A 57,093-nucleotide genomic window follows, 5' to 3' on the forward strand; every position below is an offset into this window, starting at 1 on the left:
TCGCGCAGGAACGTGGCCAGAAGCTCGCCCAGCTGGCCCTCCAGTGGTCGGTCCGCGACCCGCGGGTCACGTCCGCGCTGATCGGCGCGTCCAGTGTCGAGCAGCTCGACACCAACCTCGACGCCCTGGCGTTCCCTGCCCTGACCGACGACGAGCTCAGCGCCATCGACGACCACGCGGTCGAGGCGGGCATCAACCTCTGGGCGAAGTCGACGGAGAGCTGATCGGGTCGCGGCTGTTCTCCCAGAGCTGGCAGCCCACCAGCACGACCGCGGCCAGCAGGCCACCCGCGAGCACGTCGATGAGGTAGTGCTCGCCGTTGTAGATCAGCGCCGTGCACATCGAGAGCGGGTAGAGCACGAGCAGCCACCGCCACGGCGTACGCAGCCGTTGGATGCCGTAGATCGCGATCAGGAAGGTGATGCCGGCGTGCAGCGACGGCATCGCGGCGACCGGGTTGCCGACCCCGTGCAGGATCAGGTCGATGCGGCCGAGCCCGATGTCGGACCAGCCCCGAGCGGTGATCCGGGGGATCGTGGCGTGGAGGTAGCCCTCCTCGGAGGCCATCCACGGCGGAGCCATCGGGTAGACGATGTAGATCGCCAGCGCGCCGAAGTTGATCACCAGGTAGCGCCGCATCCACTTCACCCACTCCGGGCGGCTGCGCACCCACAGCACCGCGGCGATCGTCAGACCGGCGAGGAAGTGGGTGGCGTAGACGGTGGTGAAGTAGAGGTCGTACCAGCGCGGGTCGGACGTCTTGTCGCACGGGTTGCCGCACAGCGCGTGCTGGAGCCGCTCGGTCGGGACCTCGCCGCGCCCGACCCAGGTGTCGAAGTCGATCGGCATCGTGAAGTGCACCGGCATGCCGAGGTTGTCGGTCAGGCCGCGGCTGTAGAAGTAGATGACCAGGCCCACCAGGGGGAGCGACCAGTCCTTGAGGAAGTTCAGGTGGTACGCCGGGCGCGCCTCGACGTTCCACGCGATCGTCCCGACCCAGAGCCACAGGAAGACCTGGATCGTGTCGTTCGGGATCCCGAGCACGTGCGACCAGGTCAGCAGCGCGAGGGCGAAGACGACCATCGAGACCACGCGCACCTTGCGCCGGGTCCGGGGGTAGGGGATCGGGCGGTGGGTGCTGGCGACCTGGGTCTCGGTCTCCTCAGCACCCCGCGTCATGCGGGAGAGTTTAGGAGGCCTCTCATCAGCTCGACGGGCGGACCACCGAGAGGCCGCTGAGACTGCCCTGCAGCAGGGTCCCGTCGGGCAGGATCGTGCCCACCATCTGGAGGGTGTCCGCGGTCGGTCCGATGCCGAGCGGCGTCTCGCTGAGGACCTTTCCCGACCGCGGCGAGATCCGCGCCAGCTGGTAGGCCAGGCCGGCGGAGCGGGTGACGGTGTAGATGACGCCCTCACCGGTCGACAGCCGGGGTACGGCGGCCGAGCTGATCGGCTTCGACCACACGAGCCGGCAGTGGCCGTCGCTGACCTGGAACCGCTCCATCCCGCCGACGAAGTCGGCCGTCGCGGGATCGGCGTCGCCGGCACCGTCGGGCGTCGCGGGGTAGGGGTAGCCGTAGGTGCTCGCGACGTACACCTGGTTGCGCCAGCCGATCGGCGAGTTCTCGGTGCCGCTGTTGTCGGCGCCGAAGATCGGCGTCGAGCACACGGTGCGTCCGCTGTGCGTGCGGTAGACGATCAGGTGCTCCCGGGGGCGGGCGTTGTCGGTGATCGCGACGTACTCGTGGCCGGTCTCCGGTCCGAAGAACGTCGGCGTCGCGCCGCTGCCGCGGCTGAGCTGGCCGGGCTTGCGCGCCGGGCCGCGGTCGTAGCCGCGCCGCCACTCGACCTGCACACCCCCGCCGTGCCCGGCGCGGAGGAGGTACGTCGCGCGGTCGGTCACCACCGAGGTGCCGTCGGGTGAGGTCGAGATGCTGTTGGCCACGATCTCGGGCCGGGTGCCGAGCGCGATGCTGTGCACCGCCTTGGTGCGAGGGTCGGCGTAGCCGGCGCGGCCGTGAGCGGTGCCGAACCAGATCCGGCCGTCGTAGCCCGGGGCGAGCGTGGTGATCGTGGCCGTGACCGGGATCCGGCGCTGCACGAACAGCCGCCACGTCCCGCCCGGGCCCTCCTGGTCGTGGGCGATCAGCAGGATCGCCCCGGATCCGTCCACGGTGACCAGGCGGTCGCGGTGATCGACGTAGGCGTAGACGCCCCCGAGGAGGCTGCCCTTCTCGAGGGTCAGGCTGGCGACCGGGAGCGAGGTGTCCGGGTCGAGCAGGTGCACGGTCGGGGCGCGGTCGAGGTAGCCGGTGCAGAGGGCCTGCGGCATCACGTCGGCGCCGGCGAGGATGGTCGGGCAGACGCCACCGAGCGGGACGGTCATCGCCGGGTCGACGTCCGCGCCGGGGCCGGCATACGGCGTCGTGTCGGACGATCCCGCGTCGCCGTGCATGGTCGCGGTGCCGACCGGTCCGGCGTACCGGTTGATGGGCAGCTCCCCGCGCGGCTGGGTCGCGTCGCCCCGGACCGCAGTGCCGGCCAGGACAGCCAGGAGCGTCGCGACCGTGGAGAGCACGAGAAGGGCGGCGCGCCTTGGGAGAAAGTGATTCACGAGCAAGACGATGGACATAAGTGAGTATGTCCAAACCTCGGTGTGCGCAGGCTCACCTGAGGAACGCGATCGGGACCGGCCGCGTCCTACTCTGCGTGAGGTCGATGTGGAGGCAGTCGGGGGTCCTGGTGGCCGTGGTCGCGCTCGGCGCAGGGTGCTCGGGCTCCGGATCGGACTCCGACCCGGGATCCGCGTTGCCCTCGTTGGTGGACGGGTGCCCGCCCGGTGTCTACGCCAACACCGACTTCGCGCTCGACGGTGACGACGGCGGGCGGCTGCGGGTGTGCCGGTTCGTGGCGGCGGGCGACCCGCAGGACAGGGCGGCCGACGTGCTGGCGGACGGTCGCGAGCTGAGTGCTCGTGAGTCCCGCGAGGTCCGCAAGGCGGTGAAGACCGCGCCGGTCGTCGAGAAGAGCCAGTTCCGCAGGTGCGCGGACGACCAGGACGGCGACGACCGCGAGTTCTACCTCGTGTCGACGCCCGACCAGGTCGCGTTCTGGGTCTACAACAGCGTCTGCGGTGACCACGGCGTGCTCACCGTCGATGACCGCGGACGGTCGGTCGACCGGGCCGTGACGGCCGAGCTGCTCGACGCGCTCGGCTCGCCACGGGGTCCGCTCAGGGACTAGGGCGTCTTTCCTAGCCGACGCTCTCGCTGTCCGACACGACGCCCGGGAACGCCTCGACGAGTCCGTCGAGCCCGGCCGTGGTGGTGTCGAAGCCGAAGACGTGCCGCAGCTGCGCCACGACGGCCTGCCGGATCGCGGGCCAGGCCTCGGTCGGCGGCAGCGCCGGCGGGGCGCACCCGTCCGCGGCCAGCGCCTTGAGCTTGTCGGAGACGGGGATGCCGATGAGCTCGGCCACGGCGACGAGGCCACCCTGTCCGGCGCCGATCTCGCAGATGTCGCTGAACGCGTGGTGACCGCCGCCGACCGCGACGAACCGCTTCGGCTTCTTGAGCTTCCCGTAGGCCGTGACGAGGCTGGAGCTGTCCACGACGCCGTCGTCGGTCGCGGCCATGATCATCCCGGGGACCTTCGGCAGCTTGGAGAACGCGCCGCCCTTGCCCTCACCGAACGCGCCGACCGAGGCGCCGGCCATGCTGACGAAGGTGTCGACGCGTGAGTCGACCGCGGCCAGCGCCTCGACGGCGGCAGCGCCGGCCGAGTGTCCGACCGCGGCGACCTTCGTCATGTCGACGTGCCCCTTGAAGCGGGTCCCGTTCGTGACGTTCTGCGTGCGCATCAGGGTGATCGTCGCGCGCATGTCGCCGACGTCGGTCGTCTTCTTGCCGGGCGGCGGGGTGTTGAGGTTGAGGACCGTGGTGATGTCGCGGCTGTGCTGGTCGGGCGCGGCCACGACGAAGCCCCACGACGCGAGCCACGCGGTCAGGAACGACGACTGGTCGCGGAAGCCGGCGTACCCGTGGCTGAAGACCACGAGCGGGAACGTGCCGTCGGCGACCGGGACGCCCCGGACCCCGCCGCTCGGGTAGGTGAGGGAGAAGCCGGCCGGCAGCTTCTTCTGCACCCACTCCGGCATCCAGCTGACCATGTCGTACGACGCCTCGGGCTTGCCCTCGACCGACTCCGGCGTCGCGGGGAACCACACCTCGACCGGCGCCTTGTTCGTCTTGAGCTTGAGGGTGCTCTCGCCGACGGCGTACGGCCCGGGCTCGCTGAAGCTGGTCGGCCCGAGGTCGGTCACCTCGGGCACCGTGTCGCCGTGGGTCGACACGACGGTGGCGTCGGCAGCGGGGCAGAAGCTGATGGTCAGGGCGGTGGCCAGCGCGAGTCCCAGGACGGTGGCGCGGCGGCGAGTGGGGTCGGTCACAGCCGCAAGGTATGCCCAGTCGCACCTGTCGCGCGGTAAAACCGGGTGCTTGCTCGCCCCCTGAGGGTGGAGAATGCTCCGACGTGGGACACGTAGACGTGGCCGGGGTCCGCTATGAGCTCCCCGACGGAAGAGTGCTGCTGGACGACGTGTCGTTCCGGGTGGGAGAGGGCGCCAAGGTCGCGCTCGTCGGCGCCAACGGCGCGGGCAAGACGACCCTGCTGCGGATCATCACCGGTGACCTGGTGCCGCACGGCGGGGCGGTGACCCGCTCCGGCGGGCTCGGCGTGATGCGGCAGAACGTCGGCGCCGCGCTCGGTGACGACCCCACGGTCTCCGACCTGCTGCTCAGCGTCTCGCCGCCGCGGATCCGGGAGGCGGCCGCCGAGGTAGACCGGCTCGAGCTGGCGCTGATGGAGACCGAGGACGAGAAGACGCAGATGGCCTACGCCCACGCGCTCTCGGAGTTCGCCGACGCGGGCGGCTACGACGTCGAGGTCACCTGGGACGTCTGCACGATGGCCGCCCTCTCCCTCCCTTACGACCGGGCGAAGTACCGCACCCTCGGCACCCTGTCGGGTGGGGAGCAGAAGCGGCTGGTGCTCGAGTTCCTGCTCCGCGGCCCGGACGAGGTGCTGCTCCTCGACGAGCCCGACAACTACCTCGACGTCCCCGGCAAGATCTGGCTCGAGGGCCGGGTGCGCGAGTCCGACAAGACGATCCTGATGATCAGCCACGACCGCGAGCTGCTCAACAACACCGCAACCCGGGTCGTCACCGTCGAGCTCGGCCACGCCGGCAACACGGTCTGGACGCATCCGGGTGGCTTCGCGTCGTACCACGAGGCGCGCCGCGACCGGTTCCTGCGCTTCGAGGAGCTGCGCAAGCGCTGGGACGAGGAGCACGCCAAGCTCAAGCAGCTGGTGCTGCACTACAAGATCAAGTCCGAGTACAACGACGGCATGGCGTCGCAGTACCGCGCCGCCCAGACCCGGCTGCGCAAGTTCGAGGAGGCCGGTCCGCCGACCGAGCAGCCGCGCGAGCAGCAGGTGACGATGCGCCTCCAGGGCGGCCGCACCGGCAAGCGCGCCGTCGTCTGCGAGGACCTCGAGCTGACCGGGCTGATGAAGCCCTTCGACCTCGAGGTCTGGTACGGCGAGCGGGTGGCCGTTCTGGGCTCCAACGGCTCCGGGAAGTCCCACTTCCTCCGCCTGCTCGCGATCGGCGGCAGCGACCCCGACGTCGAGCACCGGCCGGTCGGTGACGTCGTGATCAAGCCGGTCGCCCACCGCGGCAATGCCAAGCTCGGTGCGCGGGTGCGCCCCGGCTGGTTCGTGCAGACCCACGAGCACCCCGAGCTGATCGGCAGGACGCTGCTCGAGATCCTGCACCGCGGCGACGGCTCGCCCAACGGGCGCTCCGGCATGGGCCGCGAGCAGGCCGCGCGCGTTCTCGACCGCTACGAGCTCGCGCACGCCGGCGAGCAGAAGTTCGAGTCGCTGAGCGGTGGCCAGCAGGCGCGCTTCCAGATCCTCCTGCTCGAGCTCTCCGGCGCGACGCTGCTGCTGCTCGACGAGCCCACCGACAACCTCGACGTCCAGTCGGCCGAGGCGCTCGAGGAGGGTCTCGCCGCGTTCGACGGCACCGTCCTCGCAGTCACCCACGACCGCTGGTTCGCCCGCGGCTTCGACCGCTTCCTCGTCTACGGCGCGGACGGCGAGGTCTACGAGTCCGACGGTCCGGTGTGGGACGAGGGCCGGGTCGAGCGCGCGCGATGAGCGGCCTGCGGATCGAGCCGCTCGACGCCCGCGACGACGCCGCGTTCGACGCCTACTACGACGTCTACGCAGGCTCGCTCGCCCCGCTGGGTGAGATCGCGTCGCCGTGGATGCGCGAGGAGTACCGCGAGATCGTCCGCGAGGAGGCGACCCGTCGGTGGAACGGCGCCTTCGTCGGCACGGTCGACGGGGAGACGGTCGCGGCCGGCTTCGTGTGGACACCGCTGCTCGACAACCTCGACAGTGCCCACGTCGACGTCCACGTGCTGCCCGCCCACCAGCGACGTGGGCACGGCTCCGCGATGCTCGCCCGGCTCGAGCAGGAGGCGGCTGCGCGGGGGCGCACCCTGTTCGACGCCGAGGCGTCCTGGGCGTACGACGTCGGGGCGGACGGCCACGGTGCGGCGGGTGCCGCGTTCCTCCGCGCGCGCGGCTACGCACTCGGGCTCTCCGACGTGAAGCGATCGCTGCCGATGCCGGTTGCCGGGGCGCTGCTCGACGAGCTCGCGGCCGAGGCCGCCCCGCACCACGGGGCGTTCGAGCTGCGGTCGTTCGTCGGGCGGGTTCCCGACGAGCTCGCGCAGGGCTGGGCACTGCTCGACGCGAGCCTCGTGACCGAGGCGCCGACCGGCGAGCTGGACCGGGATCCCGCGGCGCCGGACGTGGCGGCGATGCGGGAGAGCGAGGCCAACTCGGTGCTCCAGGGCCGGACCAAGTTCAACACCGTCGCGCTCGACGCGGCGGGCGCGGTGGTCGCCTACACCGACATCGCGGTGTCGACGCACGATCCGGGGACGGCGTACCAGTGGGGCACGCTCGTGCAGCGCGACGCCCGCGGCCACCGGCTCGGGATGGCGGTCAAGGTCGCCAACCTGAAGCTGCTCCTGGCCGAGGGTCCCGGCCCGGACCGGGTCGTGACCTACAACGCCGAGATCAACAGCCACATGGTCGGCGTCAACGACCGGCTCGGCTTCGTCCCTGTCGCCCGCCTGGGTGAGTTCCAGAAGCGGACGTGAGAATGGGCCCCACCGGCTGACGGGAGACGGACCTGTTCGCCGGTGGGGCCCCTACGGCCGCCGAAGCAGCCGTCCCTCCCCTCGATCTCGGGTTGAAGGGAGTCAGGAGTTGGACGCGTTCGCGTCCGAGTCGAGCGTGAGCTCGGTGGTCTTGCTGTCGCCGTCGTGCGTGTAGGTCACGGTGACCTTGTCGCCCGGTCGGTAGGAGCGGATGGTCGCGACCAGCGAGTCGGCGTCGCTGATCAGCTGGTCGTCGACCTTGGTGATGATGTCGCCCTTGGCCAGGCCGGCCTGCTCGGCGGTCGAGCCCGCGTTGACCTCCTGGATCTCGGCGCCCTCGCTCACGAGCGCACCGGAGGACTGGTCGGCGACCGGGGAGACCGAGATGCCCAGGCGGGCGTGGGTCGGGGTCTCGCCCTTGACCATCTCGTCGACGATCGGCATGACCTCGTCCATCGGGATGGCGAAGCCCAGGCCGATCGAGCCGGCCTCGCCCTCGGTGGAGCTGGCCGTGCGGATCGAGGCGTTGATGCCCACGACGTTGCCGGCCAGGTCGACCAGCGCGCCACCGCTGTTGCCGGGGTTGATGGCGGCGTCGGTCTGGATGGCGGGGTACGTCGTGCTGTTGCCCTGGCCGTCGCTGCCGACGTCCACCGGGCGGTTGAGCGCGCTCACGATGCCGCTGGTGACGGTCGAGTCGAGGCCGAACGGCGAGCCGATCGCGACGACGCTCTGGCCGACCTTCAGGTCACCGGACTTGCCGATCGTCGCCGGGGTGAGACCGGAGACGCCCTCGGCCTTGATCACCGCGGTGTCGGTCAGCGGGTCGGTGCCGACGATGGTCGCCTTGGCGGACGTGCCGTCGTTGAACGAGACGCTCATCGAGCCGCCGTCGCCGGCGATCTCGGCGACGTGGTTGTTGGTGAGGATCTCGCCGTCGGAGCTGAGGATGATGCCCGAACCCGAACCGGCGCCCTGCGAGCCGGAGACGTCGATCTTCACGACGGAGGGAAGCACCTTGGCCGCCACGGCCTCGACCGAGCCGTCGGGGGCCGGGGAGTTGGGGGTGTCGACGACCTGTGAGGTCGACGGGGTGGCGGAGCTGCCGGCGCTCGATCCGTTGCCGTCGTCGAGCGCGCTCCAAGCGGCAGCGCCGCCGACACCCGCCGCGCCGCCCACCACCAGCGCGGTGGCGACGACAGCGACGGCGAGACCGGCCCGGCGGGGGCGACGCTGGACGGGCAGCGGCGCCGTCATCGTCGCGCCGAACGCCGGGGGACCCTCCGGGGGCGGTCCCAGGGGAGCCGCAGAGGAGAAGTAGGGGTTCTGCGGCTGCTGGGGCTGCTGCGGACCCGGGAGAGGCGCGGTCTCGTCGTTCATGTCCTCCACTGTGGCCGCCGTGCCTGTGACCATCCTGAGATCCGGCTGGGCTCCCTAGAAGAAACCTCGGAGCCTAGGAGCCCTGCTCGACGACGAGCGTCATCTTCCGCAGCAGCCCAGCGAGCGTGGCACGTTCGTCCGGGTCGAGGGCGTGCACGACCTCGTGCTCCGCCTTGCCGCGCAGCTGGATCGCACGGCGCCAGATCTCGGCGCCCGCTTTGGTCAGCTCGATGTCGACCCGGCGGCGGTCGTCGACCGAGGCCCGGCGCTGGATCCAGCCGGCCTTCTCGAGGGCGTCGAGCCGGCCGGTCATGCCTGCCCCGCTGATGCCGAGGTCGGCGGCGAGGGCGGACGGGCTCGCGTGTCCGGGCGTGTCGCGGACCATCAGGTGATGGAGCGTCTCGTACTCGAAGTCCTGGAGCCCGACCTCGGCGAGCGCAAGCTGGGTCGTCGCGCGGAAGTGGCGCATCAACCGGCCGATCCGGACCACGATCGCCTCGACGTCGTCCTCGAACGGCACGTCGACCCAGTGGTCGCGCCAGCGAGCGACGTGGCGGTCGGCCCAGTCGTCCTCGTCCACGGCGTCCTGCCTCACCTCGTCCGGCATGGCGTCATCGTAGGGTTTCGTACTTTGACGAATAGTTCGTCAGCGAATTAAATGGCGGGGTGACGACCGTGGACACCGCGCGCGGGAGCGACCGCCTCGGACCGCTCCGGTTCCGCGAGTTCCGCTACCTCGTGGCCGGCACGGCCACCAACAGCCTCGGCAACGCGATCACGCCGATCGCCCTCGCGTTCGCCGTCCTCGACCTGGGTGGCGACGCCTCCGAGCTCGGCCTGGTCGTCGCCGCGTTCTCGCTGGCCGAGGTGGTCACGCTGCTCTTCGGCGGCGTGCTCGGCGACCGGATCGCCCGTCAGCTGATGATGCAGGGCTCCGCCATGGCCTGCGTGGTGACCCAGGCGACCGTCGCGGTCCTGCTCATCAACGGCTGGGCTACGATCCCGGTCCTCGCCGGCCTCGGTGCGCTCACCGGCTGCCTCGGCGCGCTGAGCAGCCCGTCCGCGTCCGCGATGACCCGGCTGACCGTGCCGCCCGAGGCACTCGGCTCCGCCGTCGCGCTCCGCGCCCTCCTGCAGACGAGCACGGCCGTCATCGGGTTCACCCTCGGCGGCATCCTCGTCGCGACGATCGGCTCGGGCTGGGCGGTGTCGGTCGACGCGGCGACCTTCGCGATCGCGGCGTACTGCTACTCCCGGCTCCGGGTGCCGCACACCCGACCGGAGGGCGCCCGCCCCTCGATGCTCGCCGACATCGGCGAGGGCTTCCGCGAGGTGATGCGCCACACCTGGCTCTGGCTGCTGATCGGGCAGGCGCTGCTCTACCACTGCTTCTACGGCGGCACGCAGAGCGTGCTCGGGCCGATCGTCGTCGGCGACGAGTTCGGCCGAGCCGCCTGGGGCGTCGCCCTCGGCACGCTGATGGCCGGGTTCGTGGTCGGTGGGCTGATCTGCCTGAGGTGGAAGCCCCGTCGAGGGCTCTTCGTCGGCACCGCGCTCCTCGCGCTGACCGCCTGCTTCCCGCTCGCGATCGCGTTCAGCGACCACCTCGCGCCGATCCTGGTCGGGGGGTTCCTGCACGGGCTCGGGCTCCAGATCTTCAGCGTCCAGTGGGAGACCTCGATCCAGCAGAACATCCCCGACGACAAGCTGGCGCGGGTCTACTCCTTCGACCTGGTCGGCTCGTTCGTCGCCCGACCGCTCGGTCTCGCCCTGACCGGGCCGATCGCGGAGCTGGTCGGCTTCGACACCTGGCTGGTCGTCGTCGGCGTGATCATGGGCGGATCCGCACTGCTCTCGTTGCTCTCGCCCGACGTACGGCGCCTCGAGCGCACCAGCTGACCCGTCGTCGCCGCCGCGGCAACAGGTGCGCCTCGACCGGGGTCCAGTCCACCTGGGCAAAATTTCGAGGTTGATCCCACCCTCCCGGGTGAGCCGTGCCATCGTGTCCGGTAACGACTCAACCTGGGGGGTACCGTCGTGGGGGGAAATGCTGCGCGTTTGCGCACGTCCAACACATTCCGATTCTCTGTCCTGGCCGGCGTCCTGGCCGCTGCCGGACTCGTCGCCGTGGTCGCGCCGGTCGACGGTCGCGCCGACGCCACGCCCACCTGCACGAGCGGTGTCCTGGCCTCCAACGCCTTCGGTGCGGCCACGGGCTGGACCGAGTTCGTCCAGGGCAACGGCACCCGCGGTGCGGAGTCCGAGGGGACCATCGCCTACGGCGGCAACCACAGCGCCAGCAGCATGACGGTCAACCCGATGGGCACTACCGCCAGCGGTGATCCCGCGCTCGTGGTCGTCGGATCGCACGGCAGCTACAACCTGCAGCACGGCAGCGCCTACCTCAACCCGCAGAACAACGTGAACTTCAACGGGGGCGGCCACTACCTGGCGAGCAACCCGATCGACTTCGGGACCGCCTTCACCCAGCTCAGCGCGCTGTCGACTGCGTGGGGCGCCGCCCCGTCCACCGGGACGGTCACGACCGGTGTCACCGGCGGCAACGCGGCCCTGATCCTCACCGGGTCGAGCTCGTCGCTGAATGTCTTCAACCTGACCTCGGGCCAGGCCTCCGACCTCGCCTCCGGGAAGCACCTCGGCCTCGACGTCCCCGCCGGCTCGACGATCATCATCAACGTCCCGGGCGCCACCCCGACCATCGGCGGCCAGGCCTGGCTGGGCAGCGGTTCCAGCTGGAACCAGGCTGCCGACGGCAACATCAAGGGTGCGTACGCCGGTCTGGTCTGGAACTTCCCCAGCGCGACCTCGGTGACGGTGAGCTACGGGTCCGCGTTCCCCGGCACGATCCTGGCGCCGGGCGCATCGGTCAACATCGCGTCGGCGGGTCACACGATCGGCCAGATCATCGCGCAGAACTTCACGTCCAACTTCGAGACCCACCTCAACAACTTCCCGAGCCAGGCCTGCGTGCCGACGCCTCCGTCGACGCCCGGCACCTCGGACGTGACCATCACCAAGTCCGCGTCGACGGCCACGCCGCACGGTGGTGACACCTTCACCTACACGCTGACCGCGAAGAACGTCGGCAACGCCGACGCGACCGGGGTCGTCATCACGGACACGCTGCCCGCCGGCGTCACCTACGTGTCGTCGACCTCGCCGTGCACCTTCGCGGCCGGTGTCGTGAGCTGCTCGGTCGGCACCCTGGCGCCGAACGCGACCTCATCGGTCACGGTGACGGTGACCGCCAACCCGATCGCCGGCGCCGGCTCGGTCGTGGACCCGGGCGGCGACCACTGGATGACGCCGTACCACCCGGAGAGCTACGTCACCCTGCAGGCCCACCAGCAGTCGAGCGTCACCCTGGCGTGCAACCCGGGCGACATCCTGAGCGACGGCAACTTCGAGGTCATCCACGTCGACCAGGGCACGGGCTCGGCCGCCGACGTCAAGGTGCTGAGCTCGCAGAGCACCGACGTGCAGACCTGGAAGGGCGTGATCCGCAACGACACGACCGGCCAGGCCCAGGCCAAGGCGTTCATCGTCTGCCTGCCCGGCAGGACCGAGGGCGGCGCCAACGGTCACCGGCACAACCTGCTCGCCGACACCGCTGCTGTCAGCACGACCGTGTCGCTGCCGGCCGGTCGGTCCGACGTGACCCTGACCTGCCGTCCGGGCACGGTGCCGATCGTCCCCGGCTACGACCTCTCGTCGGCCTCGGCCGTCCTGGCCGGCTCCGAGGGGGACTACACCGCCCGCACCTGGACGCTCACCTTCGACGCCGCCTCGCCGGTGACCGTGACGGCCAGCGTCCGCTGCCTCTCGACCACCACCAGCGCGGTCGACGGTCACACGCACCAGCTCCGCTTCACGCACGTCGTCACCACGGTGAGCGTGCCCGGCAACACCTTCCTCGAGGGCAACATGTTCCGGGTCACCTGCCCGGACGACGCCAAGGGCGTCGTGGGCACCTTCGAGCTTCCGCCGGGTGTGCTGAGCTGGGGCAACGAGCCGCAGATCAAGGAGCGCGACTTCCGTCTCTCCAACCAGACCGGAACCGCCAAGAACGCCACGATCGACCTGTTCTGCCTCGGCGACCGGGTCGGGACCGGGATGGGCACGACCGACCCGGTGTCCGTGGTCAACACGGCCACCGTGAGCTCGACGTCGACCGACGCCAACTCCGGCAACAACTCGGCGACCGCGACCGTCGCGGTCCAGCCGGGTTCGGTGACGGCCTCGCCCGCCAGCGTCCACCTCTCCGCCTCGGCGCTGAGGATGCGCGTCGCGTCGTCGATGCCCGGCAAGGGTGCCGTCACGGTGAGGTCCGGCGGCACGGTGCTGGCCAAGGGCACCATGGCCCTGAAGGCGGGCAGGACGTCGTCCGCCTCGTTGCAGCTCACCGCAGCCGGCAAGCGCAAGGTCGGTGGGCTCCACGAGGTCTCGGTGACCGTCGACCCGAGCCGCGGCAGGGCGACGACGAAGACGGTCGCCCTGCAGCACTGAGCGGCAGAACTCAGACCGGGAGGCCGCGTCTGCGCAGCTCGCTGCGCAGCGCGGCCGCTCCCGTGAAGAGGAGCGCGTCCATGCCGAGCGCCGCCGCGGCGTCGACGTTGGTCTGCCGGTCGTCGACGAACGCGAGCCGGTCGAGCGGGATGCCCGAGCGCTCGGCGACGATCTCGTAGGCGCGGGCGTCGGGCTTGGCGGCCTTGACCGTGCCGGACACGACCACGTCGTCGAGCAGCGACAGGAAGTCGAACATCGCCGGCGCGTGCGGGTAGAGCTCGTCGGACCAGTTCGTCAGCCCGTAGAGCGGGATCCCCGCGGCGTGCAGGTCCCGGACGATGGCGACGGTCCCGGGCACCTCGCCGACCAGGGAGGCGGCGAAGTTCGCGCGGTAGGCCAGCGCGTGCTCGGCCCAGTGCGGGTGGGTACGGCGTACCTCGTCCTCGGCGTCGCGCCACGAGCCGCCCGAGTCGGGCCCGTGGTTGTAGGCCATGAAGTCGAAGTCGTCGGCGGCCAGGAAGCGGCGTGCCTCGTCCGCCCCCACGCCCGCCGCGATCGCGGCGGACGGGTCCCAGTCGATCAGGACGTTGCCCAAATCGAAGACGACCCCGGACGGAGCGTCCGGGGTCGTCTTCTGATGCTCGGGGTGAGCTTCGCTCACGCCCAGCGCTCCGAGGCCGGAACGAAGTCCAGCGTCCGGTCGCCGGTGTAGATCTGCTTCGGACGAGCGATCTTCTGCTCCTTGTCCTGGACCAGCTCGGACCACTGGGCCAGCCAGCCCGGGGTGCGGCCGATCGCGAACAGGACCGTGAACATCTCCGGCGGGAACTGGAAGGCCTCGTAGATCAGGCCGGAGTAGAAGTCGACGTTCGGGTAGAGCTTGCGCTTGATGAAGTACTCGTCCTCGAGGGCGATCTTCTCGAGCTCCTTGGCGATCTCGAGGAGCGGGTTGACCCCGGTGACCTCGAAGACGTCGTCGCAGGCCTTCTTGATGATCGTCGCGCGCGGGTCGAAGTTCTTGTAGACCCGGTGGCCGAAGCCCATGAGCTTCTCGTTGCCGTCCTTCACGCCCGCGATGAACGCCGGGATGTTCTCCTTCGAGCCGATGCGCCGCAGCATCCGCAGCACCGCCTCGTTGGCGCCGCCGTGCAGCGGGCCGTAGAGGGCGCCGACGCCCGCGGCGACCGCGGAGTAGGGGTCGACCTGCGAGGAGCCGACGGAGCGGACCGCGTTGGTCGAGCAGTTCTGCTCGTGGTCGGCGTGGAGGATGAAGAGCACGTCGAGGGCCTTGACCAGGCGCTCGTCCGCCTCGAACTTCGACTCGCTCATCTTGAAGAGCATGGAGAGGAAGTTGGCGGTGTAGCCGAGGTCGTTGTCCGGGTAGACGTACGGCTTGCCCTGCGCGTGGCGGAAGGCCCAGGCGCCGAGCGTCGGCATCTTCGCGATCATGCGCACGATCTGCATGTGCCGGTTGTCGGCGTCGCTGATGTTGCGGGCGTCGGGGTAGAACGTCGAGAGGGCTCCTACCGACGCCATCAGCATCCCCATGGGGTGCGCGTCGTAGCGGAAGCCCTGCATGAACGACTTGACGTTCTCGTGGACGAACGTGTGGTAGGTGATCTCGTGGACCCACGCGTCGTACTCCGCCTTGGTGGGCAGGGCGCCGTGGACCAGCAGGTAGGCGACCTCGAGGAAGCTCGACTTCTCGGCCAGCTGCTCGATGGGGTAGCCCCGGTACTCGAGGATGCCCTTGTCTCCGTCGATGTAGGTGACGGAGCTTCGACAGGACGCCGTGTTGACGAAGCCCGGGTCGTAGACCGCCAGGCCCGGCGTGTCCTCCCCGGCCTTGATCTTGCCCAGATCTGCGGCCTTGATGGCGCCGTCGAGGATCGGGACGTCGTACTCCTGTCCGGTGCGGTTGTCACGGACGGTGAGAGAATCAGTCACCCCCTCAACTTAGTCGGCGCACTCACGCCATGCGAACTCGGTGTCCGAGGACCGTTCACTCCGAGCCCGCGAGGAGGGAGCGTCGGCCGAGGAGGTTGAGGAGCGTCGGCGCCGGAACCCGCGTCAGCCGGGGACGGTGCGAGGCGTCTCGGAACCCGGTTGCGTGAGCGATGCAGCAGGGGCTTCTCCGCGGTTTTGACCCGTCGTGAGGCTGGCCCGTAGTCTTGTCAGTCGCGTCTCCTGCCGCTCTCAGACCCCGCCACGGGATCTGGGGGCAGACCCGGAGAAAGACCGGGCAGTGTTCGTCAGAAGGCGTCGCTCCACCACCCGTGGGACACAGGGTTCCACGGGCCCTACGAACGAAGGAAGTTCCTCCGTGCGCACGTACAGCCCCAAGCCGGGCGACATCCAGCGCGAGTGGCTCGTCATCGACGCCACCGACATCGTCCTCGGCCGTCTCGCCGTCCAGGCCGCGAACCTGATCCGCGGCAAGCACAAGCCGATCTTCGCTCCGCACATGGACACCGGTGACTTCGTCATCATCATCAACGCGGAGAAGGTCGCCCTCTCGGGCACCAAGAAGACGACGAAGATGGCCTACCGCCACTCGGGTTACCCGGGCGGCCTCTCGGCCACGCCCATCGGCGAGATCCTCGAGAAGGACGCCCGCAAGGCCATCGAGACCGCCGTCTGGGGCATGCTCCCCAAGAACCGACTCGGCCGTCAGATGCTGAAGAAGCTGAAGGTCTACTCCGGGCCCAACCACCCGCACCAGGCCCAGAAGGCCATTCCCTTCGAGATCACCCAGATCTCCCAGTAATCCACTTCTGACAGCACTGCACTTTCCAGTGCACCGAGACATTCTCAGTGAGGAACATCGTGGCTGACACCACCGAGGTCGAGGAGACCTACGAGACCGACGAGCAGGGCGTTGCCTACAGCTCGGAGAGCGCTCCGACCGCAGACACCCCGGCCCGCCCGGCGACCATCGCCCCGGCTGCCGCCACCGGCCGCCGCAAGGAGGCCGTCGCCCGCGTCCGCATCGTTCCGGGCACCGGCGTGTGGACCATCAACGGCCGGACGCTCGACTCCTACTTCCCGAACAAGCTGCACCAGCAGGTCGTGAACGAGCCGTTCGCGAACCTCCAGCTCGAGGGTCGTTTCGACGTCATCGCCCGCATCCACGGCGGCGGCATCACCGGTCAGGCCGGCGCCCTGCGCCTCGGCGTGGCCCGCTGCCTGAACGCGATCGACACCGAGACCAACCGCCCCTCGCTCAAGAAGGCCGGGCTGCTCACGCGTGACGCCCGCGTCATCGAGCGCAAGAAGGCCGGTCTCAAGAAGGCCCGCAAGGCTCCGCAGTTCTCGAAGCGCTGATCGCGTAACGCCAGCCATATGGCTCGCGTATTCGGCACGGACGGGGTCCGGGGCCTGGCCAACGGTGAACTCACCGCTGAGCTGGCCCTGGACCTTTCCGTTGCCGCCGCCCGTGTCCTGGCCGACCGGGGTGAGTTCCAGGACTCCGTGGAGACACGGGGCCGGCCGCTCGCCGTGGTGGGTCGGGACACGCGCATCTCCGGACAGTTCCTCGAGCACGCCGTCGTCGCCGGGCTCGCGTCCGCCGGCGTCGACGTGCTCCGCCTCCGGGTGCTGCCCACGCCCGGGGTCGCCTACATGACCCAGGCGCTGGGCGCCGATCTCGGCGTCGTCATCAGCGCCTCGCACAACCCGATGCCCGACAACGGCATCAAGTTCCTGGCCGGTGGCGGGCTCAAGCTCGACGACGCGGTGGAGCGGGAGATCGAGCAGCACCTCGACGAGCCCTGGGAGCGCCCGCTGGGCGGTGACGTCGGCACGGTCACGCCGTACGCCAACCCGGTCGAGGAGTACGTCGCCCACCTGGTCAGCACCGTCTCGCGACCGCTGACCGGCATCACCGTCGTGCTCGACTGCGCCCACGGTGCGGCGTACGACGCGGGGCCGCAGGCGCTGCGTGCCGCCGGTGCCACGGTCATCGCGATCAACGCCGAGCCCGACGGCCTCAACATCAACGACGGCTGCGGCTCGACCCACCTCGCTCCGCTGCAGGCGGCCGTCCTCGCGCACGGCGCCGACGCCGGGTTCGCGCTCGACGGCGACGCCGACCGCGTCCTGGCCGTCGACCACGAGGGCAACGAGGTCGACGGCGACCAGATCCTCGCGATCCTCGCGATCGCGATGTCCGAGACCGGTCGCCTGGTCAAGAACACCGTGGTCGCCACCGTGATGAGCAACCTCGGGTTCGTGCAGGCGATGCGCGCCGCGGGCGTGGGGGTGCGGCAGACCAAGGTCGGCGACCGCTACGTGCTCGAGGCCATGAAGGTCTCCGGCTACAGCCTCGGTGGCGAGCAGTCCGGCCACGTGATCATGAGCGAGCACGCCACGACCGGTGACGGGGTGCTGACCGCCCTGCACGTCCTGGAGCGGATGGCGACGACCGGGCAGAGCCTGCAGTCGCTGGCCTCGGTCGTGACCCGGCTCCCGCAGGTGCTGGTCAACGTCCCCGACGTCGACAAGGCGCGCGCCGACGACGACGCGGTCCTGGCCGCGGCCGTGGCCGAGGAGGAGGCGCTCCTCGGTGACACCGGGCGGATCCTGCTCCGCCCGTCGGGCACCGAGCAGCTGGTCCGGGTGATGGTCGAGGCGGCCACCCAGGAGGACGCGCGCGCGGTGGCCGAACGGCTCGCCGACGTGGTCAAGCGGCAGCTCAGCCTGTAGGCGCCGCCTTCAGTAGGGTCGGGCTCGTGACGGGTCTCGAGCTGTCGGTCGAGGGCATCGGCAAGAGCTTCGGCGCCGTGCGCGCCGTCGACGACCTGAGCTTCGTCGTGCGTCCAGGCGTCGTCACCGGCTTCCTGGGGCCCAACGGGTCCGGCAAGACCACGACGTTGCGGATGCTCCTCGGTCTCACCCGGCCGACGCAGGGTCGCGCCCTGGTGGGGGACCGGCTCTACGGCGACCACCCGGTGCCGGCCTCGGTCGTCGGCGCCGCCCTCGAGGCGTCCAGCTTCCATCCCGGCCGCACCGGGCTCGCTCACCTCGAGGTGTACGCCGCGCAAGCGGGCGCGAGCAGGTCGCGCTGTCGCGAGCTGATCGAGTTCGTCGGGCTGGGACATGCGGCGAGCCGCCGGGTCGGCGGCTACTCCATGGGCATGCGTCAGCGTCTCGGCCTCGCGACCGCGATGCTCGCGGACCCACCGGTGATCGTCCTCGACGAGCCGGCCAACGGACTCGATCCCGAGGGCATCGTCTGGATGCGGGGCCTGCTCCGCTCGTTCGCCGACCAGGGCCGGACCGTCCTGATCTCGAGCCACGTCCTCACCGAGGTCCAGCACACCGTCGACGACGTCGTGATCATCGCGCGGGGCAGGCTCGTCCACGCGTCGTCGCTCGCCGACCTCGGAGCCCTGGTCGCACCCGAGACGTACGTCGAGTCGCCGACGCCGGAGCGGCTCGAGGCGCTGTGCCGGGACCGCGGGTGGGCGGCGCGCGCCGAGAGCGCAGGGCTGCTCGTGACGGGTGCTTCGACGGCGGAGATCGGCGCGGCGGCGTACGCCGTGGGGATCGAGCTCCACCAGCTCGCCCCACGCGGCGGCGACCTCGAGGACGTCTTCCTCCGGCTGACGGAGGCGGCTCGGTGAAGGCGGCCCTGGTCGCGGAGTACCGCAAGCTCGTCAGCACCCGCTTGTGGTGGATCCTGCTCCTCTGTCTCGCCGCCTACCTGGCGTTCGTCGGCGGGGCGCTCGCCTTCTCGATCGCGTTCGCTCCCGAGGACCAGGAGGGCGGGTTGTCGCTCACCGGGGTCGACGCGGCGGCGAGCGTCTACGGCCTGATCAACGCGATCGGCTACGTCTTCCCGCTCGTCATCGGCAGCCTGCTCGTCACGTCGGAGTTCCGCTACCGGACGATCACCGCGTCGCTGCTGGTCGAACCCCGACGCAGTGTCCTCCTCGGCGCGAAGCTGGTGATCGCGGTCCCCCTGGGGCTTCTCTACGGCGTGGTCGGCACCGTGGCCATCGTCGCCGCGAGTGCGCCGATGCTGGCGTGGGGCGGGGACGGCGCGTTCCTCACCGACCGGGCCGTGATCGAGGTGCTCCTGCTGGGCGTCGTCGTCACCGCGCTGTGGACGGTCATCGGCGTCGCGTTCGGCTCGGTCGTGCCCAACCAGGTCGCCGCCATCGTCGTCCTGCTCGCGATCACCCAGTTCGTCGAGCCGATCGCCCGGGTCGCGCTGGGCGCCTTCGACGTCACCGACTCCGTCGCCCGGTTCCTGCCGGGTGCCGCGGCGGACGGGTTGATCGGCGCCAGCCTGATCGGCTCGGTCTCCGGCGGGTCCTCGGACCTGCTGTCGCGCTGGGCCGCGCTCCTCGTGCTGCTCGGCTACGCGGGTGTGCTCGCGGCGGTGGGGAGAGCCACGACTCTGCGGCGCGACATCGGGTAGGACCTGCCCATGACTCGCAGCCGCGTCGCGATCGCCCTCGGGGTGGTCGCGGTGCTCGCCGTCCTGGCGACCGCGGCGGTCGCGATCTCGACGTACGGCGGGGACGAGGACCCGCCCGCCCCGACCACCCCTGCTGCTCAGCCGCTGGTCGTTCACGACCCGGCGTCCGGTGCGTCCTTCGAGGTGCCCGGGGACGGCTGGACCGTCCGGGACGCGCAGACCCGGATCTACTACGACGACGCCCAGGGCGACCCGGTGGCCGTCGTCCGCGGCCCGGCCGTCTTCCGCGACGGCTACTGCGAGGCCCGGCCGCGCGGGTCCAGCCGGGCCTTCGCCGGCTTCACCGAGCAGCCGTTCGAGGACTGGGTCGACGCGATCGGCGTGCAGGTCGACGAATCGAGGTCCGGCTTGGTGCGACGCGCGACCGTGCGCACGACGGGGACCGGTCCCTGCGTCGCGCGCGAGGTCGAGGTGGCGATGAGGAGCGTCGACGACGTACGGGTGGTGCTCGTGTCCGACGCCGGTGCGCTGTCCACCTCCCAGGTCGACGCGGTGCTGACCAGCCTGGTGCTCCGCGACTGAGTGGTTTCCGGACCACGGTCCGGATCTTGGGCCGCGTGCCTACGTTGGGGTCATGAACCTGCGCAACGTGCCCACCCGGCTCGCCACGGGGGCCTTCGTCCTGAACGCCGGCCTCGGCAAGTGGAAGGCCGGGCCCGAGCAGACCGCCGGTGTCCACGGCATGGCTGCTGCGGCGATCCCGCCGCTCGCCGCCATCCAGCCGCCGGTGTTCATGAAGCTGCTGTCGGCGGGGGAGGTCGCCACCGGGGCCCTGCTGCTCGCGCCGTTCGTGTCCAACCGCAAGGCGGGGCTGGCGCTGACGGCGTTCTCCGGTGGCCTGATGGCGCTCTACGCGCGGACGCCGGCGCTCCACCAGCCGGGCAGCATCCGCCCGACCCAGCAGGGCAACCCGGTCGCCAAGGACGTCTGGATGCTCGGCATCGGCCTCGGCCTGCTGCTGGACCCGGCCAACCGGAAGAAGCCGGCTACAGCTTCCTGAGCCGCACGTAGCGGACCGAGTGGTCGCGGTCCTTGCGGAGCACCAGGGTGGCCCGGGAGCGGGTCGGCAGGATGTTCTCGACCAGGTTGGGGCCGTTGATGGTGTCCCAGATCCGCTTCGCCTCGACGACCGCCTCGTCGTGGGTCAGCGCGCCGTACTTCGCGAAGTAGGAGCCGGGGTCGCGGAAGGCGGTCTCGCGCAGCCGCAGGAAGCGGTTGACGTACCACTCGCGGATCTTGTCGCGCCCGGCGTCGACGTAGACGCTGAAGTCGAAGAAGTCGCTCAGGGTCAGACCGCTGCGGCCGTCCTCGCGGGTGCGCGCCGGCTGGAGGACGTTGAGGCCCTCGATGATGACGATGTCGGGCCGCTTGACGACGACCTTCTCGCCGGGGACCACGTCGTAGGTGAGGTGGGAGTAGATCGGCGCCTCGACCTCGTCCTTGCCCGACTTGATGTCGACGACGAAGCGCAGCAGCGCGCGGCGGTCGTAGGACTCCGGGAAGCCCTTGCGGTGCAGGATGCCGCGGCGCTCGAGCTCGGCGTTGGGGTAGAGGAAGCCGTCGGTCGTCACCAGCGCGACGTTCGGGTGCTCGGGCCAGTGGGCGAGCATCTGCTGGAGCACGCGCGCAGTGGTCGACTTGCCGACCGCGACGGAGCCGGCCAGGCCGATGACGAACGGCGTGCGCGGCGGCTGCACCTGGTGGAGGAACTCCTCCTGCTGGCGGTAGAGCCGGCCCGCGGACTCGACGTACAGGCTGAGGAGACGGGAGAGCGGGAGGTAGACCTCCTCGACCTCCTGGAGGTCCAGCTGGTCACCGAGGCCGCGGAGGGCGTGGATCTCGTCGGCGGAGAGCGGTGACTCCATCGCCGGGGCGAGCGCGGACCACGCGGAGCGGTCGAGCTCGAGGTAGGGGGAGGGCTCCCGGGCGGCATCGGCGTGGACCTCGCCGTGGGAAGACATGGTGGCGATTGTTGCAAAGGCCCGCCGATACAGTGACACCCATGTGCGGGATCGTCGGTTACGTGGGTCACAAGCAGGCCCAGGACGTCGTGATCGAGGGCCTCCGTAGGCTCGAGTACCGCGGCTACGACTCGGCCGGGGTCGCGCTGGTCGCGGACGGCTCGATCGCCTCCGACAAGCGGGCGGGCAAGCTCGCCAACCTCGAGAAGGCGATCGCCGACCGGCCCCTTCCCGCAGCCACGCTCGGCATCGGGCACACCCGGTGGGCGACCCACGGCGCGCCCAACGACGTCAACGCCCACCCGCACAGCGGCCGCTCGCGTCGGGTCGCGCTCGTGCACAACGGGATCATCGAGAACTTCGCCGAGCTGCGCGCCCGGATCGAGGCCGACGACCACGTGATGCTCTCGGAGACCGACACCGAGGTGGCCGCCCAGCTGCTGGAGCTGCAGGTCGAGTCGGGCGTCGACCTGACGACCGCGATGCTGCGCGTCGTCGCGCAGCTCGAGGGCGCTTTCACGCTCGTGGCGGTGGACGCGCACGACCCCGACCGCGTCGTGGCTGCGCGGCGCAGCTCGCCGCTGGTCGTCGGTATCGGCGACGGGGAGAACTTCCTGGGCTCGGACGTCTCGGCGTTCATCGAGCACACCCGCGAGGCGATGGAGCTCGGCCAGGACCAGGTCGTCACGATCACCCGGGACGGGGTGTCGGTCGTGCACTTCGACGGCAGCCCCGCCGAGGGCAGGCGCTACCACGTCGACTGGGACCTGTCGGCGGCCGAGAAGGACGGCCACGACTGGTTCATGCGCAAGGAGATCTTCGAGCAACCGCGTGCCGTCGCGGACTCGCTGCTCGGACGGCGTACGCCGGAGGGCCACCTGCACCTCGACGAGATGCGGCTGTCCGACCAGGAGCTGCGCGACGTCGACAAGGTCATCATCATCGCGTGCGGCACGTCGTTCTACGCCGGCATGGTCGCGAAGTACGCCATCGAGCACTGGACCCGCGTGCCGGTCGAGGTCGAGCTGGCGTCGGAGTTCCGCTACCGCGACCCGATCCTCGACTACTCCACGTTGGTCGTGGCGATCAGCCAGTCGGGCGAGACCGCCGACACGCTGCAGGCGATCCGGCACGCGCGCACCCAGCGCTCGAAGGTGCTGGCGATCTGCAACACCAACGGCTCGACCATCCCGCGCGAGTCCGACGCGGTGATCTACACGCACGCCGGTCCGGAGATCGGGGTGGCGTCGACCAAGGGGTTCCTGACCCAGCTGGTCGCCTGCTACCTGCTCGCGCTCTACCTCGCCCAGGTCAAGGGCACGCGCTACGGCGACGAGATCGACCAGGTGATGGAGCAGCTCGAGGCGATGCCCGACCACATCGCCTCCGTGCTCGCCGGCGCTCCGGCTGTCTACGAGATGGCCGCCGAGCACGTCGACACCCGGTCGGTGCTCTTCCTCGGCCGGCACGCCGGCTACCCGGTCGCCCTCGAGGGTGCGCTCAAGCTCAAGGAGCTGGCCTACATCCACGCGGAGGGCTTCGCCGCCGGCGAGCTCAAACACGGACCGATCGCGCTGGTGGAGCCCGGGCTGCCGGTGCTGTGCGTCGTACCTCCCGCCGGTCGCGACCAGCTGCGCGACAAGATGGTCAGCGGCATCCAGGAGGTCCGTGCGCGCGGCGCCCGGACGATCTGCCTGGTCGAGGAGGGCGACGACGCGATCACGCCGTACGCCGACGTGGTGATCCGCCTGCCCCGCGTGCCGGTCCTGCTGCAGCCGCTGGTGGCCGTCGTACCCCTCCAGCTCTTCGCCTGCGAGCTCGCCACGCGGATGGGCCACGACGTCGACCAGCCGCGCAACCTCGCCAAGTCCGTGACCGTCGAATGATCGTCGGGGTCGGCATCGACGTCTGCGAGATCGAGCGGTTCGGGCTCTCCCTCGAGCGCACGCCGGGGCTGCGCGAACGTCTCTTCACCCCGGCCGAGGCGAGGCGTCCGCTCGCATCGCTGGCCGCTCGCTTCGCCGCCAAGGAGGCGCTCGCCAAGGCGCTCGGCGCCCCGGTCGGGCTGTCGTGGCACGACGCCGAGGTGGTCTCCGAGTCGTCCGGGCGGCCGCTGCTCGAGATGCGCGGCTCGGTGCTCGCCCGCGCGACCGAGCTCGGCGTGGCCTCCGTGCACGTCTCGCTCTCCCACGACGCCGGCATCGCGTCGGCCGTGGTGGTGCTGGAGGGCTGACGCACCTGACGTACGTGTCGCGAATTCGTCCAGATCACGACACGTACGTCAGGTGCGTGGCAGATACGGTCGACCTATGAGGCGGGCACACACGGTCGAGCAGGTGCGGGCGGCCGAGGCGGAGCTGATGGCGCGGCTGCCGGAAGGTGCGCTGATGCAGCGGGCCGCGGCCGGGCTGGCGTACGCCGTGATCGACCTGCTCGGGTCGGCGTACGGCCGCCGGGTGCTGCTGCTGGTCGGGTCCGGGGACAACGGCGGAGACGCGTTGTACGCCGGGGCGATGCTGGCCCGGCGCGGGGTGCAGGTCGAGGCGTGGCTGCTGTCCGACCAGGCGCACGAGTCCGGGACGACAGCACTGCGCCAGGCGGGTGGCCGCACCATCACGGGTGAGCCGACGCGGCCGGACCTCGTGGTCGACGGGATCGTCGGCATCGGTGGTCGGCCGGGCCTCCGCGAAGGCGCCCAGGCAGCGCTCGAGGCCGTCGCGGGCATCCCGGTCGTCGCGGTCGACACCCCGAGCGGGGTCGACGTCGACACCGGCGAGCTGGACGGACCGCACGTCGAGGCGGCCCTGACCGTCACCTTCGGCACCCACAAGATCGCGCACCTGGTCGACCCGGCCGCCCGGGCCAGCGGGGCGGTCCAGCTGGTCGACATCGGGCTCGACCTCCCGGCCGCCGCGGTCGAGGCGCTTCAGCCCGAGGACGTCGCGGACCTGCTGCCGCGGCCGGAACCGGACGCCCAGAAGTACGTCCGCGGCGTCGTCGGCGTCCGAGCCGGGAGCACGCAGTACCCCGGCGCCGCCCTGCTCAGCGTGGCGGGCGCGGCCAGCGGGCTCTGCGGCATGGTGCGGTACGTCGGACCCGAGTCGGTGGCCGCCCGGGTGCGCGACGCCCACCCCGAGGTCGTCGGGGAGGGCCGCGTGCAGGCGTGGGTCGTCGGGTCCGGAGGTGGGGAGCACGCGGGCGACGAGCTCACCTCAGCGCTCGCCGACGGCGTACCTCTCGTGATCGACGCCGACGCGCTCGCCCACCTCGAGCGACCTCCGGCGGACGCCGTGCTCACCCCGCACGCCGGTGAGCTCGCGGCGATGCTCGGCGCCGACCGGGCCGACATCGAGGCGCGCCCCCTGCACTTCGTCCGGGCCGCGACCGAGCGCTACGGCTGCGTCGTGCTGCTCAAGGGGCGCCACACGCTGGTCGCCCACCCCGACGGCCGGGTCCGCGCGACCACCACCGGCACGCCCTGGCTGGCCACGGCAGGCGCGGGCGACGTGCTCGGCGGACTGGTCGGCGCGCTGCTCGCCTCCGGCCTCACGCCGTACGACGCCGCGTCGGTCGGCTCGTGGCTGCACGGTGCCGCTGCGACCCTCGCGTCGCGCGGCGGGCCGATCGTCGCGGGCCAGGTCGCCGCGTCCATCCCGGCAGCCGTCCGAGGCCTGCCCGGGCGGTGATGGGAGAATCGGGGTCATGACCCCGGCCCGAGCAGAGATCGTCGTCGATCTCGGCGCGATCCGGCACAACGTGCGCACCCTGCGCGAGCTCACCGGGGTCGACTCGATGACCGTCGTGAAGGCGGACGCCTACGGCCACGGGATGGTCGAGGTCGCGCGGGCCGCTCGCGAGGCGGGCTCGGCCTGGATCGGCGTCGCGACCCTCGACGAGGCGCTCGCGCTCCGCGCAGCCGGTGACACCGGCCGGCTGCTCGCCTGGCTGACCGTCCCGGGCGAGGACTACGCCGCCGCGATCGACGCCGACATCGACCTCACCGCCTACTCCACCGACGAGCTCGCGGAGATCGCCGCGACCGGTCGGCACGCCCGGCTCCAGCTCAAGGTCGACACCGGCCTCAACCGGGGCGGTGCGTCGTCGGCCGACTGGCCCGCGCTGGTCGCCGCCGCCCGTGCGGGCGAGCAGGCCGGCCACTGGACGGTCACCGGCATCTGGTCGCACCTCGCCGCGAGCGACGAACCCGACCATCGCGCCAACGACGCCCAGGAGGCGGCCTACCGCGAGGCCCTCGTCGTCGCCGAGGACGCCGGCCTCCGGCCCGAGGTCCGCCACCTGGCCAACTCGGCCGCCGGGATCCTGCGTCCGAGCAGCCGCTTCGACCTGGTCCGGTTCGGCCTCGCGTCGTACGGCCTCGACCCGGCGCCGGGCCACACCCCCGACCTCGGCCTGGTCCCGGCCATGACCGCCCGCGCCACCCTCGCGCTCGCCAAGCCGCTCCACGCCGGCGACAGCGTCTCCTACGGCCACACCTGGACCGCCGACACCGACACGACGGTCGGCCTGGTGCCGGTCGGGTACGGCGAGGGCGTGCCGCGCCACGCCAGCAACGTCGCGCAGGTCCAGGTCGGCGGCAAGCGTCGCGCGGTCCGGGGACGGGTTTGCATGGACCAGTTCGTCGTCGACCTCGGCGGTGACCTGCCGACCCCGGGCGAGGACGTCGTCCTCTTCGGTCCCGGCACCCACGGCGAGCCGACCGCCCAGGACTGGGCGGAGGCCGCCGGCACCATCTCCTATGAGATCGTCACCCGCATCGGAGGTCGGATGACCCGGAGGTACGTCGACGCATGAGCGTGCGCGGACGCGTGATCGGCGCGGTCACCATCGGAGCGGTCGGCCTGGCGGCCGCAGGCGCCGGCATCGGCGTCAACCGGCAGCGCCGGCGGATCGAGGCCCGCGACGTCGAGGACGCCCCGGCGTTCGGCTCGCTGCGGTCGGACCCGATCACGGTGGTCGCCGACGACGGCACGCCGCTCCACGTCGAGGTCGACGAGCCGGACGCGGTGCCGAAGAGCCGGTTGCGCAAGCCGAAGCCGCCGCTGACCGTGATCTTCGCCCACGGCTACGCGCTGCAGCTGGACTGCTGGCACTTCCAGCGCGAGCACCTGCGCGGGCGGGTCCGCACCGTGTTCTACGACCAGCGCTCGCACGGCCGGTCCGGTCGCTCGCCGATGGGCAACGCCACCATCGACCAGCTCGGCCGCGACCTCCTCGCCGTGATGGACGCCGTCGCCCCGGACGGCCCGGTCGTGCTGGTCGGTCACTCGATGGGCGGGATGACCATCGCCGCGCTGGCCGAGCTCCACCCCGAGCTCTTCGGCGACCGCGTGGTCGGCGTCGCGCTGATCTCGACCACCGCCGGCGGGCTGGAGCCCAGCCGGATCCTCTTCCCGATGGTGCCGGCGTGGGGGAGCGCGGGCGCGGTCGGGCGCGGTGTCTCGGTGCTGGCGCGCGGCCACCGTGTGGTCGACGGGGTCCGCCGCATCGGCAAGGACATCGCCCTGGTCGCGACCGCCGAGCTCGCCTTCGGCGACGACGTCCCCGGGAGCTACGTCGAGTTCGTCGACCGGATGCTCTCCGAGACGCCGTTCGAGGTGGTCGCGGAGTTCTTCCCGGGCTTCGCCTCGCTCGACAAGTTCGACGCCGTCGGGGTGCTCGCGAAGGTGCCCACGACGATCATCTGCGGCACCGCCGACAAGCTGACCTCGATCGGCCACAGCCGCAAGCTCGAGTCCCGGATCGCCGGCTCCCGGCTGATCGAGGCGCACGGCGCCGGCCACATGGTGCTCCTCGAACGACACGACGAGGTCAACGGCGAGCTCGACCGACTGCTCGCCGCGACCGGAGCCGAGGACGTGCCGTGAGCGTCGAGATCCACCGCGTCGGCCCCGAGGCCGCAGCAGACGTCCTCGCCGTCGTGCGCGCGGCCTTCGAGGCGCGCCCGCCCCTCGACCCGCCCGCCGCTGCGCTCACCGAGACCGAGGAGTCGATCGCGGACAAGCTCGCCGGGGCCGGCGGTCTGCTGGCCACGCTCGACGGCGAGCCCGTGGGAGCGTTGGTGCTCGACCCGATCGGGAGCACGACGTACCTCCGCCGGTTCGGGGTCGCCCCAGCCGCCCAGGGGCACGGCGTCGCCGCGGCTCTGATCGACGCGGCCGTCGAGGCAGCCGACGGCTCCGAGGACCTCACCGTCGTGGCGCGCGAGGAGCTGCCGCAGACCGTGGCGTTCTGGGACCGCCAGGGCTTCCGCGAGATCCGGCGCGAGTCGCCCAACGTCGAGCTGCGCCGGCCGCTGCGCACCCACGTCTTCCAGGCACCCGACGCCGACGCGATGCGTGGCCTCGGACGGTCGCTCGCGGGCCAGCTCGCGCCCGGTGACCTGATCGTCCTCAGCGGTGAGCTCGGCGCGGGCAAGACGACCTTCACCCAGGGCCTCGGCGCCGGGCTCGGCGTCCGCGGTGACGTCACGTCGCCGACCTTCGTCATCGCCCGGGTCCACCCGTCACTGGTCGGCGGCCCGGAGCTGGTGCACGTCGACGCCTACCGGCTCGGCGGCCTCGAGGAGCTCGACGACCTCGACCTCGACACCTCCCTCGACGACGCCGTGACCGTCGTCGAGTGGGGCGAGGGGCTGGCCGAGGGGCTCTCGGAGTCACGCCTCGAGGTGCAGATCGTGCGCGGGGACGCGCCGCACGACGGGCTCGACCCGCGCCGGGTCGAGCTCACCCCGGTCGGACCGCGCTGGCACGCGCTGTCCTTCCGCGGTCTGGGCTGACTGTCGGGGCCGACCGGGCACGCGCGACCGTTACTGTTGGGCGTTGTTCGCCGCCGAAGTCCCGAGGAACCCCCGTGCCCGAGTCCGCTCCAGCCACCCGTGGCCGCCTCCTCGTCGTGACCGGATCGGGTCGCAGTGGCACCAGCACCGTCGCGGGCACCCTCAAGCGGCTGGGCCTCTACGTCCCGCAGCCCGAGATGCCGGCCGACGAGCGCAACCCGCGTGGCTTCTACGAGCCGGCCTGGGTCATCAACTTCCACAAGGGTCTGCTCGACTCCATCCCGACCCGGCCCAACGACGCGCGTCCGCTGGCCGCCGAGCAGATCCGTGAGGCCGCCGCGGCGCCCGAGGTGCGCGAGGAGCTGGCCACGTGGCTGGCCGAGCAGGTCGCGATCGTCGGGCCGGGCGGACAGCTGGCGATCAAGGACCCGACCACGTTCTGGGTGCACGAGCTGTGGAGCAACGTCGCCGCCGACCTCGACCTCGACCTCTCCTTCCTGACGATGCTCCGCCACCCCACCCAGGTCGTGCAGTCGCGGACGACGCACTACCACAGCGACAAGCCCGACGACTTCCGTCGAGCACGGCAGACCGCCAACCTCGCCGGGTGGGTCAATGCGGCGTACGAGACCGAGGTCGCGACCCGCGCCCACCCGCGCGCGTTCGTCAGGTACGCCGACCTGCTCGCCGACTGGCGCGGCGCCATGCGCCAGGCCGCAGAGCAGACCGGGGTCACCTACGACGCCGACCTGACGTCCACCGAGCACCACGACGTCGACGACTTCATCGACGTCAAGCTCAACCGTGCCCAGATCACCTGGGACGAGGTGGACACGATCCCGCAGCTGCAGGAGCAGGCGGTCGCGGCGTGGGGCGCCTGCGACGTGCTCGTCGACGCGCCGTACGACGAGGCCGCGATCGCGACCCTCGCGGAGATGCACGAGAGCTACGTCGCGCTGCACCAGTACGCCGAGGCGATCACGATCGACCACACGAGCGTCGCCGTCGCGCAGGAACGCCGCGCCGTGCAGGAGAGGCTCAGGGCGGCGCACGCCGAGAAGACGGCCGACCTCAAGAGGCGTCTCGACCGGCGCAAGCGTCAGGTCGCCGAGCTGGAGAAGCAGCTCGGTCGTGACGGCGGCGCCGAGGAGTCGACCGGCAGGTCCAGGCTCCCCTGGAAGCGCTGATGCCCGAGAAGACGTTCCTGCTCGGCGTCGGGGCCCAGAAGGCGGGCACCACGTGGGTGCACCACTACCTGGCGAGGTCCCCGCAGTTCGTGAAGGGCTACCGCAAGGAGTACCACGTCTTCGACAGCGTCGACCTCCCTGCCGAGCAGTGGCGAGAGCGCAACCTCGACATGGCGCAGACCGAGCTCGACCACCTGCGGAGCGGCGAGGCGGCCGACCCGGTGCACCTGCACCGGGCGAGCATGATCGCCGACCCGCGGTTCTACTACGACTACTTCGCCGGGCTGCTCCGCACCCGGCCGCGCATCCGGCTGACGGCCGACATCACCCCGGAGTACGCCCTGCTCCCGGTCGAGCGGCTCGAGGAGATCCGCGACGCGTTCGCGGCGCGCCGGGTGAGGACGGTCGCGATGTTCCTCATGCGCGACCCGGTCGACCGGATCTGGTCGCAGATCCGGATGCAGGAGGGCCGGTTCCCCGGCCGCTTCCCGGCGCCGGCGAACGAGATGGTCGGACGTCTCTACGCCGACCCGCTCTTCGAGCCGTGGTCGCGCTACGAGGTCACGTTGCGCAACCTCGATGCCGTCTTCGCCCCGGACGACCTCGTGCACGGGTTCTACGAGGAGCTCTTCGACGTCGAGCAGGTGCGTGAGATCTGCCGGGTCGTCGGCATCGACGCCCACGAGCCCGACTTCGACCGCAGGTCCAACGTCTCGGCGGCCCGGGGCGTCGACGCGCTGCCGGACGACGTGGTCGAGACCGTCGCCACGCACCTGCGCGCGACGTACGAGGCCGTCGCCGACCGGTTCCCCGACCGGGACCTGCGCACCCTCTGGCCGAGCAGCCGCTTCGTCCTCTGACTCAGTCCGAGCTCTCCCACGGCGCCGGCACCGGCACGTAGCCCTCGAAGAAGTCGCCGAGCACCTGCTGCAGCGCCTCGGGCTTCAACGAGTGGTCGTGGTTGTCGGCGAGGCAGAGGACGTCCTGCTCGCGTTGCATCACCTTGCGCAGACGACGTGGCAGGTCGCTCGCGCTGAGGTCGACGTAGAGGATCTCGCCCTCGCCGACGACGGCGGTCCCGGTCAGCAGGCCGTAGTGCTGAGCGAGGGACGACGCCATCGACACGTCCGTGTCGGAGCGGAAGGGTGACCGGGTCGTGCGGGCGACGGCTTCGGGGAAGCGTCGCTCGATCTCCTCGAGCACCGAGCGTCGGAGGGCGTACGGCGCGTGGGAGAGGCTGCTCGTCGACACCGCGCCGAACGCCTCGCGCAGCAGGGCCCGGTTGTTCCACGCACCCTTGAGCCAGGGGGCTGCACCCGGCAGGTCGTCGAGGCCGATGGCGCGCCCGGAGAGGAAGACCCTGGTCTGGCCGGCCGCCGTGAAGAACATCTGGGGAGCCAGCGGGCGGCCGAGCAGGAAGTCGTCGTTGAGGTAGACGAAGTGCTCGGCCAGGTCCGGGATCGCGTGGAGGCGGCTCTCGATGGCGTGCGAGTTGAAGGTCGGGAGCGCGTCAGTGGGCAGGATCGCGGCGTGGTCGACGACGTTCACCTGCGGGTGGTCGACCAGCCAGGCCGGGACCTGTCCGGCCGTGACGAGGTGGATCCGGCGGACCCACGGCGCGAACAGGTGGACGCTTCGCATCGAGTAGCGGAGCTCGTCGCGGTTGATGAAACGGGCCCGGCCGCTGGACTCCCGGGTGGTCGGCGTACCGACCATCGTCGCGAGGCGCTGCTCGCGGGCGGCGTTCCACGCCGGGTCGCTGCCGTCGACCCAGGTGTAGACGACGTCGATGGGGAGGGTGCAGTCGAGCACCGTCGGCTCCGCCATCAGGGGGAGCGTCCGGACGGCGACGCCCTCGATCTCGACGGGCACCGTGGGGGTGCCGTGCGGGACCGTCAGCGTGAAGGGGTTGTCGCCGGGCGCGACCAGGTCGCCGTCGGGCCCGAGCTCCCAGAACTCCACGTCGACGCGGCAGCCCTGGGCGAGCAGCGTCGGCATCCCCTGCCACGTGGGCCAGGGCTCCAGGCTCACCCGGGACCCGCGCTCGTCGGCGAGCAGGGGCGCCAGGTCCGCGATCGCACCCCGCCGCTCGGGCCAGCCGTGGCCCGCGGTGTCGACGAGGGTCAGGTCGGCCGGGGCGCCCTGTGCGCCGAGCTCGGCGAGGAACCGCGCCCGGGCGGGCATGGGGACGACGACCACCGGGGCCGGTGCGTCGTGGGCCGGCTGGACGAACCACGTGTCGCTCGCGCGGGCGGCGCACGTGGTCGCCCAGCCCAGGGCCAGGGCCCGCGCGGCAGCAGGGGTCAGGCCGGGACGCGGCTCGACCTCGAGCACGGCTGGCCCCTCGCGGTCGGTCAGCTCGACGGCTCGCTGCAGCAGGCGACCGCCCGGGCCTGCGGACCGTCGCTCGATGGCGGCCTCGAAGATCTCGACCCACCGCCGGGCGATCGCGTCTGCGGCGAACGCCCGCGAGGAGGCGAGGGCGTTGCGGCCGAGCCGGTTCCGCAGCTCATCGTCGGTCGTGAGCCGGAGCAGGGCACTGGCCAGTCCGGAGACCGACTCGGGAGCGACGAGGAGCCCGTCCACCTCGTGGTGGATCAGCTCGCGGGCACCGACCGGCGCGTCGTACGCCGCGACGGGGACCCCTGCCGCCATCGCCTCCTGGACGACGAGCGGCAGGCCCTCGCTCCGCGAGCTGAGCGCCGAGACGCTGGCCCGTGCCCATTCGCTCGGCATGTCCCTGCTCTGCCCCGGCAGCTCGACGCGGTCGTAGAGGCCGAGCTTGCGGATCCTGCGGACCAGGGTGATCCGCGCCGGTCCGGCGCCGAGGATCCGGAGCCGCCAGCCCGGGATCTGGTCCGCGATCTCGGCGAACGCGTTGATCAGCCTGGTGAAGCCCTTCTCGTTCACCAGTCGGCCGGCGCCGACGATGACCTTCGTCTCGAGCGTCGAGCGGGGCTGGTAGCCCTGCGGGAGCGGGTGGGGCACGACGACCGTCGTCGGCGTCAGCCTGCCGAGGGCCTCCGTGAGCCAGTCGGCGGCGCTGGGCGTCAGCAGCGCGACCACGTCGGCCCGTGGCGCGAAGGCCAGCAGCGGCTCGAGGCCGTCGACGCGGTCGGACGGCGCCCCGTGCTCCTGGTGGACGACGACCGGGCGATCGGGGAGCAGCTGGACCGCCAGGGCGAGCAGCCCCGGCGTCACGGTCACCACGACGTCGACGTCGAGCGTGGGCAGGCGGTGCTGGAGACCGACGTCGGTCAGGGCGGTGAACTGTGCCTCCCAGCGCTCCGGGACCAGGAGGGACGGACAGCCGTCGAGCCGGGCGGCGAGGGCGTCCTCGACGATGCCGGGAGCCCGGGGCGCGTCGGGGTCGGAGAGGTCCACGAGGTGCTCCACCTCGACGCCGGCCCGGATCGCGTGGTGCGGCTCGGGCTCGCGTCGTACGACGCTCACGATCGTGGCCTGGTGACCGGCGTCGACCAGGGCGTTGGCCTGGGTGACGACCGAGCGCGCGGTGCCGTCGGGACCGTCGATGCCGGGGACGAGGAACGCGATCCTCATGCGTCGTCCCTGGCGTCGAGGTCGGCGTGGTGCAGCCGGAGGTTGCCGCGGGCGCTGAAGCGCAGCCGGGCGACGACCCGGTCGCCGTCCTCGTCGGTCAGCATCGGGAGCAGCGCGGTGGTCTGGTCGTCCAGGCGCACGTCGGCGTGCCAGCGGGTGACCGGGACGAAGTCGTCGGGGTCGCCGAGTGCGACGCGGTAGCCGCCGGGTCCGGGGAGGTGGGCGCTGGTGAGGGTGCAGGAGAAGCCGTGCTCGGTCGCCTCGGTCGCGAGGCGCGCGACGGCCTGCCGGTCGCTGTCGACGAGGATCAGGTCGGCGTGGTCGCGCCCCGCTCGCTCGCAGGTGATGGTGACGCTCCCGTGGCCGGCCGACACGGACAGCAGCCGGGAGGCCGGAGGTGTCGCGGTGCGGCGTACGCGCACGACCAGCCCTGGCTCGGCGTCGACCACGAACCGCCAGCGGCCGTCCGGGGTCGTGTCCGCGCGCGACGGGCTCTCCGGGTGCGGCTCGGGCCCGAGCACGGGCAGCGGGTCCGAGCCGTCGCGCGGTCGGACGACCACCTCGAGCTCGGCGCCGTGCTCCTCGGGGAGCAGCGTGGTGAGCAGCCAGCGGACCGAGCGGACACCCGGCTCGTGGGCGCCGTGGTCGGACGGCAGGTCGCTGTCAGGATCGACGATCTCCCCGCCGGCCCGGCGCAGCGCAGGCACGCCGGCGTCCGCCTCGACCGCGAGCCACAGCCGCTCGCCGTCGAGGACGCGGGCGTAGACCGCCTGCGGTCCGTTCGCCGGGCTCCGCCCGAGGTCCCGGGCGGCGCGCGCCGCGGTGCGCGCGCGGCCCTCGAGGCGTTGCGTGATCTTCACCGGACAACCTCTCCCGGACGGCGGGACATCCGGTCAGAGACCCGTGATGCCCTCTTCGCCGTACGCCTCGGCCTGCTCGTCGAAGGTCTCGTGCTCGAGCAGGTGCAGGATCGGCACGCCGAGCTTGCGGCGGGCCTTCGAGGTCCAGTCGAGGTGGAAGAACTCCGAGACGACGTGCGGGCGGGTCAGGATGATCGCCTCGCGGCCGTCGACCTCGGTGAGCTTCGCGGCGAGCGCGTCGATGGGGGGTTCGGCGACGACCTGCCCGACCGCCGTCGCGCCGCTGGCCCGTAGTGCGGCGAGCGTCTCGCCGAGCTCGGAGTTGGAGCGGTCCTCGCAGTCCTTGCGCACCGCCTGGAGGTCGGCCTCGCTCATCGGCGTCGTCGGGGAGGCCAGCATGTCGCCGGCCGTCAGCGACCCCATGGCCGACTCGATCCGCGCCGCGGCGTCCTCGAGCGGGAGCAGCACGTGGTAGGTCACCGGCACGTCCAGCCCCTCGTGCAGCGAGTGCACCTGGGCGGCGTCCTGCACGGTCAGGGCCTGCTCGATCAGGAGTACGACGTCGTAGCGGTCGCCGGACGTCTCGGGTGCTGCGTTCTCCGACATGTGTGCCTCTCTCAGTCGACGCCCAGGATCCTAGTGCCCTCCACGCAAGGCCGTGGCGCGCTCCGCGCGCCCATGGCACGCACGTCGCTGCGTTGGCGTGACCTGAAGGACATCCAGTGATCCAGCGCCACGCCGCCTTGCGCCGCCCGCACCCTGACCACGCCTACCGCACTACGCCCGTGCGCGTAGGACACTAGCGAGGTCGTAGGAGACAGGTTCCTCCAACTGCTCGTAGCCGCACGACTCGGGGTCGCGGTCGGGCCGCCAGCGCTTGAACTGGGCGGTGTGCCGGAAGCGCCGGCCCTCCATGTGGTCGTACTTCACCTCGAGCACCCGCTCGGGCCGCAGCGGCGTGAACGACAGGTCCTTGCCCTGGCTCCAGCGGCTCTGCGTGCCGGGCACGCGGTCCGGGTTGGCGGTGAGGAACTCCTGCCAGCGTCCCCACGGGTGGTCCGCGATGTCGACGACCAGCGGCTGCAGCTCCTCGATCAGCTCCGCGCGCCGCGCCTCGGTGAAGCTCGCGCTCACCCCGATGTGCTGCAGCTCGCCGTCGGCGTACAGGCCGAGCAGGAGGCTGCCGAGCAACGGTCGCTCCGGGGTGCTCGTCTTGTGCTCGCGGTAGCCCGCGACCACGACGTCGGCGGTCCGCTCGTGCTTGATCTTCAGCATCGTGCGGGCGTTCTCCTCGTACGGCGTGCCCAGCGGCTTGGCCACCACGCCGTCCAGACCCGCGCCCTCGAACTCGGTGAACCACTCCTCGGCGACCGCCGGGTCGGTCGTGGTCCGGGTGAGGAAGCACGGCCCCGTCAGCCCACCGAGCGCCCCCTCGAGCGCGGCTCGTCGCTCGGCGAACGGCCGGTCCACGTAGGACTCGTCCCCGAGAGCCAGCAGGTCGAAGGCGACGTACGACGCGGGCGTCTTCTCGCTCAGCATGTCGACCCGGGACGCGGCCGGGTGGATGCGCTCCTGCAGCACCTCGAACTCCAGGCGCTCGCCGATCGACACGAAGAGCTCGCCGTCGAGCACGCACCGCTCGGGCAGCTGCTCACGGATGGCGGCGACCACCTCGGGGAAGTAGCGCGTGAGCGGCTTGGTGTTGCGGCTGGTCAGCTCCACCTCGTCGCCGTCCTTGAAGACCAGGCAGCGGAAGCCGTCCCACTTGGGCTCGAAGCTCAGCCCGCCGTACTTCTCCGGGTCGGGCACGCCCTTGACGGCCTTCGCGAGCATCGGTCGGACCGGCGGCATGACGGGGAGTTCCACGTCGAGAGGGTAGGTCGTGCGCTAAAGTTCAGTAAAACACTAGACAAACTAGAAACGAGGGCTCGATGGGTCCGTTGGTCGGCTACGTGCCCGGTGTCTTCGACCTCTTCCACGTGGGACACCTCAACGCCCTCCGGCAGGCGCGTGAGCACTGCGACGTGCTGGTCGCCGGCGTCGTGTCGGACGACGTGTGCGAGGCGGTCAAGGGCGTGCGCCCGTTCGTCCCGCTCGAGGAGCGGATCGCGATCGTCGACGCGATCGGCATCGTGGACGCGACGTACGCCGAGCACACCACCGACAAGCTCGACGCCTGGGAAGAGGTCGGCTTCCGGCTGCTCTTCAAGGGCGACGACTGGCGCGACACCCCGAAGGGGCTGGAGCTCGAGCGACGCCTCGCCACGGTGGGCGCCGAGGTCGTCTACTTCCCCTACACCCTGCACACCTCGAGCACCCAGCTCCGCCGCGTGATCGCCGCGTCGTGACCCAGGTCCTGGCGGCCACCGCCGACACCGTCACGGTCAGCGACGAGGGCCTGCACCTGCGCGGTGCGGGTCGCGAGCCGCTGGTGCTCACGTTCGACGGCCGCTACATCTGGGCCTTCTCGCCGGCCCGCGACGGACGGCCGCAGGGGAGCGGGATCCTGGTCGCGTGGCCGCCGGTGCTGCGCCGCTTCCTCTTCGGCCGGGTCCGGGTGCGGGTCGCCGACGTCGCCGGCAGCCGGGTGCTCGTCGACCGCGAGGTGGTCCTCGGGGGCGCGACCGGGCCGGACCGGGTCGCGGTCGTCGACCCGCAGGGCCTGCCGCTCGCCGTGGACAAGGTCGGGCACCTCTGCCGTGCCTTCGAGGCGACCGACGACGGGGTGCGCTCCGAGATCCTCGCCGGCACGAGGCGGGCGATCGACGACCTGCGCGACGCCTGCGGCGTCGAGGCCTACCTCAACTACGGCGCGCTCCTCGGCGCCGTCCGCGACGGGCAGATGATCGCCGCGGACTCCGACACCGACGTCTGCTACCTGAGCCGGCACTCGTCGCCCGCCGACCTGATCGCCGAGTCCTACCGGATCGAGCGGACGATGCTCCGGCTCGGCTGGACCCTGCTGCGGATGTCCGGTGGCGACATCAAGCTGCTGCTCCCGTTGAGCGACGGGCGTCAGTGCCACATCGACGTGTTCGTCGCCTTCCACCTCGACGGCACCTTCTACCAGCTCGGCAACCGCAGCGGCCGGCTCGCGAGGTCGGCCGTCCTGCCGGTGTCGACGATCGAGCTGCACGGCGTCGAGTTCCCGGCCCCTGCCGATCCCGAGGCGATGCTCGCGTTCGTCTACGGCCCCGGCTGGCGGACCCCGGACCCGTCCTTCCGCTACGCCGACCCGCTGCCCGGGATCCGGCGGCTCGACGGCTGGCTGCGCGGCTTCCGCACCGACATGGGCCGGTGGACGGAGTTCTACCAAGGTCCGGCGCCCTGGAAGCTGCCGGCGCGGAGGTCGTCGTTCGCCCGCTGGGTCGAGCGCCAGGTCCCTCGGGGCGCGGCGATCGCCGACATCGGCTGCGGCACCGGGCGCGACGCGCTGTGGTTCGCGAAGAAGGGGCACCCGGTCCGGGCGTTCGAGTTCTCCCGGGCGGCGCGGGGCGGCGTACGCCGGGAGGCGCGGCGTCGCGGTCTGGCGGTGGACGTGCGGATGCTCATCCTCAACGAGCTCCGCACCGTCCTCCTGGCGGGAGCCGAGCTGGCGCGCGATCCCCACCACCTCTACGCCCGTCAGCTCCTCGGCAGCATCGACGACGTCGCCCGCGCCCAGCTCTGGGTCCTGAGCCGGATGGCGCTGCGCGGTGGCGGCTGGATGTTCCTGGAGTTCAGCGCGGTGACCGACCGGCCCGCGCCGCCGGACCCTGCGCCGGCGGGGCTCGTCCGCCGCCTCGACCCGGAGCTGATCGCCCGCGAGATCGAGGACGCCGGCGGCGTCGTGGAGAAGAGCCGCACCAGCCCGGGCGTCGACATGCTCGGGCATTCCGACCCGGCGGTGTGCCGGATGCGAGTCAGGTGGCCTGGTCCCTCCAGGTCGCTCAGCGAGAGGAACGAACCGTGACCAACCCCGTCGTCACCGGTGCCCAGGCCCGGGTCCGGCTGCTCCAGGACCGCTACCGCCGCGCGCGGCGGCGTACGTTCGGCGTCCGCGCCCGCCTCGTCGCCCTGGAGGCCGAGGTGCAGGAGAACCGGCAGCTCAACCGGCGGATCGCCGAGCTCACCGACGTGGTCGCCGAGCTGCTCGTCCCGGTCGCCGACCGTGACGAAGACCGGGTGCGGGAAGTGCTGGCGGAGTACCGCGCGAGCATCTGAGGCGCGACGGGCCCTAGTCTTTTCCATCTGTCCCCCTGAGGGATGCATTCCCCGGTTGGTCTGCCGGCAGGGCCCGCCTGACTTTGAATCAGGACTAGCGACGTAGGTTCGACTCCTACCCGGGGAGCGTGAGCATGGAACAGACGGCCGGGCTGACCGTGATCGTGCTGGCCGCCGGCGGCGGCACCCGCATGAAGTCCAAGACCATGAAGGTGCTGCACCCGATCGCGGGCCGCAGCATGATCGGTCACGTCCTCGCGGCCGCCCAGGTCCTGGAGCCCGAGCGCGTCATCGCCGTCGTGGGCCACCAGCGCGAGGCGGTCGGCGCGCACATCTCGGAGCTCTACCCGGACGTCGTCCTCGCCGTGCAGGAGGAGCAGCGCGGCACCGGCGACGCCGTCCGCGCGGCCGTCGAGGCGGCCGGCGGTGTGACCGGCACGGTCGTCGTCGCGTACGGCGACACCCCGCTGCTCCGGGGCGAGTCGCTGCGCGCCTTCGCAGCTGAGCACGACGCCGCCCAGCGCGCGGTCTCGATCCTGAGCGGGATCGTGGCCGACCCGTTCGGCTACGGACGGGTGCTGCGCAACGAGGAGGGCGACGTCGAGGCGATCGTCGAGGAGAAGGACGCGACCCGCGCCCAGCGCGAGGTCCGCGAGATCAACTCCGGGATCCTGGCCTTCGACGCCGAGTTCCTGATGGCGGCCCTGCCCCGGCTGGGCAACGACAACTCGAAGGGCGAGTACTACCTCACCGACACGATCGCCCTGGCCCGCGAGGACGGCCTGACCGTCGGCGCCCACCCGATCGACGACGTGATGCAGACCGAGGGCGTCAACGACCGGGTCCAGCTCGCGAGGCTCGGGGCCGAGCTCAACCGCCGGATCGTCGAGGGCTGGATGCGCGAGGGCGTCAGCGTGATGGACCCCGCGACCACCTGGATCGACGCCGACGTCGTGCTCGCGCCGGACGTCACGATCCTGCCCGGCACCCAGCTGCTGGGTGCGACGGTCGTCGCGACCGACGCGGTGATCGGGCCGGACTCCACGCTCAAGGACTGCGAGGTCGGCGCCGGCGCCCGCGTCGTACGCACCCACGGCGAGCTCGCCGTGATCGGCGACGAGGCGAACGTCGGTCCCTACTCCTACCTCCGCCCCGGCACGAACCTCGGCGCGCGCGGCAAGATCGGCGGCTTCGTCGAGACCAAGAACGCCGTGATCGGCGACGGGGCCAAGGTGCCGCACCTGTCGTACGTCGGCGACGCCGAGATCGGCGAGGGCGCCAACATCGGGGCCGGCACGATCTTCGCCAACTACGACGGCGTCGCCAAGCACCGCACGAAGGTCGGCAAGCACGCGAAGACCGGCTCCAACAACACGTTCGTCGCTCCCGTCGAGATCGGCGACGGCGCCGGCACCGGGGGCGGCACCGTCGTGCGTCAGGACGTCCCGCCAGGAGCCCTGGCCGTGTCGGCCGGACCGCAGCGCAACTTCGAGGGCTGGGCCGTCGCGAAGCGGCCCGGCACCCCGCAGGCGGAGGCCGCAGAGGCAGCGATGGGCACCCGTCCGGACGACGACGACGACGTGGCAGAATCCTGAGTGAACAGCCGGCGACCGAGGAGCAGCACACCGTGACCGGATACAAGAAGACCACCGAAAAGAATCTGATGGTCTTCAGCGGACGGGCTCACCCCGAGCTCTCCGAAGAGGTCGCCACCCTGCTGGGCACCGACCTGGTCCCGCAGTCGGCGTACGAGTTCGCGAACTCCGAGATCTACGTCCGCTACGAGGAGTCGGTCCGCGGCTGCGACGCCTTCGTGATCCAGAGCCACACGGCTCCGATCAACGAGTGGATCATGGAGCACCTGATCATGGTCGACGCCCTCAAGCGCGCGTCGGCGAAGCGGATCACCGTGGTCATGCCGTTCTACGGCTACGCCCGCCAGGACAAGAAGCACCGCGGCCGCGAGCCGATCTCGGCGCGGCTGATGGCCGACCTGTTCAAGACCGCGGGTGCCGACCGGCTGATCACCGTCGACCTGCACGCCGACCAGATCCAGGGCTTCTTCGACGGCCCGGTCGACCACCTGATGGCGCTGCCGATCCTGGCCGACTACGTCCGGGAGAAGTACGGCAACCAGCCGCTCGCCGTGGTCTCGCCGGACGCCGGCCGGATCAAGGTCGCCGAGCGCTGGTCGGCCCGCCTCGGCGGTGCCCCGCTGGCCTTCATCCACAAGTCGCGGCGCATCGACCGGCCCAACGAGACCGTCGCCAACCGCGTCGTCGGTGACGTGACCGGCCGCATGTGCGTGCTCGTCGACGACATGATCGACACCGGCGGCACCATCGTGAAGGCCGCCGAGGCGCTGATGGCCGACGGTGCGGCCGGCGTGATCATCGCCGCCACCCACGCGATCCTCTCCGACCCCGCGGTCGACCGGCTCAAGAACTCCCCGGCTGACGAGGTCGTCGTGACCAACACGCTGCCGCTCAACGCCGACCAGCAGTTCGACAAGCTCACCTGCCTGTCGATCGCACCGCTCGTCGCGCGCGCCATCCGCGAGGTCTTCGAGGACGGCTCGGTCACCTCGATGTTCGACGGGCACGCCTAGGCGAGGTCGTCGCGCCAGTCGTCCCACTGCCGGCGGAGCACGGTCGGCAGGTCGCCCGCGAGCGCCTCGTCGAGCAGGGCGAGCTGCGTCTCGGTGAGGACCAGCGACGGCCGGGCGCGACCGACCACCTGGGCGAAGGCCTGCACGCGAGCGGCCCAGCCGGGAGCCTCGCGCAGGTAACGCTCGACGTACGGCGCCACCAGGTCGGGACGCTCCGGGTCCCACAGGCCCGAGAGGGCCGCGACGAACACGCGGTTGTCGACGGCCGGGTCCGACACGAGCGCCCAGGCTGCCTCCTTGGCGACCGGGTCCGGCCGGGCGGCGAGGGCCGCGACCGCGCCGACCTCGGCCTCGGTGCCGGGTCGGCGGGTCCGCTCGGTCTCGATGTCCTCCGCCCCGATCGCGCCCAGGGCGGCCAGCCGCTGGACGACGCACCAGCGCAGCACGGGGGAGAGGGGCAGGCCTCCGACCGCGTCGGTGTCGAGCCATCCGCGCAGGGCCTCGGCGTCGGTCGTCGTGGCCGCGAAGCCGGTCGCGAAGGCCAGCGCCAGCTCGGGCGTCGTCGCGTGCAGCAGCCCGGTGCTGCAGGCCGCCGCGACGGTCTCGAGGAAGTCCGGGACCGAGCCCGCGTCGACCCGCGTCGGCAGGACGCGCAGGAGCGTGCGGTTGAGGACGGCCGTCACCAGGGTCGCGCTGCGCTCGCCGGGCAGGTGCTGCCCGACCAGCTCGGCGTACGCCGTCGCGTCCAGGGCCCGGGTCTGCACCCGGTCGAAGAGCATCGTCCAGAGCACGGCCCGGACCAGGTCGTCCTCGACCCGGCACAGCCCCTCGGACGCCGCGGTCCAGGACGGCTCGTCGAGGACGATCCGCGCGAAGGTCTCGCCGTGGCTGTTGGGCACCACCGCCAGTCCGGCGTACGCCGGGAGCGCGACCGGGTCGCCCGCCAGGTCGACGAGCTCGCTGCCGACCGGGACCCAGCGGTCGTCGTACGCCGTGACGCGGATCCGGTGCGGGCGCACGCCGTCGCGGTGGAGCACCGGGACGTCACCGTCGCGCTCGACCCGGATCGTGTCGAAGCCGGTCCGCCGCAGCCAGACGTCCACCCACTCGCGCACGTCACGGTCGGAGGCCTCGTCGAGAGCCGCCTCGAAGTCGGCGAGCGTGGCATTCGCGAAGCGGTGGCGCGTCAGGTAGGTGTTCACGCCGCGCAGGAAGGTCTCGTCGCCGAGCCACGTCACCAGCTGCCGGAGGACGGAGTTGCCCTTGGCGTAGGAGATCGCGTCGAAGATCGTCGCGGCCGCGTCGACGTCGGGGACGTCCCCGGGGTCGGGCGCGATCGGGTGGGTCGAGGGGCGTGCGTCGGCGTCGTACGCGTCGGGCTTGCGACCTGCCTCGTGGCCGAGCAGGGCGCCGGTGACGCCGACCGCGTCGGCGGCGACCCGGTAGCCCATGTAGTCGGCGAAGCTCTCCTGCAGCCAGGTGTCCTCCCACCAGGTCATCGTCACCAGGTCGCCGAACCACATGTGCGACATCTCGTGGGCGATCACGGACGTGCGGAACATCCGCACGTGCTCGGGGACGGTGCCGCGAGGGAGGAACTCGTCGCGGTAGGTGACGCACCCCGGCATCTCCTGGGCGCCCCAGTTGAGGCCGGGCACGAACACCTGGTCGTAGGAGTCGAAGGGGTAGGGCTCGTCGAAGATCTCGGCGAAGTGGTCGTAGCAGCGCTCGGTGATGTCGCGCAGCTCGTCGGCGTCACGGTGCAGCTCCTCGGCGAGCGACGCGCGCGCGTGCCAGCCGAACGGCAGCCCGGCGTGCTCCCACCGCACCGACGCCCACGGGCCGGCGGCGGCCACGACGAGCGCGACGGGGATGGGCGGGGTCTCCGCGAACTCCCAGTGCCCGTCGCCGCTGACAACGGTGGCGCCGTTGGCGAGCACGGTCCACGACGGGTCGGCGTCGACGCTCAGCGCGACCGGTGCCTTCAGGTCGTTCTGGTCGAAGCACGCGAAGACCTTCTGGGCGACGTCCATGCCCAGGTAGGCGCTCACGTAGGTCTCGCCGTCGGCCGGGTCGACCATCCGGTGCATGCCGTCACCGTCGGTGACGAGCGGCAGCCGTGCGTCCACGACGACCTCGTGGCGCCCGTCGAGCCCGGTCAGGTGGATCCGGCGGCCGTCGTACGCCGGGGAGAAGGGCGTCCCGTCGAGGGTGACCGTGAGGTCGGTGGCCGCGGTCAGCTCGAGGAAGGTGTCGGGGACCGAGGACCTGAAGCGCACCGTGGTCCGGCAGCCGAAGCCGCCGCTCCCGGGGTCCGTCAGGTCGAGCGCGACGGCGTACGAGATCTCGGACAGGGCCGCCGCTCGTGCGCGGGCTTCGTCGAGGGTGAGGCTCACGATTCGACCCTACGGGTGCCTGCCGTCTAGTCTGTTGCAGTTGCCTCGGCGAGGGAGAGTCCCCGACTCTCCGTGATCGACAGGGCTGGCTGATCCTCACGGGTGTGCCGCCGTCGTGCCGAGGCCCCGAGACGTTGAACAGTCAGCATCACTGAGGAGAGCAGCCGCATGAGCACCGAGAAGATCAAGGCCGAGACCCGCACCGAGTTCGGCAAGGGCGCTGCCCGCCGCATCCGCCGCGAGGACAAGGTTCCCGCCGTCATCTACGGCCACGGGAACGACCCCATCCACGTCACCCTGCCGGGCCACGCCACGATGATGGCGCTCAAGCACGGCGGCGCCAACGCGCTGCTCGAGCTCGACATCGACGGCAAGACCCAGCTCGCCCTGACCAAGCAGGTCCAGGTCGACCCGATCAAGCGTCACCTCGAGCACGTCGACTTCGTCGCCGTGGTCAAGGGCGAGAAGGTCACCGTCGACGTCCCGGTCCACCTGGTCGGCGAGGCTGCTCGCGAGACCCTGGTCGTGACCGAGAACGCCACGATCCAGCTCGAGGCCGAGGCCACGCACATCCCCGAGTTCATCGAGGTCGACATCGAGGGCGCCGAGGCCGGCACCCAGATCCACGCCTCCGACCTCAAGCTCCCGTCGGGCAGCACCCTGCTCCTCGACCCGGAGGCGCTGATCGTCAACGTCACCCAGCAGCAGTCGCAGGAGGCGCTGGAGGCCGAGCTCGAGGAGGCCGAGGCCGAGGCCGGCATCGAGCGCGAGGAGTCCGACAACGACGTCGACGAGGTCGGCGCCGAGGACGAGGCCGGTTCGAGCGACGAGGCCGCCACCGAGGAGTGATCCTCCACCTGTTTCGTAGAAAGGGCCGGGATTCCATGACCGACTCCACCACCCCCGTGTGGTTGGTGGTCGGGCTGGGGAATCCCGGCCCTTCCTACGCCGGCCACCGCCACAACATCGGCTACCTCGTCGTCGACGAGCTGGCCACCCGCCTCGGCTCGCCGTTCAAGGCCCACAAGTCGGGACGGGCCGAGGTCGTCGAGGGACGGCTCGGTACGCCGGGGGCGCCCGGGCCGCGCGTCGTGCTGATGAAGGCCCGGTGCTACATGAACGAGCTGGGTGGGCCCGTCAAGCAGCTGGCCGCCTTCTACAAGGTGCCGCCGGAGCGGATCATCGCGATCCACGACGAGCTCGACATCCCCTTCGACACGATGCGGGTCAAGCTCGGCGGCGGCGACAACGGCCACAACGGCCTCCGCTCGATGCGGTCGTCGCTCGGCACCGGAGACTTCCACCGGGTGCGCGTCGGCATCGGTCGCCCGCCCGGGCGTCAGGACGTCGCCGACTTCGTGCTCTCGAACTACTCGTCGACCGAGAAGAAGGTCCTGCCCTTCCAGGTCGACACCGCTGCCGACGCCGTCGAGACCCTGGTCACCGACGGTCTCGAGCGGACCCAGCAGCGGTTCAACTCCTAGGGCGACACCTGGATAGGGTCACCCCATGACCTTCGTGCCCGGAACGCCCCCCGCTGAAGCCGCCACCGACGACCACGTGCTCGCCACCTGGCTGGCGACGGTCGCGGGGGAGCGTCTGCTCGAGGTGCGCGGCGAGGGTCTCGAGGGCCGGGAGCTGAAGGACGCCGGCGACCGGGCTGCTCACGAGCTGCTGATGGGCCTGCTCGCCGAGCACCGTCCCGACGACGCCGTCCTGTCCGAGGAGGGCAAGGACGACAAGGCCCGGCTCGAGGCCAGCCGGGTGTGGATCGTCGACCCGCTCGACGGCACCAGGGAGTTCTCCGAGCCGCCGCGCGACGACTGGGCCGTCCACGTCGCCCTGTGGCAGGACGGCGACCTGGTGGCCGGTGCAGTCGCCCAGCCGGTGCTCGGCGAGACCTTCAACACCGGCCAGCCCTCCGTCGTACCCCCCAGCAGCGCAGCGCGCCCGCGGATCGCGGTCTCCCGCAGCCGCCCGCCGGAGTTCGTCACGGTGCTGGCCGAGGAGATCGACGCCGAGCTCGTGGCGATGGGCTCGGCCGGCGTGAAGGTGATGTCCGTCGTCCGCGACATCACCGACGCCTACGTGCACGCGGGGGGTCAGTACGAGTGGGACTCCGCGGCCCCCGTGGCCGTCGCCCGTGCGGCCGGCCTGTTCACCTCGCGGATCGACGGGACGCCGCTCGAGTACAACCAGGACGACGTCTACCTGCCCGACCTGATCGTGTGTCGTCCCGAGCTCGCCGAGCGCATCGTCGCTTTCGTGAAGGAGCACGGAGTCACCTCCGCCGGATGACCCGCGACCAGATCCGCCACGTGCTCCTGGACGCCGACGAGGTCGTCCAGCACCCCGGCCGGTGGGACGACTCCGCTGCGTCTGTCACCGCACGGCTGACGCCGGAGTTCCTCGCCGACATCGGTGAGCTCCAGCAGCCGGGACTGCGTGGGGAGATCGACGTCCTCGAGGCGTTCGACGCGCTCGCCCGACGCCACGGCATCGACGCCGTCCCGTCCGTCCTGGTCGCCGCGATGTGGGGCTCGATCGTCGTCGACCCGGCGTCGCTGTCGCTCGTCGACGAGCTGCGCGCCGCGGGCTACGGCGTCCACCTGGGCACCAACCAGGACACGCACCGGGCGCGCTACATGCGCGAGACCCTGGGCTACGACGACCTCTTCGACATCGGCGTCTACTCGTGCGACATCGGCGTCGCCAAGCCCGACCCGGCGTACTTCCAGAAGGCCGTGTCGTTGATCGGCGCGCCCGCCGAGACCGTCTTCTTCGTCGACGACAAGCAGGCCAACGTCGACGGCGCCCGGTCCGTCGGCCTGGTCGCGGAGCGCTGGGAGCTGGCCGAGGGCCACGAACGGCTGCGGGGTCTCCTCGCCGAGCACGGGATCCTGCGCCCCAGCGACAGATAGTCCATCCGGGCCATGCCGGATGGCCCGATCGGATGGTTCTCCCACGCCACCACGCCTGAGGCGTGGTGGCGTTGCGCGTTTCGCTTGACCGCGTCGTCGATAAAACACATTATTTCGACCAATCCAGTGCACTTACTGGATTTCACTCGGGTGAAGCTCTCCCATCGCGACTGCGGTCGCCTGTCTCCTTAGTCGAAGTGAGGTCCTCATGCGCAAACCCCTGCGCATCCTCGGCGGTGTCGTGGCGGTCTCTCTCGCCGCGGCCGCCGTCCCCCTGCTGGCGTCCTCCGATGCGCAGGCGGTGAAGTTCACCGGCGGCAACCTGGTCGTCTACCGCGTCGGTGACGGGTCCGGTGCCCTCACCAACGCCGCCGCGCCCGTCTACCTCGACGAGTACACCGCGGCCGGCACCAAGGTCTCGACGGTGGCGCTGCCGACCGCCGCCAAGGCCGGCAACCAGCCGCTGACGTCGGCGGGCCAGTCCCGCTCCGAGGGCCTGATCGCCAACTCGGCCGACGGTGGCCTGGTCACGCTGACCGGCTACGCAGCCACCCCGGGCACCACCGGTCCTGGCGGGATCTCGCTGACCGGCTCCGACCCGTCCTCGGTGGGCCGCGTCGTCGGCATCGTCGACGTCGACGGCACCATCGACACCAGCACCGTCCTGACCGGTGCGAACGCCCCGAAGATCGTGCGCTCGGCCGTCACCAACGGCAAGCGGATCTGGGCGGCCGGCGGCAACGGCGGCGTCCTCTCCACCGCGATCGGCTCCGGCACGGTGACCACCACCGCCGGCACCGCGGACAGCAACATCAACTCCCTCACCATCCAGGGCGGCCAGCTCTTCGCGAGCGGCATCCTCACCAACCGCCTCGCGGCGGTCGGCACGGGGACGCCCGCCGGCTCGGCGACCCTGACCGACCTCGCGGGCCTGCCGGACAACCTCCTGACCTACGGCTACGCCTTCCTCGACCTGACCTCGGCGAGCTACGCCGGCACGGGTCTCGACACGCTGTACGTCGCCAACTCCTCCGAGCGCGGCGGCACGGTCGACAAGTACCGCTTCAGCGGCTCGACCTGGACCAGCAGCGGCTACGTCGACGTCGACGGGGCGACCGGCCTGGTGGCCGACGTCAAGGGCGGCAAGGTCAGCCTCGCGGTGACCACGCCGACCCAGCTGCTCGCGCTGTCCGACTCGAACGGCGCCGCGGCGACGTTCGACCCGTCCGACATCGACGTGCTCGCCACGGCGCCGTCCAACACCGAGTTCCGGGGCGTGGCACTCGCCCCGACCGGCCAGTTCGGCGTCCCCGACGGTGCGCTGAGCGCCGGCAAGTACGCCTGGACCGACAAGCGGGTCACCACGACCGGCACCTGGAAGAAGTACGCGTTCGCCAAGGCGCCCGGCAAGAAGGGCCTCACGAGCAAGAAGAAGGGCTCGACCGCGACGGCGACCGTCGTGGGCGGCCAGCTCCTGATCACCTTCAGCACCTCGCCCACCGGCGGCAAGGCCCAGGTCGTGGTCGACGGCAAGAAGAAGACGGTGGACACCAAGGCCAAGAAGGCCGGCACGGTCGTCGAGAAGTTCGCCCTCGGTGGCGACGACGCCCACACCGTCTCCGTGAAGGTGCTCGGCGCGACCAGCGTCTCCCTCGGCCTCCTGCAGGTGAAGTGATGAGCGCCGCCACGACCCCGTCCGCCCGTACCCCTCGCAAAGGAAACCGGATGAACCGACGCCTCGCCTCCGCCATCGCGGTGGTCGGCCTCACCTCGACGCTGGCGATCGCCGGAGCCGGAGTGGCAACCGCTGACCCGGTCCCCGGGTCGCCCGGCACTCCGCCTCCGGGCAAGACCGCCGCGCAGATCTACAGCACCGTCGGTGCCGACGCGTTCGCCGAGCTGACCAACAACCTGACGCTCAAGTACAACGCGCAGACCCCGGCGCCGGACCACACGCTCGCGTCGTACGACGCGATCAACCCGGACACGGGTGCGGCCGGCGAGAACATCACCACCAAGCCGGGCTGCTCGGTCGCTCGACCGAACGGCGCGAACGCCGGCATCACGGCGATCACGCTCAACCAGAAGAGCACGGTCGACCCGTCGCAGTACTGCATCGACTGGGTGCGCTCGAGCCGGGCGAAGGGCACGGCGGCCTCCGAGGCCAACCTGACCTTCTACGCCCAGAGCCGTGACGCGGTCAGCTACGCCGTGATCGGCAACGCCTACGCGCCGACCACGCCGCTGACGGCGGCTCAGCTCAAGGACATCTTCGAGTGCACCACGCAGGACTGGAGCGAGGTGGGCGGCCAGGCCGGCCCCATCCACGTCTACCTGCCACCGGCCTCGGCCGCGACGCTGACGTTCTTCCTGCAGGCGATCGGCACGACGCTCAACAACGTCAACGCCGGCTGCGCCGGGCTGCCGACGGTCTTCTCCCAGCAGCAGAACGACGGTCGCACGCTCAACGGTGACCCGCAGGGCATCGCGCCGTACGCCGTCACGAAGTGGGCCGCGCAGGTCAACGAGCCGGTCGGCATCAAGGACTACCGGGGCGGTACGCACATCGGCCTGGTCAACACCACGACTCCGCCGGTCACCACCAAGGTGCTCAACGGCGTCTCCTACGAGGTGCTCAACCCGGACTTCACGACCGGCGCGAGCGCGGCCTTCGGGCGGATCTTCTTCAACACCGTGCGCAACGACGCGCCGGACAGCCTGAAGGCGATCTTCAAGGACACCGGCTACCTGTGCGCGAACGCCGACCAGCTGCTCATCCCGTTCGGCAACACGCCGCTCGGCAATGACCACACGGCGTCCCGCTACTGCGGACAGGCCAGCTAGCCGAGCACGACCACGACCGTCGGGTGGTGGCGGCGCGACGTCGCCACCACCCGACGACTCGACAGAGAACGACAACTGGAGCAGAAGAACATGCGGATTGGGTGCATCCGAATCGTGGCCGCGGCGGCGTTGCTCGCCGCGGTAGTGACACCGCTGGCCGCCTCGGCGGCACCGGCGCCGAGAGTGGACTCCGACGCGGTCACCGTGCCGGCGCCGGGAGCAGGCGACGGTGCGACCGTGACGGTCAGCAAGACGCAGGACCTGGTCAACCAGACCGTCCTGGTCAGCTGGGCCGGCTTCAAGCCGAGCTCGTCGGACCGGCTCCAGAACTCCGGCGACTCCCTCGACGTCAACACCGAGAACCCGGTGCGCGTCTACGAGTGCCGCGGCGCCGACCCGGAGAGCTCCAGCGACTGCTACGGGTCCCCGGGCTTCCGAGGCACCGACGCCACCGAGGAGTCGGAGGCGATCCCGGCGGTTCCGGCGTTCACCTACCCCGGCCAGACCGACCCCTACAACGCCACGCCCGACGGCCCGGCCAACTGGCAGGACAACGTCACCAGCTCCGACGGCACCGGCCAGGTCGCGATCCAGGTCTTCACGAAGCGCGAGTCCGCCGGCCTCGGCTGTGACGCCACCGCGCCGTGCTCGATCGTCGTGGTCCCCAACTACGGCCGGCCGCAGGGTGCGACCGAGGACCTGATGGACGCCCCGTGGGCGTGGGACCGGCGCACCGTCGTACCCCTCGACTTCCTGCCTGTCGACGACGCCTGCCCGCTGACGGGCGACTCGCTCCGCGTCGAGGGCAGCCCCGTCGCGGCCGAGGCTCTCGCCAGCTGGCGCAGCCGCACCTGCACCCTCGACGACGACCCGGTCATCGTCGACTACACCGCCATCGGTGAGCCGCAGACCCGCTCCGACGTCGCCTCGGGCACGTCCGACGTCGGCCTGGTCATCGACCCGCTCGACGCCGACGCAGCCGCCGGCCGCGGGGTCGTCTACGCGCCGCTGTCGGTGACCGGCCTGGTGGTCGCGTTCCAGATCGACGACGCCAACGGCAAGCCCGTCCAGGACATGCGGTTGAACCCCCGCCTGATCGCCAAGCTGATCACCGGCTCCTACCGCTCGGGCGGCAACCCGGCGGTCATCAACAACCCGGTCAACCTCTTCCGCGACCCGGAGTTCAAGGAGCTCAACCCGGGCGTCGCCTGGCCGGGCGGCGCCCCGGGCAACCACCCGCTGATCCTCGGCGACCTGTCGGACACGACGCTCGCCCTGACGACCTGGCTGAAGTCCGACAAGGACGCTCGCGACTTCATCGCCGGCAAGCCGGACCCGTGGGGGATGACCGTCAACGCCAACTACAAGGACGTCAGCCTGCCGTTCTCGTCGTTCCCGCTGCTCGACCAGCTGATGTCGGAGACCTACGCACCGGTCCAGGAGCTCGACGCCCTGTCCCGCCAGGTCTCGCTCGCGCAGTTCCCGGGCGCGCTGGTGACCGAGGAGGGCGGCGTCAACATCACCACGAAGCCGCCGCGGCAGAACCCCGGACGACGTGAGGTCATCGGCATCATCGACGCGGCTGCCGCTGCCAGGTTCCAGCTGCCGACCGCCGCGATCGAGAACGCCGCAGGGAAGTTCGTGAAGCCCACGACGGCCTCGATGACCGCCGGCATCGCCCACGGCAAGGTCGGCGCCGACGGTGTCACGCGCTCGGTCGACTTCACGGACAAGTTCCCGTCGACGTACCCGCTCTCGCTGCTGATCTCGGGTGCCTTCTCCACGATGGCCCCCAAGGACGAGCGAGCCGAGATGGCCGACTTCCTCTCGTACGTCGGGAAGGACGGCCAGGTCCCTGGTGACCAGGTCGGTCTGCTCCCCGAAGGACACGCCCCTCTCAGTCCTGCCCTCGTCAAGCAGGTCACCGCTGCCCGCACCGCCGTCCTCGCGGGTTACACCGCTCCGGACGACGGTGGCGACGGCGACGGTGGCGACGGCGACGGCACGGACCCCCCAGACCCGTCGGGTGCACCCCCCGGCGGAGGGAGCGGAGCCCCGCCGGTCACGGCGGGGCCCGCTCCCGGCACCCCCGATCCCTCGGGGGCGAGCCTGGTCGACCCGCCGACGAAGGCCGGCGACCTCGGTCCGACGATGCTGTCGGTGGGCGAGCAGAGCGCCGGTGACCGGATGATGATGCTGCCCCTCCTCGGGGTCCTGGCGCTGCTCGCCCTGCTGGCCGGCCCGGTGCTGCTGTGGCTGAGTCGCTCGGGTCGGGGGCCGCAGTGGCTGCGGAGGTGACCGAGAAGGTCGAGACCGGTCCCGAGGAGCCGACTCCGGTGGCGGTCCAGAAGAAGGGCCGGAAGCGGACCACGAAGGCCGAGAAGGCGCCGAAGCAGGCCCGGGAGAAGGGTCCGAAGGGCGCGCGCGAGCCGCGGGAGCTGACGTTGGCCACGGTGATCGCCTACGGGCTGATCATGGTGACCGGGCTGATCCTGGCCTTCGGTGCCTACCTCTTCGTCGGATCCGGGCTCGCGGCCAACCGCACCCAGGACGTGCGCTACACCGAGCTCAAGAAGACCCTGGCCGAGGCCACGGCCCCGGTCGCGGGGGTGATCCCGCCCGGGACCGCCCTCGGCGTGGTCGCGATCCCACGGCTCGGCCTCGAGCAGGTCTTCGTCGAGGGCAGTGCCTCGGAGCAGACCATCGGCGGTCCCGGCCTCAAGTCCGACTCGGTCCTGCCGGGACAGGCCGGGCTCTCGGTGCTGGTGGGTCGTCGTGCCGCGTTCGGTGCGCCGTTCCGTCACCTCGACCAGCTGCGGACCGGCGACCGGATCCTGGTCACCACCGGCCAGGGTCAGTTCACCTACGTCGTCGACCTGGTCCGCACCTCCGACGAGGCCTCGCAGATCGAGTCGGTCCCGGCCCGCCTGACGCTGGTGACCTCGGACCCGCCGATCACCCCGAACCGCAGCCTGCAGGTGACCGCGCAGCTCAAGGGCGACCCGCAGCCGGCCTCGACCGGCCAGACGGCGAGCCCCGACGAGCAGCCGGGCTCCGGTAGTAGCGGGCGCGGCATCGCGCTGCTGCTCTGGGCGCAGCTGTTGCTGCTGGTCACCGCGCTCGCCACCTGGGCCGCGCTGAAGTTCCAGGTCCGTGCCGTGTGGATCGGCGCCGTCCCCGTCCTCCTGGCGATTCTCTGGAACGTCTTCGAGAACCTCGCCGTCCTGCTCCCGAACACGCTCTGAAAGGCCAGTCGATGACCATCACCGACGAGACCCTCACCATCCCGGCCGCGCCGACGACCCTTCCGGCGGCGCTGGTGGCCGAGCACATCGGCGCCTGGTTCGGCGACCACCAGGTCCTCGACGACGTCAACCTGACCATGGCGGCCGGCGAGGTCACGGCCCTGATCGGGCCCTCCGGCTGCGGCAAGTCGACCTTCCTGCGCATCCTCAACCGGATGCACGAGCTGGTGCCGGGCGCGAGCCTCGCCGGCCAGGTCCTGCTCGACGGTCAGGACATCTACGACACGTCGCTGCGGCCGATCGAGAGCCGCCGCCGGATCGGGATGGTCTTCCAGAAGGCCAACCCGTTCCCGACCATGTCCGTCTACGACAACGTGCTCGCCGGCCTCAAGCTGACCGGCCGCAGCACCGGCCGCAAGAAGGGCGGTGCGGACGACCTGGTCGAGCGCAGCCTGCGCAGCGCCGGCCTGTGGGAGGAGGTGAAGACCCGGCTCGGTACGCCGGGCTCCTCGCTCTCGGGCGGTCAGCAGCAGCGGCTCTGCATCGCCCGCGCCCTCGCCGTACGCCCCGACGTGCTGCTCATGGACGAGCCCTGCTCGGCCCTCGACCCGACCTCGACGCGTCGCGTCGAGGAGACCATCCGCGCGATCGCCGGCGAGGTCACGGTCGTGATCGTCACGCACAACATGCAGCAGGCCCACCGGGTCTCCGACAAGTGCGCGTTCTTCCTCGCTGCCGAGGGCCAGCCCGGCCACATCGTCGAGCAGGGGCCGACCACCGAGATCTTCGAGAACCCGCGCGACCAGCGCACCAACGACTACGTCAACGGACGATTCGGATGATCACCCCAGGAAATCCTGCGCTTCCCCCGCTGCGCTCCTCCAGCCCACGATTCCCCGGGGACCCCGAATGACGGCCACGATGGCGGCGCCGGTCGCGCCGCGTTCTCCCGACGTCGACAGCCGCGGGCGTCGTGTCCTGGCGACCCGGCCCACGGCGTCCGACCGCACCTTCGTGGTCGCGGCCCGGTCGGCCGCGGTCTCCACGCTGGTCGTGATGGGCCTGATCGGCCTGTTCCTGCTCATCGGCGCCTGGCCCGCCCTCCACCAGCAGGGGTGGAGCTTCTTCACCGAGCGGCAGTGGTTGCCCGAGGCCGGGACCTTCGGCGTCGCGTCGCTGCTCTGGGGCACCCTGCTGGTCGGGCTCTTCGCGCTCGTCGTCGCGGTGCCGATCGGGTTCGGCGCCGCGTTGTTCATCAGCGAGTACGCCCCGCGCTCGATCAAGGGTTCGCTGATCACGCTGGTCGACCTGATGGCGGCGGTCCCGTCGATCATCTACGCGATGTGGGCGCTGTTCTTCCTGCAGGCGCACCTGCTGACCGTCGCGCAGTGGATCTCGGTGCACTTCGGCGGTTGGCTGCCGTTCCTGCGCGTCAACACCCCCGACTCGCCCTCGTCGTACACCTCCTCGGCGTTCATCGCCGGCATCGCGGTCGGTGTCGTCGTGATGCCGACCGTCACCTCGATCATGCGCGAGGTCTTCTCGCAGGCGCCGATCGGCGAGCGCGAGGGCGCGATCGCCCTGGGCGCCACCCGCTGGGGGATGATCAAGACCGTCGTGCTGCCCTTCGGCCGCGCCGGCATCGTCGGCGGCATCATGCTCGGCCTCGGCCGGGCTCTCGGCGAGACGATCGTGGTGTACGCCGTGATCTCGCCGATGTTCGAGTTCACGACCCACCCGCTGCAGAGCGGCACCAACACCATCGCCTCGCACATCGCGTCGCGCTACTCCGAGTCCAGCGGCGTCGCGCTGTCCGGTCTCCTCGGTGCCGGTCTCGTGCTCTTCCTGTTCACGCTGGTGATCAACACCCTCGCCGGCATCGTGGTGAGCCGCTCGCGCTCCGGCTCTGCGACGGAGATCTGACATGGCGACGACAACAGCTCCTCCTACGACTTCTCCCACCAGGACTCCGGCACCGGTGCAGCAGCGCGTCCGGGTAGGCGGCGTGTCGCCCGAGCTCGTGCTCCACGTCGCCTCGGCGGCCTTCGGCGCGCTGGCCCTGGTCTGGCTGATGTACCAGCGGCTCCTGCCGATCTCCGGCACGATCGGCTTCTGGCTCAGCTGGTACTTCGTCTTCCTGATCCTGCTGGCCGCCGTCAGCGCGACGTCGCTCGACCGGATGGCCGTGATCGACCGCTTGGTCGGTGCGCTCGTGACGTCGGCGGGCGTGGTGATGATCGCCTGCCTGGTCGGCATCGTGGTCTTCACGGTGGTCCGCGGCATCGACGCGCTGACGCACTGGAACTTCTACACGCAGACGACGGCGTACATCGGCCCGGAGGCGCCGCTCGACCAGGGTGGCATCCTCGCCGCGATCGTCGGCACCCTCGAGCAGGTCGCCATCTCGGTCCTCCTGAGCGTCCCGCTCGGCATCGCCACCGCGGTCTACCTCAGCGAGGTCCGCGGCAAGCTCGCCAAGATCGTCCGGACCGTCGTCGAGGCGATGAGCGCGGTGCCGACGATCGTCGCCGGCCTGTTCATCTACTCGATGCTGATCCTGCAGTTCGGCCAGGAGCGCAGCGGTCTCGCGGCCTCCATGGCGCTGAGCATCAGCATGATCCCGGTCGTCGTCACCACCGCCGAGGTCGTGCTCCGGCTGGTCCCCAACGGGCTGCGCGAGGCGTCGCTCGCCCTGGGCACGACGCAGTGGCAGACCGTACGCCGCGTCGTCCTGCCGACCGCCCGGTCCGGCCTGGTCACCGCCGTGCTGCTCGGCGTCGCGCGGGTCATCGGTGAGACCTCGCCGGTGCTGCTGGTCGCGGGCTCGACCGCCGAGATGAACGCCGACCCGACCCACGGCCCCCAGGTCTCCCTGCCGCTCTTCGTGTTCAACCAGATGCGGCTGCCTCTCGACCAGGCCATCTCCCGGGCCTTCGGTGCCGCGGTCGTGCTGCTCGTGCTCGTCGTCGTCGCCTTCGCCCTCGCCCGGATCGCGGGAGGCAAGGCGCCCGGCCAGATGAGCCGCCGTCAGCAGCGCCGCATCGCCATCACCGCCGGGCTCGCGCCCGCACCCAACGCCATCAACGTTCGCTCGCTCGAAGGAGACATCTCGTGAAGCGCATCCTGGCCGCCGCCCTGACTGCTGGGGCGATGCTGGTCCCGGTGCCGGCCCAGGCGGCAGACAGCTACGTTCCGATCTCGGGCGCGGGCTCGACCTGGAGCCAGGTCGCGATCGACGCGTGGCGTGCCGACGTCCGTGCCAGCGGCGTGGTCGTCAACTTCGCCGGCACCGGCTCGACCGACGGTCGCTCGCAGTTCATCCAGGGCACCGTCGACTTCGCCAACACCGAGATCCCGTTCCAGAACCCGCCCGAGCCGGGCCAGCAGGCCGAGACGCCGTCGCGCGACTACGCCTACCTGCCGGTCGTCGCCGGCGGTACGTCGTTCATGTACAACCTGACCGTCGGCGGCCAGCGGGTCCGTGACCTCCGGCTGTCGGGCACGACGCTGGCCAAGATCTTCACCGGCGCGATCACCCGGTGGAGCGACCCGGCCATCAAGGCGGACTACGGCAAGGCGCTGCCCGACATCCCGATCATCCCGGTGGTCCGCTCCGACGGCGCCGGCGCCTCGGCCCAGTTCGCGCTCTACATGCGCAGCCAGGCCAACTCGATCTACTGCCCCTTCATCCGCGACAAGCTGCACCTGGGCGGCAGCGACTGCCCGAGCGTCTCGTTCTACCCGTCGTTCGGGAACTCCAAGGCGCAGGTCGGCTCCAACGGTGTGGCCAACTACGTGTCCGCGTCGTACGGCGCGGGCTCGATCGGCTACGTCGAGTACGCCTACGCCAAGCGGATCGACTTCCCGGTCGTCAGTCTGCTCAACAAGGCGGGCTACTACACGCAGCCGACCGCCGGCAACGTGGCGGTCGCTCTCACGGGCGCCGAGGTGAACCCGAAGACGCTGACGCAGGACCTCGAGGGGACCTACACGAACAAGGACCCGCGGACCTACCCGATGTCGAGCTACAGCTACATGGTCATCCCGACCTCGACGGACCAGCCGTTCAACGCCGACAAGGGCAAGACGCTCTCGACCTTCATCAACTACTTCCTGTGCGCCGGCCAGCAGAAGGCCGACATCCTCGGCTACTCGCCACTGCCCAAGAACCTGGTGGAGGCAGGCTTCGACCAGGTGAAGCGGATCCCGGGCGCCGTCGCGTCGCCGCCCATCTCGCAGTGCAACAACCCGGCGCTCAACATCCTGCAGTCCGCTCCGCAGCCGCCCGCGTGCATGCAGGTCGGCAAGACCTGTGACGGCACGACCGGCACCGGCGGCGCGGGTGGCACCGGTGGCACGGGTGGCACCGGCGGCACCGGTGGCACGGGTGGCACCGGCGGAACGGGTGGCACCGGCGGGACCGGCACGACCGGTGGCACCGGAGGCGGTGGTGCCGGTGGCAATGCGCCAGGCGCGGTCGATCCGCTCACCGGAGCGTCCACCGGGGGAGCGGTCGATCCCGCGACCGGAGCCGTCACGGCGTCCGCGACCCCGATCACGCTGACGGGTGGCCGGTCCGGCCAGGCGAAGGCCGCCGCGTGGGTGGCTGCCATCGCGCTGGCGCTGACCGTGATGGTGCCGCCGTTCCTGATCCGTCGGAACTCACGCAAGAGCGTCGCGCGGGGCGGTACCGGAGGACGGCCGGTCGGCACCTGAGAGGGAGGCGTGCCCTGCGGGGGCCTCGTAGCGTCGGTGTGTGATCACGACCTTCCTGATCGAGCACCCGTGGTTGTCGCCGACCGCACTCGCCCTTCTCGCCATCCTCGGTCCGGTCGTGGGACGGCGGGTGGTCGACCGGCCAGGCACGGCCTGGCTGCTC

General features: G+C 71.3%; 52 protein-coding genes and 1 tRNA gene (2 of these 53 running past the window's edge). 40 read left to right on the forward strand and 13 right to left on the reverse strand.

Going from position 1 to position 57,093, the window contains the following annotated elements; genetic code table 11:
* Window positions 1-224, forward strand: the 3' portion of a protein-coding gene (mgrA, locus tag ABLE68_RS12180; protein ID WP_348871626.1) for an L-glyceraldehyde 3-phosphate reductase. The gene continues 820 nt to the left of window position 1, outside the view; the window shows 224 of its 1,044 coding nt (coding positions 821-1,044); its start codon lies beyond the left edge, outside the window; it ends in the stop codon at window positions 222-224.
* Here mgrA and ABLE68_RS12185 read toward each other — a convergent pair.
* Together ABLE68_RS12185 and ABLE68_RS12190 are read right to left on the reverse strand one after the other, a co-directional pair.
* Window positions 193-1,179, reverse strand: a complete 987-nt coding sequence (locus ABLE68_RS12185) for a phosphatase PAP2 family protein (protein WP_348871627.1) — start codon at window positions 1,177-1,179, stop codon at window positions 193-195. The two genes, mgrA and ABLE68_RS12185, sit on opposite strands and share 32 nt — an antisense overlap.
* A 25-nt stretch (window positions 1,180-1,204) precedes the next feature.
* Window positions 1,205-2,614 carry a hypothetical protein gene (locus ABLE68_RS12190; RefSeq protein ID WP_348871629.1) on the reverse strand — a complete coding sequence of 470 codons (1,410 nt, stop codon included), beginning with the start codon at window positions 2,612-2,614 and terminating at the stop codon, window positions 1,205-1,207.
* Between the two features lie 104 nt (window positions 2,615-2,718).
* On the opposite strand from ABLE68_RS12190, the gene ABLE68_RS12195 reads away from it, so the two are divergent.
* Window positions 2,719-3,243: a hypothetical protein gene (locus tag ABLE68_RS12195; RefSeq protein WP_348871630.1), complete on the forward strand. Its 525-nt coding sequence runs from the start codon at window positions 2,719-2,721 to the stop codon at window positions 3,241-3,243.
* 10 nt (window positions 3,244-3,253) lie between these two features.
* Here the strand turns inward: ABLE68_RS12195 and ABLE68_RS12200 are convergent, their stop codons facing one another.
* On the reverse strand, window positions 3,254-4,447 hold the full coding sequence (locus ABLE68_RS12200; RefSeq protein ID WP_348871631.1) for an alpha/beta hydrolase family protein: 1,194 nt from the start codon (window positions 4,445-4,447) through the stop codon (window positions 3,254-3,256).
* An 83-nt stretch (window positions 4,448-4,530) separates the two neighbouring features.
* Between ABLE68_RS12200 and ABLE68_RS12205 the strand changes: the two genes are divergently transcribed.
* Window positions 4,531-6,225, forward strand: a complete 1,695-nt coding sequence (locus tag ABLE68_RS12205) for an ABC-F family ATP-binding cassette domain-containing protein (protein ID WP_348871634.1) — start codon at window positions 4,531-4,533, stop codon at window positions 6,223-6,225.
* A complete protein-coding gene (locus ABLE68_RS12210) occupies window positions 6,222-7,241 on the forward strand; it encodes a GNAT family N-acetyltransferase (RefSeq protein WP_348871635.1) in 1,020 nt (339 codons plus the stop codon). Before ABLE68_RS12205 ends, ABLE68_RS12210 begins: the two co-directional genes overlap by 4 nt.
* 102 nt (window positions 7,242-7,343) lie before the next feature.
* Here ABLE68_RS12210 and ABLE68_RS12215 read toward each other — a convergent pair whose 3' ends face one another.
* Window positions 7,344-8,621 carry a S1C family serine protease gene (locus tag ABLE68_RS12215; protein WP_348871636.1) on the reverse strand — a complete coding sequence of 426 codons (1,278 nt, stop codon included), beginning with the start codon at window positions 8,619-8,621 and terminating at the stop codon, window positions 7,344-7,346.
* 73 nt (window positions 8,622-8,694) lie between these two features.
* The gene (locus ABLE68_RS12220) at window positions 8,695-9,228 is read right to left on the reverse strand and encodes a MarR family winged helix-turn-helix transcriptional regulator (RefSeq protein ID WP_348871637.1); all 534 of its coding nucleotides are present in this window, start codon (window positions 9,226-9,228) and stop codon (window positions 8,695-8,697) included.
* 59 nt (window positions 9,229-9,287) lie between these two features.
* Here ABLE68_RS12220 and ABLE68_RS12225 point away from each other — a divergent pair, with 59 nt between their 5' ends.
* Window positions 9,288-10,520 carry an MFS transporter gene (locus ABLE68_RS12225; protein ID WP_348871638.1) on the forward strand — a complete coding sequence of 411 codons (1,233 nt, stop codon included), beginning with the start codon at window positions 9,288-9,290 and terminating at the stop codon, window positions 10,518-10,520.
* Window positions 10,521-10,679: 159 nt separating this feature from the next.
* Window positions 10,680-13,148, forward strand: coding sequence for a choice-of-anchor A family protein (locus ABLE68_RS12230; protein ID WP_348871640.1), 2,469 nt, complete (start codon window positions 10,680-10,682; stop codon window positions 13,146-13,148).
* A 10-nt stretch (window positions 13,149-13,158) separates the two neighbouring features.
* Here the strand turns inward: ABLE68_RS12230 and ABLE68_RS12235 are convergent, their stop codons facing one another.
* Both ABLE68_RS12235 and ABLE68_RS12240 read right to left on the reverse strand, forming a co-directional pair.
* Window positions 13,159-13,809 carry an HAD family hydrolase gene (locus ABLE68_RS12235; protein ID WP_348871641.1) on the reverse strand — a complete coding sequence of 217 codons (651 nt, stop codon included), beginning with the start codon at window positions 13,807-13,809 and terminating at the stop codon, window positions 13,159-13,161.
* A complete protein-coding gene (locus ABLE68_RS12240) occupies window positions 13,806-15,095 on the reverse strand; it encodes a citrate synthase (protein ID WP_348871642.1) in 1,290 nt (429 codons plus the stop codon). The genes ABLE68_RS12235 and ABLE68_RS12240 overlap by 4 nt, the downstream gene beginning before the upstream one ends.
* Before the next feature lie 376 nt (window positions 15,096-15,471).
* Between ABLE68_RS12240 and rplM the strand changes: the two genes are divergently transcribed.
* From rplM to ABLE68_RS12275, 7 genes are read left to right on the forward strand one after another with little or no spacing between them, the layout of a single operon-like run.
* Entirely contained in the window at window positions 15,472-15,915 is a 444-nt protein-coding gene (gene rplM / locus ABLE68_RS12245; RefSeq protein WP_348871643.1) for a 50S ribosomal protein L13, read from the forward strand.
* A gap of 59 nt (window positions 15,916-15,974) precedes the next feature.
* Complete coding sequence (gene rpsI, locus ABLE68_RS12250; RefSeq protein WP_348871645.1) at window positions 15,975-16,472, forward strand: 30S ribosomal protein S9; 498 nt, start codon at window positions 15,975-15,977, stop codon at window positions 16,470-16,472.
* A gap of 18 nt (window positions 16,473-16,490) precedes the next feature.
* Window positions 16,491-17,852 carry a phosphoglucosamine mutase gene (gene glmM / locus ABLE68_RS12255; protein ID WP_348871646.1) on the forward strand — a complete coding sequence of 454 codons (1,362 nt, stop codon included), beginning with the start codon at window positions 16,491-16,493 and terminating at the stop codon, window positions 17,850-17,852.
* A 26-nt stretch (window positions 17,853-17,878) separates the two neighbouring features.
* Window positions 17,879-18,772, forward strand: coding sequence for an ATP-binding cassette domain-containing protein (locus tag ABLE68_RS12260; RefSeq protein ID WP_348871648.1), 894 nt, complete (start codon window positions 17,879-17,881; stop codon window positions 18,770-18,772).
* On the forward strand, window positions 18,769-19,572 hold the full coding sequence (locus ABLE68_RS12265) for an ABC transporter permease (protein ID WP_348871649.1): 804 nt from the start codon (window positions 18,769-18,771) through the stop codon (window positions 19,570-19,572). Before ABLE68_RS12260 ends, ABLE68_RS12265 begins: the two co-directional genes overlap by 4 nt.
* A 9-nt stretch (window positions 19,573-19,581) precedes the next feature.
* A complete protein-coding gene (locus ABLE68_RS12270) occupies window positions 19,582-20,154 on the forward strand; it encodes a DUF8017 domain-containing protein (protein ID WP_348871650.1) in 573 nt (190 codons plus the stop codon).
* A gap of 52 nt (window positions 20,155-20,206) precedes the next feature.
* The gene (locus ABLE68_RS12275; RefSeq protein WP_348871653.1) at window positions 20,207-20,632 is read left to right on the forward strand and encodes a hypothetical protein; all 426 of its coding nucleotides are present in this window, start codon (window positions 20,207-20,209) and stop codon (window positions 20,630-20,632) included.
* On the opposite strand, the gene coaA is transcribed toward ABLE68_RS12275, so the two are convergent.
* The gene (coaA, locus tag ABLE68_RS12280; protein WP_348871654.1) at window positions 20,619-21,593 is read right to left on the reverse strand and encodes a type I pantothenate kinase; all 975 of its coding nucleotides are present in this window, start codon (window positions 21,591-21,593) and stop codon (window positions 20,619-20,621) included. The genes ABLE68_RS12275 and coaA overlap by 14 nt on opposite strands.
* Window positions 21,594-21,634: 41 nt before the next feature.
* Between coaA and glmS the strand changes: the two genes are divergently transcribed.
* From glmS to ABLE68_RS12320, 8 genes are all read left to right on the forward strand, one after another.
* A complete protein-coding gene (gene glmS, locus ABLE68_RS12285) occupies window positions 21,635-23,479 on the forward strand; it encodes a glutamine--fructose-6-phosphate transaminase (isomerizing) (protein ID WP_348871656.1) in 1,845 nt (614 codons plus the stop codon).
* Window positions 23,476-23,826: a holo-ACP synthase gene (locus ABLE68_RS12290; RefSeq protein WP_348871657.1), complete on the forward strand. Its 351-nt coding sequence runs from the start codon at window positions 23,476-23,478 to the stop codon at window positions 23,824-23,826. The genes glmS and ABLE68_RS12290 overlap by 4 nt, the downstream gene beginning before the upstream one ends.
* 76 nt (window positions 23,827-23,902) lie before the next feature.
* Window positions 23,903-25,279, forward strand: coding sequence for an NAD(P)H-hydrate dehydratase (locus ABLE68_RS12295; protein WP_348871659.1), 1,377 nt, complete (start codon window positions 23,903-23,905; stop codon window positions 25,277-25,279).
* A gap of 16 nt (window positions 25,280-25,295) precedes the next feature.
* Window positions 25,296-26,405, forward strand: a complete 1,110-nt coding sequence (gene alr, locus ABLE68_RS12300; protein WP_348871661.1) for an alanine racemase — start codon at window positions 25,296-25,298, stop codon at window positions 26,403-26,405.
* Window positions 26,402-27,478, forward strand: a complete 1,077-nt coding sequence (locus ABLE68_RS12305) for an alpha/beta fold hydrolase (RefSeq protein ID WP_348871662.1) — start codon at window positions 26,402-26,404, stop codon at window positions 27,476-27,478. The genes alr and ABLE68_RS12305 overlap by 4 nt, the downstream gene beginning before the upstream one ends.
* Window positions 27,475-28,389 carry a tRNA (adenosine(37)-N6)-threonylcarbamoyltransferase complex ATPase subunit type 1 TsaE gene (gene tsaE, locus ABLE68_RS12310; RefSeq protein WP_348871665.1) on the forward strand — a complete coding sequence of 305 codons (915 nt, stop codon included), beginning with the start codon at window positions 27,475-27,477 and terminating at the stop codon, window positions 28,387-28,389. Before ABLE68_RS12305 ends, tsaE begins: the two co-directional genes overlap by 4 nt.
* A gap of 74 nt (window positions 28,390-28,463) precedes the next feature.
* Window positions 28,464-29,576 (forward strand): sulfotransferase family protein, encoded by a 1,113-nt coding sequence (locus ABLE68_RS12315; RefSeq protein ID WP_348871666.1) that lies wholly within the window; start codon window positions 28,464-28,466, stop codon window positions 29,574-29,576.
* A complete protein-coding gene (locus ABLE68_RS12320; RefSeq protein WP_348871667.1) occupies window positions 29,576-30,436 on the forward strand; it encodes a sulfotransferase in 861 nt (286 codons plus the stop codon). The genes ABLE68_RS12315 and ABLE68_RS12320 overlap by 1 nt, the downstream gene beginning before the upstream one ends.
* 1 nt (window position 30,437) lies before the next feature.
* Here the strand turns inward: ABLE68_RS12320 and ABLE68_RS12325 are convergent, their stop codons facing one another.
* The 4 genes from ABLE68_RS12325 to ABLE68_RS12340 all read right to left on the reverse strand — a co-directional run bounded on the left by ABLE68_RS12325 (window position 30,438) and on the right by ABLE68_RS12340 (window position 35,863).
* Window positions 30,438-33,137, reverse strand: coding sequence for a stealth conserved region 3 domain-containing protein (locus ABLE68_RS12325; RefSeq protein ID WP_348871668.1), 2,700 nt, complete (start codon window positions 33,135-33,137; stop codon window positions 30,438-30,440).
* Window positions 33,134-33,997, reverse strand: a complete 864-nt coding sequence (locus ABLE68_RS12330; protein WP_348871670.1) for a hypothetical protein — start codon at window positions 33,995-33,997, stop codon at window positions 33,134-33,136. The genes ABLE68_RS12325 and ABLE68_RS12330 overlap by 4 nt, the downstream gene beginning before the upstream one ends.
* Window positions 33,998-34,030: 33 nt before the next feature.
* Window positions 34,031-34,603, reverse strand: coding sequence for a hypothetical protein (locus ABLE68_RS12335; RefSeq protein ID WP_348871671.1), 573 nt, complete (start codon window positions 34,601-34,603; stop codon window positions 34,031-34,033).
* A gap of 171 nt (window positions 34,604-34,774) precedes the next feature.
* Window positions 34,775-35,863, reverse strand: coding sequence for an ATP-dependent DNA ligase (locus ABLE68_RS12340; RefSeq protein WP_348871672.1), 1,089 nt, complete (start codon window positions 35,861-35,863; stop codon window positions 34,775-34,777).
* A gap of 65 nt (window positions 35,864-35,928) precedes the next feature.
* Between ABLE68_RS12340 and ABLE68_RS12345 the strand changes: the two genes are divergently transcribed.
* From ABLE68_RS12345 to ABLE68_RS12370, 6 genes are all read left to right on the forward strand, one after another.
* Window positions 35,929-36,345: an FAD synthase family protein gene (locus ABLE68_RS12345; RefSeq protein WP_348871673.1), complete on the forward strand. Its 417-nt coding sequence runs from the start codon at window positions 35,929-35,931 to the stop codon at window positions 36,343-36,345.
* Window positions 36,342-37,949: a class I SAM-dependent methyltransferase gene (locus tag ABLE68_RS12350; RefSeq protein WP_348871675.1), complete on the forward strand. Its 1,608-nt coding sequence runs from the start codon at window positions 36,342-36,344 to the stop codon at window positions 37,947-37,949. Before ABLE68_RS12345 ends, ABLE68_RS12350 begins: the two co-directional genes overlap by 4 nt.
* Window positions 37,946-38,200, forward strand: a complete 255-nt coding sequence (locus ABLE68_RS12355) for a DUF6752 domain-containing protein (RefSeq protein WP_348871676.1) — start codon at window positions 37,946-37,948, stop codon at window positions 38,198-38,200. The genes ABLE68_RS12350 and ABLE68_RS12355 overlap by 4 nt, the downstream gene beginning before the upstream one ends.
* Window positions 38,201-38,248: 48 nt before the next feature.
* Window positions 38,249-38,327 (forward strand) — tRNA-Gln (locus tag ABLE68_RS12360).
* Between the two features lie 7 nt (window positions 38,328-38,334).
* The gene (gene glmU / locus ABLE68_RS12365) at window positions 38,335-39,795 is read left to right on the forward strand and encodes a bifunctional UDP-N-acetylglucosamine diphosphorylase/glucosamine-1-phosphate N-acetyltransferase GlmU (RefSeq protein ID WP_348873267.1); all 1,461 of its coding nucleotides are present in this window, start codon (window positions 38,335-38,337) and stop codon (window positions 39,793-39,795) included.
* Window positions 39,796-39,827: 32 nt separating this feature from the next.
* A complete protein-coding gene (locus ABLE68_RS12370) occupies window positions 39,828-40,808 on the forward strand; it encodes a ribose-phosphate diphosphokinase (RefSeq protein WP_348871677.1) in 981 nt (326 codons plus the stop codon).
* Here ABLE68_RS12370 and pepN read toward each other — a convergent pair.
* Window positions 40,805-43,204, reverse strand: a complete 2,400-nt coding sequence (gene pepN, locus ABLE68_RS12375; RefSeq protein ID WP_348871679.1) for an aminopeptidase N — start codon at window positions 43,202-43,204, stop codon at window positions 40,805-40,807. The genes ABLE68_RS12370 and pepN overlap by 4 nt on opposite strands.
* A gap of 168 nt (window positions 43,205-43,372) precedes the next feature.
* Here pepN and ABLE68_RS12380 point away from each other — a divergent pair, with 168 nt between their 5' ends.
* The 13 genes from ABLE68_RS12380 to ABLE68_RS12440 all read left to right on the forward strand — a co-directional run.
* Complete coding sequence (locus tag ABLE68_RS12380) at window positions 43,373-44,053, forward strand: 50S ribosomal protein L25/general stress protein Ctc (RefSeq protein ID WP_348871680.1); 681 nt, start codon at window positions 43,373-43,375, stop codon at window positions 44,051-44,053.
* A 35-nt stretch (window positions 44,054-44,088) separates the two neighbouring features.
* Window positions 44,089-44,688, forward strand: a complete 600-nt coding sequence (gene pth / locus ABLE68_RS12385) for an aminoacyl-tRNA hydrolase (RefSeq protein ID WP_348871682.1) — start codon at window positions 44,089-44,091, stop codon at window positions 44,686-44,688.
* A gap of 25 nt (window positions 44,689-44,713) precedes the next feature.
* On the forward strand, window positions 44,714-45,502 hold the full coding sequence (locus ABLE68_RS12390) for a 3'(2'),5'-bisphosphate nucleotidase CysQ (RefSeq protein ID WP_348871684.1): 789 nt from the start codon (window positions 44,714-44,716) through the stop codon (window positions 45,500-45,502).
* Window positions 45,499-46,125 carry an HAD family hydrolase gene (locus ABLE68_RS12395; protein WP_348871685.1) on the forward strand — a complete coding sequence of 209 codons (627 nt, stop codon included), beginning with the start codon at window positions 45,499-45,501 and terminating at the stop codon, window positions 46,123-46,125. Before ABLE68_RS12390 ends, ABLE68_RS12395 begins: the two co-directional genes overlap by 4 nt.
* A 208-nt stretch (window positions 46,126-46,333) precedes the next feature.
* Window positions 46,334-47,800 carry a hypothetical protein gene (locus ABLE68_RS12400; RefSeq protein WP_348871687.1) on the forward strand — a complete coding sequence of 489 codons (1,467 nt, stop codon included), beginning with the start codon at window positions 46,334-46,336 and terminating at the stop codon, window positions 47,798-47,800.
* Between the two features lie 50 nt (window positions 47,801-47,850).
* Complete coding sequence (locus ABLE68_RS12405) at window positions 47,851-48,969, forward strand: substrate-binding domain-containing protein (protein ID WP_348871688.1); 1,119 nt, start codon at window positions 47,851-47,853, stop codon at window positions 48,967-48,969.
* Window positions 48,970-49,206: 237 nt separating this feature from the next.
* Entirely contained in the window at window positions 49,207-51,267 is a 2,061-nt protein-coding gene (locus ABLE68_RS12410; protein ID WP_348871690.1) for a hypothetical protein, read from the forward strand.
* Complete coding sequence (locus ABLE68_RS12415) at window positions 51,264-52,214, forward strand: sortase (RefSeq protein WP_348871691.1); 951 nt, start codon at window positions 51,264-51,266, stop codon at window positions 52,212-52,214. Before ABLE68_RS12410 ends, ABLE68_RS12415 begins: the two co-directional genes overlap by 4 nt.
* 11 nt (window positions 52,215-52,225) lie before the next feature.
* Window positions 52,226-53,056 carry a phosphate ABC transporter ATP-binding protein PstB gene (pstB, locus tag ABLE68_RS12420; RefSeq protein ID WP_348871692.1) on the forward strand — a complete coding sequence of 277 codons (831 nt, stop codon included), beginning with the start codon at window positions 52,226-52,228 and terminating at the stop codon, window positions 53,054-53,056.
* A gap of 67 nt (window positions 53,057-53,123) precedes the next feature.
* Complete coding sequence (gene pstC / locus ABLE68_RS12425) at window positions 53,124-54,137, forward strand: phosphate ABC transporter permease subunit PstC (RefSeq protein ID WP_348871693.1); 1,014 nt, start codon at window positions 53,124-53,126, stop codon at window positions 54,135-54,137.
* Window positions 54,138-54,219: 82 nt separating this feature from the next.
* Window positions 54,220-55,329 (forward strand): phosphate ABC transporter permease PstA, encoded by a 1,110-nt coding sequence (pstA, locus tag ABLE68_RS12430; protein ID WP_348871695.1) that lies wholly within the window; start codon window positions 54,220-54,222, stop codon window positions 55,327-55,329.
* The gene (locus tag ABLE68_RS12435) at window positions 55,326-56,930 is read left to right on the forward strand and encodes a phosphate ABC transporter substrate-binding protein PstS (protein ID WP_348871696.1); all 1,605 of its coding nucleotides are present in this window, start codon (window positions 55,326-55,328) and stop codon (window positions 56,928-56,930) included. Before pstA ends, ABLE68_RS12435 begins: the two co-directional genes overlap by 4 nt.
* A gap of 40 nt (window positions 56,931-56,970) precedes the next feature.
* Window positions 56,971-57,093, forward strand: partial view of a VanZ family protein gene (locus ABLE68_RS12440; protein WP_348871699.1) — the beginning only. 387 nt of this gene lie beyond the right edge of the window; the window shows 123 of its 510 coding nt (coding positions 1-123); the start codon lies at window positions 56,971-56,973; its stop codon lies off the right edge, out of view.

The organism is Nocardioides pollutisoli (genome assembly GCF_040045055.1).
GTDB classification, from domain to species: domain Bacteria; phylum Actinomycetota; class Actinomycetes; order Propionibacteriales; family Nocardioidaceae; genus Nocardioides; species Nocardioides tweenelious.

Bases quoted from the DNA above. Each gene is read 5' to 3' on its own strand.
- ABLE68_RS12185 (WP_348871627.1), bottom strand. From the start codon at position 1,179: ATGACGCGGGGTGCTGAGGAGACCGAGACCCAGGTCGCCAGCACCCAC.
- ABLE68_RS12195 (WP_348871630.1), top strand. From the start codon at position 2,719: ATGTGGAGGCAGTCGGGGGTCCTGGTGGCCGTGGTCGCGCTCGGCGCA.
- ABLE68_RS12210 (WP_348871635.1), top strand. From the start codon at position 6,222: ATGAGCGGCCTGCGGATCGAGCCGCTCGACGCCCGCGACGACGCCGCG.
- ABLE68_RS12215 (WP_348871636.1), bottom strand. From the start codon at position 8,621: ATGAACGACGAGACCGCGCCTCTCCCGGGTCCGCAGCAGCCCCAGCAG.
- ABLE68_RS12220 (WP_348871637.1), bottom strand. From the start codon at position 9,228: ATGCCGGACGAGGTGAGGCAGGACGCCGTGGACGAGGACGACTGGGCC.
- glmM (WP_348871646.1), top strand. From the start codon at position 16,491: ATGGCTCGCGTATTCGGCACGGACGGGGTCCGGGGCCTGGCCAACGGT.
- ABLE68_RS12270 (WP_348871650.1), top strand. From the start codon at position 19,582: ATGACTCGCAGCCGCGTCGCGATCGCCCTCGGGGTGGTCGCGGTGCTC.
- ABLE68_RS12275 (WP_348871653.1), top strand. From the start codon at position 20,207: ATGAACCTGCGCAACGTGCCCACCCGGCTCGCCACGGGGGCCTTCGTC.
- coaA (WP_348871654.1), bottom strand. From the start codon at position 21,593: ATGTCTTCCCACGGCGAGGTCCACGCCGATGCCGCCCGGGAGCCCTCC.
- glmS (WP_348871656.1), top strand. From the start codon at position 21,635: ATGTGCGGGATCGTCGGTTACGTGGGTCACAAGCAGGCCCAGGACGTC.
- ABLE68_RS12290 (WP_348871657.1), top strand. From the start codon at position 23,476: ATGATCGTCGGGGTCGGCATCGACGTCTGCGAGATCGAGCGGTTCGGG.
- ABLE68_RS12295 (WP_348871659.1), top strand. From the start codon at position 23,903: ATGAGGCGGGCACACACGGTCGAGCAGGTGCGGGCGGCCGAGGCGGAG.
- alr (WP_348871661.1), top strand. From the start codon at position 25,296: ATGACCCCGGCCCGAGCAGAGATCGTCGTCGATCTCGGCGCGATCCGG.
- ABLE68_RS12305 (WP_348871662.1), top strand. From the start codon at position 26,402: ATGAGCGTGCGCGGACGCGTGATCGGCGCGGTCACCATCGGAGCGGTC.
- ABLE68_RS12320 (WP_348871667.1), top strand. From the start codon at position 29,576: ATGCCCGAGAAGACGTTCCTGCTCGGCGTCGGGGCCCAGAAGGCGGGC.
- ABLE68_RS12325 (WP_348871668.1), bottom strand. From the start codon at position 33,137: ATGAGGATCGCGTTCCTCGTCCCCGGCATCGACGGTCCCGACGGCACC.
- ABLE68_RS12335 (WP_348871671.1), bottom strand. From the start codon at position 34,603: ATGTCGGAGAACGCAGCACCCGAGACGTCCGGCGACCGCTACGACGTC.
- ABLE68_RS12345 (WP_348871673.1), top strand. From the start codon at position 35,929: ATGGGTCCGTTGGTCGGCTACGTGCCCGGTGTCTTCGACCTCTTCCAC.
- glmU (WP_348873267.1), top strand. From the start codon at position 38,335: ATGGAACAGACGGCCGGGCTGACCGTGATCGTGCTGGCCGCCGGCGGC.
- ABLE68_RS12380 (WP_348871680.1), top strand. From the start codon at position 43,373: ATGAGCACCGAGAAGATCAAGGCCGAGACCCGCACCGAGTTCGGCAAG.
- pth (WP_348871682.1), top strand. From the start codon at position 44,089: ATGACCGACTCCACCACCCCCGTGTGGTTGGTGGTCGGGCTGGGGAAT.
- ABLE68_RS12390 (WP_348871684.1), top strand. From the start codon at position 44,714: ATGACCTTCGTGCCCGGAACGCCCCCCGCTGAAGCCGCCACCGACGAC.
- ABLE68_RS12395 (WP_348871685.1), top strand. From the start codon at position 45,499: ATGACCCGCGACCAGATCCGCCACGTGCTCCTGGACGCCGACGAGGTC.
- ABLE68_RS12400 (WP_348871687.1), top strand. From the start codon at position 46,334: ATGCGCAAACCCCTGCGCATCCTCGGCGGTGTCGTGGCGGTCTCTCTC.
- ABLE68_RS12405 (WP_348871688.1), top strand. From the start codon at position 47,851: ATGAACCGACGCCTCGCCTCCGCCATCGCGGTGGTCGGCCTCACCTCG.
- pstB (WP_348871692.1), top strand. From the start codon at position 52,226: ATGACCATCACCGACGAGACCCTCACCATCCCGGCCGCGCCGACGACC.
- pstC (WP_348871693.1), top strand. From the start codon at position 53,124: ATGACGGCCACGATGGCGGCGCCGGTCGCGCCGCGTTCTCCCGACGTC.